The sequence below is a fragment of the Streptomyces sp. NPDC035033 genome, assembly GCF_040636735.1.
Classification (GTDB): domain Bacteria; phylum Actinomycetota; class Actinomycetes; order Streptomycetales; family Streptomycetaceae; genus Streptomyces.
On sequence record NZ_JBEZUZ010000033.1, the window covers coordinates 1 to 55785 of the forward strand.

At 74.1% G+C, this 55785-nt stretch carries 51 protein-coding genes and 1 tRNA gene (1 of these 52 only partly in view); 19 read left to right on the forward strand and 33 right to left on the reverse strand.

Annotated elements, in window-relative coordinates:
* Window positions 1-239 precede the first annotated feature (239 nt).
* Window positions 240-1574: a UDP-glucose/GDP-mannose dehydrogenase family protein gene (locus AB0E83_RS15835; protein ID WP_362110929.1), complete on the forward strand. Its 1335-nt coding sequence runs from the start codon at window positions 240-242 to the stop codon at window positions 1572-1574.
* A gap of 25 nt (window positions 1575-1599) precedes the next feature.
* Here the strand turns inward: AB0E83_RS15835 and AB0E83_RS15840 are convergent, their stop codons facing one another.
* The 4 genes from AB0E83_RS15840 to AB0E83_RS15855 all read right to left on the reverse strand — a co-directional run bounded on the left by AB0E83_RS15840 (window position 1600) and on the right by AB0E83_RS15855 (window position 5513).
* On the reverse strand, window positions 1600-2523 hold the full coding sequence (locus AB0E83_RS15840; RefSeq protein WP_362110932.1) for a membrane dipeptidase: 924 nt from the start codon (window positions 2521-2523) through the stop codon (window positions 1600-1602).
* Window positions 2524-2651: 128 nt separating this feature from the next.
* Complete coding sequence (locus tag AB0E83_RS15845) at window positions 2652-3848, reverse strand: dipeptidase (RefSeq protein WP_362110935.1); 1197 nt, start codon at window positions 3846-3848, stop codon at window positions 2652-2654.
* A complete protein-coding gene (gene purE / locus AB0E83_RS15850; RefSeq protein WP_362111100.1) occupies window positions 3845-4342 on the reverse strand; it encodes a 5-(carboxyamino)imidazole ribonucleotide mutase in 498 nt (165 codons plus the stop codon). Before purE ends, AB0E83_RS15845 begins: the two co-directional genes overlap by 4 nt.
* Window positions 4343-4373: 31 nt before the next feature.
* The gene (locus tag AB0E83_RS15855) at window positions 4374-5513 is read right to left on the reverse strand and encodes a 5-(carboxyamino)imidazole ribonucleotide synthase (RefSeq protein ID WP_362110938.1); all 1140 of its coding nucleotides are present in this window, start codon (window positions 5511-5513) and stop codon (window positions 4374-4376) included.
* A 181-nt stretch (window positions 5514-5694) separates the two neighbouring features.
* On the opposite strand from AB0E83_RS15855, the gene AB0E83_RS15860 reads away from it, so the two are divergent.
* Window positions 5695-6222, forward strand: coding sequence for a GtrA family protein (locus AB0E83_RS15860; RefSeq protein WP_362110941.1), 528 nt, complete (start codon window positions 5695-5697; stop codon window positions 6220-6222).
* Between the two features lie 3 nt (window positions 6223-6225).
* Here AB0E83_RS15860 and AB0E83_RS15865 read toward each other — a convergent pair whose 3' ends face one another.
* Window positions 6226-7497 (reverse strand): ATP-binding protein, encoded by a 1272-nt coding sequence (locus AB0E83_RS15865; RefSeq protein WP_362110944.1) that lies wholly within the window; start codon window positions 7495-7497, stop codon window positions 6226-6228.
* A gap of 266 nt (window positions 7498-7763) precedes the next feature.
* Window positions 7764-8441, reverse strand: coding sequence for a response regulator transcription factor (locus tag AB0E83_RS15870; RefSeq protein ID WP_362110946.1), 678 nt, complete (start codon window positions 8439-8441; stop codon window positions 7764-7766).
* Window positions 8442-8870: 429 nt separating this feature from the next.
* On the opposite strand from AB0E83_RS15870, the gene AB0E83_RS15875 reads away from it, so the two are divergent.
* On the forward strand, window positions 8871-10376 hold the full coding sequence (locus AB0E83_RS15875) for an oligopeptide:H+ symporter (RefSeq protein ID WP_362110949.1): 1506 nt from the start codon (window positions 8871-8873) through the stop codon (window positions 10374-10376).
* Window positions 10377-10443: 67 nt separating this feature from the next.
* Here the strand turns inward: AB0E83_RS15875 and AB0E83_RS15880 are convergent, their stop codons facing one another.
* The 6 genes from AB0E83_RS15880 to AB0E83_RS15905 all read right to left on the reverse strand — a co-directional run bounded on the left by AB0E83_RS15880 (window position 10444) and on the right by AB0E83_RS15905 (window position 15424).
* The gene (locus AB0E83_RS15880) at window positions 10444-11787 is read right to left on the reverse strand and encodes a hypothetical protein (RefSeq protein ID WP_362111103.1); all 1344 of its coding nucleotides are present in this window, start codon (window positions 11785-11787) and stop codon (window positions 10444-10446) included.
* A 14-nt stretch (window positions 11788-11801) separates the two neighbouring features.
* Window positions 11802-12815, reverse strand: a complete 1014-nt coding sequence (locus tag AB0E83_RS15885; RefSeq protein WP_362110952.1) for a hypothetical protein — start codon at window positions 12813-12815, stop codon at window positions 11802-11804.
* The gene (locus AB0E83_RS15890; RefSeq protein ID WP_362110955.1) at window positions 12812-13636 is read right to left on the reverse strand and encodes a hypothetical protein; all 825 of its coding nucleotides are present in this window, start codon (window positions 13634-13636) and stop codon (window positions 12812-12814) included. The genes AB0E83_RS15885 and AB0E83_RS15890 overlap by 4 nt, the downstream gene beginning before the upstream one ends.
* Window positions 13633-14343, reverse strand: a complete 711-nt coding sequence (locus AB0E83_RS15895; RefSeq protein WP_362110958.1) for a peptidase — start codon at window positions 14341-14343, stop codon at window positions 13633-13635. The genes AB0E83_RS15890 and AB0E83_RS15895 overlap by 4 nt, the downstream gene beginning before the upstream one ends.
* A 203-nt stretch (window positions 14344-14546) precedes the next feature.
* Window positions 14547-14966, reverse strand: coding sequence for an ATP-binding protein (locus AB0E83_RS15900; RefSeq protein WP_362110961.1), 420 nt, complete (start codon window positions 14964-14966; stop codon window positions 14547-14549).
* Between the two features lie 80 nt (window positions 14967-15046).
* On the reverse strand, window positions 15047-15424 hold the full coding sequence (locus tag AB0E83_RS15905; RefSeq protein ID WP_362110965.1) for an STAS domain-containing protein: 378 nt from the start codon (window positions 15422-15424) through the stop codon (window positions 15047-15049).
* A 210-nt stretch (window positions 15425-15634) separates the two neighbouring features.
* On the opposite strand from AB0E83_RS15905, the gene AB0E83_RS15910 reads away from it, so the two are divergent.
* From AB0E83_RS15910 to AB0E83_RS15920, 3 genes are all read left to right on the forward strand, one after another.
* Window positions 15635-16528, forward strand: a complete 894-nt coding sequence (locus AB0E83_RS15910; protein WP_362110968.1) for an RNA polymerase sigma factor SigF — start codon at window positions 15635-15637, stop codon at window positions 16526-16528.
* 230 nt (window positions 16529-16758) lie between these two features.
* Window positions 16759-17958 (forward strand): DegT/DnrJ/EryC1/StrS family aminotransferase, encoded by a 1200-nt coding sequence (locus AB0E83_RS15915; protein WP_362110971.1) that lies wholly within the window; start codon window positions 16759-16761, stop codon window positions 17956-17958.
* Window positions 17955-20042, forward strand: a complete 2088-nt coding sequence (locus AB0E83_RS15920; protein ID WP_362110974.1) for a lipopolysaccharide biosynthesis protein — start codon at window positions 17955-17957, stop codon at window positions 20040-20042. The genes AB0E83_RS15915 and AB0E83_RS15920 overlap by 4 nt, the downstream gene beginning before the upstream one ends.
* A 9-nt stretch (window positions 20043-20051) precedes the next feature.
* Here the strand turns inward: AB0E83_RS15920 and AB0E83_RS15925 are convergent, their stop codons facing one another.
* The 6 genes from AB0E83_RS15925 to AB0E83_RS15950 form a co-directional block, all read right to left on the reverse strand.
* Window positions 20052-21113 carry a glycosyl hydrolase gene (locus AB0E83_RS15925; RefSeq protein ID WP_362110977.1) on the reverse strand — a complete coding sequence of 354 codons (1062 nt, stop codon included), beginning with the start codon at window positions 21111-21113 and terminating at the stop codon, window positions 20052-20054.
* Window positions 21110-21571, reverse strand: coding sequence for a hypothetical protein (locus tag AB0E83_RS15930; protein ID WP_362110980.1), 462 nt, complete (start codon window positions 21569-21571; stop codon window positions 21110-21112). The genes AB0E83_RS15925 and AB0E83_RS15930 overlap by 4 nt, the downstream gene beginning before the upstream one ends.
* Complete coding sequence (locus AB0E83_RS15935; RefSeq protein WP_362110983.1) at window positions 21568-23505, reverse strand: hypothetical protein; 1938 nt, start codon at window positions 23503-23505, stop codon at window positions 21568-21570. Before AB0E83_RS15935 ends, AB0E83_RS15930 begins: the two co-directional genes overlap by 4 nt.
* A gap of 123 nt (window positions 23506-23628) precedes the next feature.
* Window positions 23629-24438 (reverse strand): polysaccharide deacetylase family protein, encoded by an 810-nt coding sequence (locus tag AB0E83_RS15940; protein ID WP_362110986.1) that lies wholly within the window; start codon window positions 24436-24438, stop codon window positions 23629-23631.
* Window positions 24435-25730, reverse strand: a complete 1296-nt coding sequence (locus AB0E83_RS15945) for a glycosyltransferase (protein WP_362110989.1) — start codon at window positions 25728-25730, stop codon at window positions 24435-24437. Before AB0E83_RS15945 ends, AB0E83_RS15940 begins: the two co-directional genes overlap by 4 nt.
* Before the next feature lie 23 nt (window positions 25731-25753).
* Window positions 25754-26845 carry a GNAT family N-acetyltransferase gene (locus AB0E83_RS15950; RefSeq protein WP_362110992.1) on the reverse strand — a complete coding sequence of 364 codons (1092 nt, stop codon included), beginning with the start codon at window positions 26843-26845 and terminating at the stop codon, window positions 25754-25756.
* A gap of 108 nt (window positions 26846-26953) precedes the next feature.
* On the opposite strand from AB0E83_RS15950, the gene AB0E83_RS15955 reads away from it, so the two are divergent.
* Entirely contained in the window at window positions 26954-27586 is a 633-nt protein-coding gene (locus AB0E83_RS15955) for a phosphotransferase (RefSeq protein ID WP_362110995.1), read from the forward strand.
* Between the two features lie 6 nt (window positions 27587-27592).
* Here the strand turns inward: AB0E83_RS15955 and AB0E83_RS15960 are convergent, their stop codons facing one another.
* The 5 genes from AB0E83_RS15960 to hutU form a co-directional block, all read right to left on the reverse strand.
* Window positions 27593-28315, reverse strand: coding sequence for a hypothetical protein (locus AB0E83_RS15960; RefSeq protein WP_362110998.1), 723 nt, complete (start codon window positions 28313-28315; stop codon window positions 27593-27595).
* 84 nt (window positions 28316-28399) lie between these two features.
* Window positions 28400-29572 (reverse strand): imidazolonepropionase, encoded by a 1173-nt coding sequence (gene hutI / locus AB0E83_RS15965; protein ID WP_362111001.1) that lies wholly within the window; start codon window positions 29570-29572, stop codon window positions 28400-28402.
* A gap of 42 nt (window positions 29573-29614) precedes the next feature.
* Window positions 29615-30955 carry a formimidoylglutamate deiminase gene (locus AB0E83_RS15970; protein WP_362111004.1) on the reverse strand — a complete coding sequence of 447 codons (1341 nt, stop codon included), beginning with the start codon at window positions 30953-30955 and terminating at the stop codon, window positions 29615-29617.
* Entirely contained in the window at window positions 30946-32136 is a 1191-nt protein-coding gene (locus AB0E83_RS15975; protein ID WP_362111106.1) for an allantoate amidohydrolase, read from the reverse strand. Before AB0E83_RS15975 ends, AB0E83_RS15970 begins: the two co-directional genes overlap by 10 nt.
* Before the next feature lie 17 nt (window positions 32137-32153).
* The gene (hutU, locus tag AB0E83_RS15980; RefSeq protein ID WP_362111007.1) at window positions 32154-33830 is read right to left on the reverse strand and encodes a urocanate hydratase; all 1677 of its coding nucleotides are present in this window, start codon (window positions 33828-33830) and stop codon (window positions 32154-32156) included.
* Window positions 33831-34104: 274 nt separating this feature from the next.
* Between hutU and AB0E83_RS15985 the strand changes: the two genes are divergently transcribed.
* The 6 genes from AB0E83_RS15985 (at window position 34105) to AB0E83_RS16010 (ending at window position 38114) form a co-directional block, all read left to right on the forward strand.
* Window positions 34105-35430 (forward strand): diaminopimelate decarboxylase, encoded by a 1326-nt coding sequence (locus tag AB0E83_RS15985; RefSeq protein WP_362111010.1) that lies wholly within the window; start codon window positions 34105-34107, stop codon window positions 35428-35430.
* 32 nt (window positions 35431-35462) lie between these two features.
* Window positions 35463-35924, forward strand: coding sequence for an SRPBCC family protein (locus AB0E83_RS15990; RefSeq protein WP_362111013.1), 462 nt, complete (start codon window positions 35463-35465; stop codon window positions 35922-35924).
* A gap of 156 nt (window positions 35925-36080) precedes the next feature.
* Window positions 36081-36488 (forward strand): hypothetical protein, encoded by a 408-nt coding sequence (locus tag AB0E83_RS15995; protein WP_362111016.1) that lies wholly within the window; start codon window positions 36081-36083, stop codon window positions 36486-36488.
* Complete coding sequence (locus AB0E83_RS16000; RefSeq protein ID WP_362111019.1) at window positions 36485-37264, forward strand: transcriptional regulator; 780 nt, start codon at window positions 36485-36487, stop codon at window positions 37262-37264. The genes AB0E83_RS15995 and AB0E83_RS16000 overlap by 4 nt, the downstream gene beginning before the upstream one ends.
* Window positions 37264-37698 carry a roadblock/LC7 domain-containing protein gene (locus AB0E83_RS16005; RefSeq protein ID WP_362111022.1) on the forward strand — a complete coding sequence of 145 codons (435 nt, stop codon included), beginning with the start codon at window positions 37264-37266 and terminating at the stop codon, window positions 37696-37698. Before AB0E83_RS16000 ends, AB0E83_RS16005 begins: the two co-directional genes overlap by 1 nt.
* 44 nt (window positions 37699-37742) lie before the next feature.
* Window positions 37743-38114 carry a hypothetical protein gene (locus AB0E83_RS16010; protein WP_362111025.1) on the forward strand — a complete coding sequence of 124 codons (372 nt, stop codon included), beginning with the start codon at window positions 37743-37745 and terminating at the stop codon, window positions 38112-38114.
* Between the two features lie 60 nt (window positions 38115-38174).
* Here the strand turns inward: AB0E83_RS16010 and AB0E83_RS16015 are convergent, their stop codons facing one another.
* Together AB0E83_RS16015 and AB0E83_RS16020 are read right to left on the reverse strand one after the other, a co-directional pair.
* Window positions 38175-39014 (reverse strand): MurR/RpiR family transcriptional regulator, encoded by an 840-nt coding sequence (locus AB0E83_RS16015; protein WP_362111028.1) that lies wholly within the window; start codon window positions 39012-39014, stop codon window positions 38175-38177.
* 323 nt (window positions 39015-39337) lie between these two features.
* Window positions 39338-40723 carry a cystathionine beta-synthase gene (locus AB0E83_RS16020; protein WP_362111031.1) on the reverse strand — a complete coding sequence of 462 codons (1386 nt, stop codon included), beginning with the start codon at window positions 40721-40723 and terminating at the stop codon, window positions 39338-39340.
* A 131-nt stretch (window positions 40724-40854) separates the two neighbouring features.
* On the opposite strand from AB0E83_RS16020, the gene AB0E83_RS16025 reads away from it, so the two are divergent.
* The 3 genes from AB0E83_RS16025 (at window position 40855) to AB0E83_RS16035 (ending at window position 44561) form a co-directional block, all read left to right on the forward strand.
* Complete coding sequence (locus AB0E83_RS16025) at window positions 40855-41940, forward strand: SGNH/GDSL hydrolase family protein (RefSeq protein ID WP_362111034.1); 1086 nt, start codon at window positions 40855-40857, stop codon at window positions 41938-41940.
* Between the two features lie 111 nt (window positions 41941-42051).
* A complete protein-coding gene (locus AB0E83_RS16030) occupies window positions 42052-43272 on the forward strand; it encodes an acetyl-CoA C-acetyltransferase (RefSeq protein WP_362111037.1) in 1221 nt (406 codons plus the stop codon).
* Between the two features lie 461 nt (window positions 43273-43733).
* Window positions 43734-44561: a hypothetical protein gene (locus AB0E83_RS16035; protein WP_362111040.1), complete on the forward strand. Its 828-nt coding sequence runs from the start codon at window positions 43734-43736 to the stop codon at window positions 44559-44561.
* 57 nt (window positions 44562-44618) lie between these two features.
* Here AB0E83_RS16035 and AB0E83_RS16040 read toward each other — a convergent pair whose 3' ends face one another.
* Both AB0E83_RS16040 and AB0E83_RS16045 read right to left on the reverse strand, forming a co-directional pair.
* Window positions 44619-44948, reverse strand: coding sequence for a hypothetical protein (locus AB0E83_RS16040; RefSeq protein ID WP_362111043.1), 330 nt, complete (start codon window positions 44946-44948; stop codon window positions 44619-44621).
* 56 nt (window positions 44949-45004) lie between these two features.
* Window positions 45005-45877 (reverse strand): alpha/beta hydrolase, encoded by an 873-nt coding sequence (locus AB0E83_RS16045; RefSeq protein ID WP_362111045.1) that lies wholly within the window; start codon window positions 45875-45877, stop codon window positions 45005-45007.
* Between the two features lie 100 nt (window positions 45878-45977).
* Here AB0E83_RS16045 and AB0E83_RS16050 point away from each other — a divergent pair, with 100 nt between their 5' ends.
* Window positions 45978-46538, forward strand: a complete 561-nt coding sequence (locus tag AB0E83_RS16050; RefSeq protein WP_362111048.1) for a TetR/AcrR family transcriptional regulator — start codon at window positions 45978-45980, stop codon at window positions 46536-46538.
* 80 nt (window positions 46539-46618) lie between these two features.
* Here the strand turns inward: AB0E83_RS16050 and AB0E83_RS16055 are convergent, their stop codons facing one another.
* Window positions 46619-47518, reverse strand: a complete 900-nt coding sequence (locus AB0E83_RS16055; RefSeq protein ID WP_362111051.1) for a Bax inhibitor-1/YccA family protein — start codon at window positions 47516-47518, stop codon at window positions 46619-46621.
* 187 nt (window positions 47519-47705) lie between these two features.
* Window positions 47706-47791: transfer RNA gene (locus tag AB0E83_RS16060), tRNA-Leu, on the reverse strand.
* Between the two features lie 413 nt (window positions 47792-48204).
* Here AB0E83_RS16060 and AB0E83_RS16065 point away from each other — a divergent pair.
* On the forward strand, window positions 48205-48975 hold the full coding sequence (locus AB0E83_RS16065; protein WP_362111054.1) for an ABC transporter ATP-binding protein: 771 nt from the start codon (window positions 48205-48207) through the stop codon (window positions 48973-48975).
* A 65-nt stretch (window positions 48976-49040) separates the two neighbouring features.
* On the forward strand, window positions 49041-51572 hold the full coding sequence (locus AB0E83_RS16070) for an FtsX-like permease family protein (RefSeq protein WP_362111057.1): 2532 nt from the start codon (window positions 49041-49043) through the stop codon (window positions 51570-51572).
* A gap of 75 nt (window positions 51573-51647) precedes the next feature.
* On the opposite strand, the gene AB0E83_RS16075 is transcribed toward AB0E83_RS16070, so the two are convergent.
* From AB0E83_RS16075 to AB0E83_RS16090, 4 genes are all read right to left on the reverse strand, one after another.
* On the reverse strand, window positions 51648-52946 hold the full coding sequence (locus AB0E83_RS16075; RefSeq protein ID WP_362111060.1) for a cyclopropane-fatty-acyl-phospholipid synthase family protein: 1299 nt from the start codon (window positions 52944-52946) through the stop codon (window positions 51648-51650).
* A gap of 162 nt (window positions 52947-53108) precedes the next feature.
* Window positions 53109-54494 (reverse strand): NAD(P)/FAD-dependent oxidoreductase, encoded by a 1386-nt coding sequence (locus AB0E83_RS16080; RefSeq protein WP_362111063.1) that lies wholly within the window; start codon window positions 54492-54494, stop codon window positions 53109-53111.
* A gap of 371 nt (window positions 54495-54865) precedes the next feature.
* Window positions 54866-55780, reverse strand: coding sequence for a Ppx/GppA phosphatase family protein (locus AB0E83_RS16085; protein WP_362111065.1), 915 nt, complete (start codon window positions 55778-55780; stop codon window positions 54866-54868).
* On the reverse strand, window positions 55777-55785 hold the end of the coding sequence (locus AB0E83_RS16090; RefSeq protein WP_362111068.1) for a DUF501 domain-containing protein. 534 nt of this gene lie beyond the right edge of the window; the window shows 9 of its 543 coding nt (coding positions 535-543); the start codon falls outside the window, past its right edge; the stop codon is at window positions 55777-55779. The genes AB0E83_RS16085 and AB0E83_RS16090 overlap by 4 nt, the downstream gene beginning before the upstream one ends.

The following is a 55785-nucleotide window of genomic DNA, read 5'->3' on the forward strand; positions in this document are numbered from 1 at the left end:
ACCGCCGCCGCGAACGGAGCGATCTTCGCCTCCGCCAGCGCACGCACCGACTCCCGGAGCATCTCGTGCTCCTCGGAGGTCCGGTACAGGTCGAAATCTGCCGATCCCGCCACGTTCACTCACTCCCACGCTTGCTAACTACCGTTAAGTAACTCGAAGGGTAGGGCGTGAGCGGGGGCCTTGTCAGGGCACGACTATGCTCGGGCAGGCAGTTCCGCCCGACGTTCCTGGAGTCCCGCATGGCCCTGAAGATCACCGTGATCGGCACCGGATACCTCGGCGCCACCCACGCCGCGGCCATGGCGGAGATGGGCTTCGAGGTGCTGGGCCTCGACGTCGTGCCCGAGAAGGTCGAGCTGCTGTCCTCCGGCCGCGTCCCGATGTACGAGCCCGGCCTGGAGGAGCTGCTGGCCCAGCACGTCGCCGGGATCGAGGGCTCCACCGGCCGGCTGCGCTTCACCACCTCCTGGGAGGAGCTGGGCGCCTTCGGCGACGTCCACTTCGTCTGCGTGAACACTCCGCAGAAGCACGGCGAGTACGGCTGTGACATGAGCTACGTCGACGCCGCCTTCGCCTCCCTGGCCGGCGTGGTCCGCGAGGGCTCCCTGGTCGTCGGCAAGTCGACCGTGCCGGTCGGCTCGGCCGAGCGGCTGGCCGGGACGCTGCCCGAGGGCGTGGACCTGGCCTGGAACCCCGAGTTCCTCCGCGAGGGCTTCGCCGTCCAGGACACCCTGCGTCCGGACCGGATCGTCGTCGGCGTCTCCGGCGACGGCGCCGGGCGGGCCGAGAAGCTGCTCCGCGAGGTGTACGCGGCGCCGGTCGGCGCGGGCTCGCCCTTCGTCGTCACCGACTACCCGACGGCCGAGCTGGTGAAGACGGCCGCGAACTCCTTCCTCGCCACCAAGATCTCCTTCATCAACGCGATGGCCGAGGTCTGCGAGGCGGCCGGCGGCGACGTCGCCAAGCTGGCCGAGGCGATCGGCCACGACGAGCGGATCGGCGACAAGTTCCTGCGGGCCGGCGTCGGCTTCGGCGGCGGCTGCCTGCCCAAGGACATCCGGGCCTTCATGGCCCGCGCGGGCGAGCTCGGCGTCGACCAGGCGCTGACCTTCCTCCGCGAGATCGACTCGATCAACATGCGGCGGCGCGGCCAGATGGTCGAGATGACCCGCGAGGCGCTGGGCGGGAACTCCTTCCTGGGCCGCCGGGTCGCCGTCCTCGGCGCCACCTTCAAGCCGGACTCGGACGACGTCCGCGACTCCCCCGCGCTCAACGTGGCCGGTCAGATACACCTCCAGGGCGGCCAGGTGACCGTCTACGACCCCAAGGGCATGGAGAACGCCCGCAAGGTCTTCCCGACCCTCGGCTACGCGGAGACGGCCCTGGAGGCCGTCCGCGGCGCGGACGTGGTGCTGCACCTGACCGAGTGGCGCGAGTTCCGCGAGCTGGACCCGGCCGAGCTGGCCGCGGTCGTCTCCTCCCCGGTCGTCCTCGACGGACGCAACGCCCTGGACGGCGAGCGGTGGCGGGCGGCCGGCTGGACGTACCGGGCGATGGGCCGCCCGCGGGCCTAGGCCGTCCCTTCCGGACCGGGCCGGGTCAGGCGGCGACGGGCCTGATCCGGTTCGTACGGGACAGGAACTCGGCCTCCCGCAGGGCCCTGGTCGCGTTCCCGTGGGCCAGGCCCACCAGGTCCTGGGCCGGCCAGCCGCGCCGCAGCAGCTCCGCGAAGAGCGGTACGTAGCCGGCCGCCGGGGCCATCAGGTGGGAGAGGCCGGTGGAGCCGGGCCCGGCCCCCTCGCGCACCCGGTCGAGGGCGTCGGCGGCGGCCGCCGGGTCCTCCCCGACGGGGACCATGCAGACGGCGCCGTTCTCGCCGAGGAGGCGCAGCACGTCGTCCGGGAGGGCCTCCGGGGCGGCCCGGGTGAGCAGGGCGGGGGCGCGGGTGACGGCGAGGACCTCGCGGACGGTGTCCCGGTCGGCGCCGGAGAGGTCCACGGCGAGGCCGATGCGGTTCATCTCGCGGACCGCCTCGCGGGCGAAGCGGTCGAAGCCGGTGAGGTTCACGGCCCGGACGCCGAGGGCGTGGTACGCCCGCAGGGTGGCGGCGGAGCCGCCGAGCGCGGTCCAGCCCACCGGCCCGAGGAGGGCGGCGACCCGGCCGCAGTCGCGGGCGTGGCCCATCTCCGAGGTGGTGTGCGCCAGGCGCAGGTCGTCGGGGCAGGCGGCGACGAGCGCGCGGACGGTGTCGAGGCGGCGCAGGGTGCCGAGGACGCCGTCGTCGGGGTCCACATGCAGCGACCAGAACTGGGCGCCGGTCTCCCGGGCCCGGGCGGGCGGCAGGTCCTCGGGGTCGAGGAGCGCGGGGAGCTCGGTGTGTCCTTCGAGGACGGGCTGGGCGGCGAGGAGGGCCCGGGCCCGGGCGGTCTCGTCGAGCGGCGGCGGGGCCTGCTCCGGGGGTTCCGGCGCGCCGAGGGCGCCGGAGGCGGCAGAGGGGCGGGGACGGTCGTCCAGGTCTGCCATGGCACTGTTCACACTTCCGGACTCGGTGGCGCGGCACCACCCCGCCGGAGGGGCGGGGCAGTACCGTCCACGGTGCCACCGGGGCCCGGGCGGAGCCCGCCGGGCTGCGCCGTACGGGTGAGGCCCGGTCAGGCGCCGTCGAGCTGCTCCAGGGTGGCGTGGGAGGCGGGGGTGCGGGCGGACAGGTCGCGGGCGGCGTCCTCCGCGTCGCGGAGCACGCGGACCGCGTTCGACCAGGTCAGCTTGGTGAGGTCGGCGCGGGACCAGCCGCGGTCGAGGAGCTCCGCGATCAGGTGGGGGTAGCCGGAGACGTCGTCCAGGCCGGCCGGGGTGAAGGCGGTGCCGTCGTAGTCGCCGCCGATGCCGATGTGGTCGACGCCGGCGACCTCGCGCATGTGGTCGAGGTGGTCGGCGACGGTGGCGGCGGTGGCGACCGGGCGCGGGTGCTCGGCCTCGAAGGCGGCGTGGAGGGCCTTCGCGCGCGGGGTGGTGTCGAGGTGGTGGAGGCCGTGGGCGCGGAGGTTCTCGTCGGCGCGCAGGGTCCACTCGACGGCCGCGGGCAGGATGAACTTCGGGACGAAGGTCGCCATCGCCACGCCGCCGTTGGCGGGCAGCCGCTCCAGGACGTCGTCCGGGACGTTCCTCGGGTGGTCGCAGACCGCGCGGGCGGAGGAGTGGGAGAAGATCACCGGCGCGGCGGTCTCGTCGAGGGCGTCGCGCATGGTGGTGGCGGCGACGTGCGAGAGGTCGACGAGCATGCCGCAGCGGTTCATCTCGCGGACGACGGCGCGGCCGAAGGCGGTGAGGCCGCCGTGCCGGGGCTCGTCGGTGGCGGAGTCGGCCCAGTCGTTGTTCTCGTTGTGCGTGAGGGTCATGTACCGCACGCCGAGGGTGTGGAAGGCGCGCAGGGTCGCGAGGGAGTTGGCGATCGAGTGGCCGCCCTCGGCGCCCTTGAGGGAGGCGATCCGGCCCTCCTCGCGGGCCTTGACGAGGTCGTCGGCGGTCCGGGCGGGCGCGAGGTCGGCCGCGTACCGCTCGACCAGCCGGTCGACGGCGTCGATCTGCTCCAGGGTGGCGCTGACCGCGCGGTCGCCGGCGAACCGGCCGGGGACGTACACGGACCAGAACTGGGCACCGACCCCGCCGGCGCGGAGCCGGGCGAGGTCGGTGTGGAGGGTGGCCGAGCGGTCGCCCGCGATGTCGAGCGCGTCGAGGTCGTAGCCGCACTGTTCGCGCAGCGCCCACGGGAGGTCGTTGTGCCCGTCGGCGACGGGGGCCTCCGCGAGGAGGGCGCGCGCCTCGGCGAGCCGCTCGGCCGCGCTCACTTGCCGAACCCGAAGGAGTCGGCGCCGGCGACCTTGGCGCGCAGCCGCTTGCCCTTCTCGGTGGCCTGGCCGTTGAGGTCCTGGAGGAAGTCGCCCATCCGGGCCTGGAGCTCGGGGTCGGCCGAGGCGAGCACGCGGACGGCGAGCAGGCCCGCGTTGCGCGCGCCGGCGACGGAGACGGTGGCGACCGGGATGCCGGCGGGCATCTGGACGATCGAGAGCAGCGAGTCCATGCCGTCGAGGTACTTCAGCGGCACGGGGACGCCGATGACCGGGAGCGGGGTGACGGAGGCGAGCATGCCCGGCAGGTGGGCGGCGCCGCCGGCGCCCGCGATGATCGCCTTGAGGCCGCGGCCGGCGGCCTCCTCGCCGTACGCGATCATCTCGCGCGGCATCCGGTGCGCGGAGACGACGTCGACCTCGTACGGGATCTCGAACTCGTCGAGCGCCTGGGCGGCGGCCTCCATGACGGGCCAGTCGGAGTCGGACCCCATCACGATGCCGATGAGCGGGTTGCTCGCCTGGTTACTCAACGATCGTCCCTCGCAGGTAGTCGGCGGCGTGGCGGGCGCGCTCCAGCACCTCGTCCAGGTCGTCGCCGTAGGTGTTGACGTGACCGACCTTACGCCCGGGCTTCACGTCCTTGCCGTACATGTGGATCTTGAGCTGGGGGTCCCTGGCCATGCAGTGCAGGTAGCCCTGGTACATGTCCGGGTAGTCGCCGCCGAGGACGTTGCACATCACGGTCCACCGGGCGCGCGGGCGGGGGTCGCCGAGCGGCAGGTCGAGGACGGCCCGGACGTGGTTGGCGAACTGGCTGGTGATCGCGCCGTCCATGGTCCAGTGGCCGGAGTTGTGCGGGCGCATCGCCAGCTCGTTGACGAGGATCCGGCCGTCGGTGGTCTGGAAGAGCTCCACGGCCAGGTGGCCGACGACGCCGAGCTCCTTGGCGATCCGCAGGGCCAGCTCCTGGGCCTGCCCGGCCAGCTCCTCGTCGAGGTCGGGGGCGGGCGCGATCACGGTGTCGCAGACGCCGTCGACCTGGCGGGACTCGACCACCGGGTAGGCGACGGCCTGGCCGTGCGGGGAGCGGACGATGTTCGCCGCGAGCTCGCGGACGAAGTCGACCTTCTCCTCGGCGAGCACGGGCACGCCGGCGAGGAAGGGGTCGCGGGCGTCCTCGGCGGTGCGGACGAACCAGACGCCCTTGCCGTCGTAGCCGCCGCGCACGGTCTTGAGGATGATCGGGAAGCCGCCGACCTCCTCCGCGAAGGCGACCGCGTCGGCCGGGTCGGCCACGATGCGGTGCCGGGGGCTGGGCGCGCCGATCTCGTCGAGCTTCGCCCGCATCACCCCCTTGTCCTGGGCGTGCACCAGGGCGTCGGGCCCGGGGCGGACGGGGATGCCGTCGGCCTCCAGGGCGCGCAGGTGCTCGGTGGGGACGTGCTCGTGATCGAAGGTGATCACGTCGCAGCCGCGCGCGAACTCACGGAGCGTGTCCAGGTCGCGGTAGTCGCCGATGACGACCTCGCCGGCCACCTGCGCCGCCGAGTCCTGCGGGGTGTCGCTGAGGAGCTTGAACTTGATGCCGAGGGGGATGCCCGCCTCGTGGGTCATGCGGGCGAGCTGCCCGCCGCCGACCATGCCTACTACCGGGAACGTCACCCTCTTAGGGTATCCGCACCATCGGTGAACACTCGTCCGGCTGTGTCTTGCCACAAGGCGTGACGGCGCGCCGACGGGTTTTCCACAGGTTTCGGGCTACCCGGGCGGGTGACAGGGGAGGCTGGTTAGCATGGATGGGTTGACGTCACCAGGACGTCACCCGACGGACGGACCGACCCCCATGAGCGAACCCGGCGCGCTGCGGATGCGACTCGCCCTGCTCGGCCGCGAGGTCGCCAAGTTCGGTGTGGTCGGCGGACTCGGCGTCCTGGTCAACCTGGCGGTCTTCAACCTGGTCCGGCACACCACGGAGCTTCCGGTGGTGCGGGCGAGCCTGATCGCCACGATCGTCGCCATCGCCTTCAACTACGTGGGGTTCCGTTACTTCACGTACCGCGACCGCGACAAGTCGGGCCGCACCAAGGAGATGACCCTCTTCCTGCTGTTCAGCCTGGTCGGGCTGGTCATCGAGAACGGGATCCTCTACGCGGCGACCTACGGCCTCGGCTGGAACTCACCGCTGGCCAGCAACTTCTTCAAGTTCTTCGGCATCGGCGTGGCGACCCTGTTCCGCTTCTGGTCGTACCGCACCTGGGTCTTCCGGGCGCTGCCCGCGAAGGAGGCGGTGCAGACCGCCGAGTCCTTCCTGGAGCGGGCCGAGCCGGTGGCGCCGCGGCAGGCCCGCCGCCGGCAGCCCGACCACGTGTAGCCCTCACCGCACGGGGCGCGCCGGGGGCTCCTTCTGGACGCTGCGGGCCTCGCGGCTGAGGAAGAGGGCGAAGACCGGGGGCTGGAGCTGGAGCAGTTCCAGGCGTCCGCCGTCGGCCTCGGCGAGGTCCCGGGCGACCGCGAGGCCGATGCCGGTGGAGCTGCGGCCGCTGACCGCCCGCTCGAAGATCCGCGCGCCGAGGTCGGCGGGGACGCCGGGGCCCTCGTCGGTCACCTCGATCACCGACTGGTTGCCGGTGACGCGGGTGCGCAGGGCGACGGTGCCGCCGCCGTGCATGAGCGAGTTCTCGATGAGGGCGGCGAGGACCTGGGCGACCGCGCCCGGGGTGCCGATGGCCCGCATGTCCTGCTTGCCGGAGCGGACGATGGCGCGGCCGGCGCTGCGGTAGGCGGGGCGCCACTCCTCGATCTGCTGCTTGACGACCTCGTCGACGTCGAAGGCGACGGCGGAGCCGGAACGGGGGTCGCGGGAGTTGGTGAGCAGCCGTTCGACGACGTCGGTGAGCCGCTCGACCTGGGTCAGCGCGATCGTCGCCTCCTCCTTGACCGTGTCCAGGTCGTCGGCGAGCGCGACCTCCTCCAGGCGCATGGAGAGCGCGGTCAGGGGGGTGCGGAGCTGGTGGGAGGCGTCGGCGGCGAGCCGGCGCTCGGCGGTGAGCATCCGGGCGATCCGCTCGGCGGAGGCGTCGAGCACGTCCGCGACCCGGTCCAGCTCGGGGACCCCGTACCGCTTGTGCCGGGGCCGGGGGTCGCCGGAGCCGAGCCGTTCCGCGGTCTCGGCGAGGTCGGTGAGCGGGGAGGCGAGCCGGTTGGCCTGGCGCACGGCGAGGAGGACGGCGGCGATGACGGCGAGGCCCGCGACGGCGCCGATGATCAGGGCCGTGCTGCCGACCTCGGAGGTGACGGCGGAGCGGGACTCCTCGACGACGACGGTCTCGCCGCGCTCGCCCTCCGCGGAGCCGCGGATCACGCTGCCGGTGGGGCGGGTGCCGATCTCGATGGGGGGCCGGCCGGGGATGGTGACGAGCGCGTACCGCTTGGCGCCGCTCTGCTCCGCGAGGATGTCGGGGTTGACCGGTTCGCCGCCGATCAGACGGCTGTCGACGATCGAGACGATGCGGAGGGCTTCGGCCTCGACGCTCTCCTGGGCGCTGCTGGTGATCGTCCTCGTCTCGACGAGGACGAGGGAGACGCCGAAGACGGCGATCACGACGAGGACGACGGCGAGGGTGGAGGTGATGAGGCGGCGGCGCACTTGCCCTCCCGGGCGGGGGTACGGGTTCTTCGGCGGGGCCCTTGTCGGCGCGGCGGGGCCGGGGCCTTGCTCGGTGCGGCGGCCTCGGGTGCGGGGCCCGTCGACGCGGCGCGCTCGTGGTGCGGGTTCAGGCGCGGGGACCCGGGCGCGGCCGAGGGCGCCGTCCGCCGTGCCCACCCGTTCCGCCCTGGGGGCGCACCCCTGGACGAAGCCCTCGGACGAAGCCCTCGGGGGAAGAACGCGTGCCCACGGCGGGGGCGGCTCGGTCAGCTCTTCTCGAAGCGGAAGCCGACGCCTCGGACGGTGGCGATGTAGCGGGGGTTCGCCGCGTCGTCGCCGAGCTTCTTGCGGAGCCAGGAGATGTGCATGTCGAGGGTCTTGGTGGAGGACCACCAGGTGGTGTCCCAGACCTCGCGCATCAGCTGGTCGCGGGTGACGACCCGGCCCGCGTCGCGGACGAGGACGCGGAGGAGGTCGAACTCCTTCGCGGTGAGCTGGAGTTCCTCGTCGCCCATCCAGGCCCGGTGCGACTCGACGTCGATGCGGACGCCGTGGGTGGCGGGGGCGGGGGCGGGCTCGGTGGCGCCGCGCCGGAGGAGGGCCCGGACGCGGGCGAGGAGTTCGGCGAGGCGGAAGGGCTTGGTGACGTAGTCGTCGGCGCCCGCGTCGAGCCCGACGACGGTGTCGACCTCGTCCGCGCGGGCGGTGAGGACCAGGATCGGGACCGTGTGACCTTCGGCGCGCAGCCGCCGGGCGACCTCCAGGCCGTCCATGCCGGGCAGGCCCAGGTCGAGCACGACCAGGTCGACGCCGCCCTGGAGGCCGGTGTCGAGCGCGCTCGGCCCGTCCTCGCGGACCTCGACCTCGTACCCCTCTCTCCGCAGGGCGCGGGCCAGCGGCTCCGAGATGGATGCGTCGTCCTCGGCGAGCAGTACACGGGTCATGGGGTGATGGTAGTCCGCACGGGTGCCGGGCCGGGGCGGGATCGCGAGGGCTCGATGATCACCTCGGATGCAGGGTGCGTAACCTGGGGATCACCTTGGAATGGGGCCCGTTGGTTCCATGGTCACCTGTGATCCATCTCTCAAGTCCTTCCATATCCGGCACTGTCGTGTCGTATGGTGGCGAGACGTCTGTAGCGGTAATCGGGGACCTTTGGCCTGCTTCGTCAGCCAAGGTCCTCTTTTCTGCGCGAGGCCGGCCCTGCCAGCCTTGAGACGGTGAACGACCTGTGGGCCGGGTCCCGGCGCGTGAAGGCGCGCGACGGGGCGTGGATCCCGGAGGGGTGCGAACGCTCCCGTCCGGTGCCGGCCACCCCCCACCGGGCGCGTCACGCTCACGAGGCGTCGCGTCCCGACAGAGCAAGGATCGACATGGCGGCAACGACCGTTCCCGCGGGTTCGGAGAAGACCTTCTTCGGGCACCCCCGCGGCCTCGCCACCCTCTTCATGACCGAGATGTGGGAGCGCTTCTCCTACTACGGTATGAGGGCGCTTCTCGTCCTGTACCTGGTCTCCGGTGGCGCCGACGCCGCCGTGGGCAGCCAGGGTGGCGGCCTCGCCATGACGGCGGCCACGGCCACGGCCATCTACTCGGTGTACGTGTCGATGGTCTACCTGATGGCGATGCCCGGCGGTTGGTTCGGTGACCGCGTCTGGGGCGCCCGCAAGACGGTCGCCATCGCCGGCTTCGTGATCATGGCCGGTCACCTGTCGCTGGCCCTTCCCGGCCAGGCGATGTTCTTCGTCGGTCTGGCGCTCGTCGCGGCCGGTTCCGGTCTGCTGAAGGCCAACATCTCGACGATGGTCGGCCACCTCTACGACGGCCCGGACGACCCGCGCCGCGACGGTGGCTTCACCCTCTTCTACATCGGCATCAACCTCGGTGCCTTCGTCGCCCCGTTCGTCGTCGGCACCGTCGGCGAGAAGGTCAACTGGCACCTCGGCTTCGCGCTCGCCGCGGCCGGCATGGGTCTGGGTCTGCTCCAGTTCCTGATCGGCACCAAGAACCTGAGCCCGAAGAGCAACGTCGTCCCGAACCCGCTGTCCCCGGCCGAGCGCAAGGGCGTGCTGGTCAAGGTCGCGCTGGTGGTCGTCCTCGCCGCCGCCTTCTACGGCGTCGTCGTCGCCCTGGGCATGTACACCCTGAACTGGGCGCTCGTCCCGATCACCCTCGCCGGCCTGATCATCCCGGTCGCCGTCCTCGTCCGCATCAAGCGCGACAAGGACCTCTCGTCGGCCGAGCAGTCGAAGATGACCGGCTACATCTGGTTCTTCGTCGCCGCCGCCGTCTTCTGGATGATCTACGACCAGGGCGGTTCGACCCTGTCGCTGTTCGCCGACGACAAGACCGCCGACACCGTCTTCGGCTTCGGCTTCCCGGCCACCTGGTACCAGTCCCTGAACCCGCTCTTCGTCATGGCGCTGGCCCCGGTCTTCGCCTGGCTGTGGCTGTGGCTGGCCCGCAAGAACCAGGAGCCGAACACCATCGTGAAGTTCGCGATGGGTCTGGTCCTGGTCGGCGCCTCCTTCTTCGTCTTCATCGTCCCGATGAACATGGCGGGCGGCGGCGACAAGGTCTCCCCGATGTGGCTCGTCTCGATCTACATGATCCAGACCATCGGTGAGCTGTGCCTCTCCCCCGTCGGCCTCTCGGTGACCACGAAGATGGCGCCGCAGAAGTACGCCTCCCAGATGATGGGCGTCTGGTTCCTCGCCGTCACCGCCGGTGACTGCACCACGGGTCTGCTCTCGCTGGCCGGTGTGGACCTGAACGGCACCGGGATCATCGCCCTGGAGGCGACCCTGGCGGTCGTCGCGGGCTTCGCGGTCTACATGTACCGCAAGAAGGTCCAGGCCCTCATGGGCGGCGTGCACTGACACGCGTGACGTCCGGGGCGGCCCCGGAACACCTCGGGGTGTTCCGGGGCCGCCCCGTTTCCGCCTCCTAGCGGCCGCGGCGGGCCGGCCGCCACGGGGTGAAGGTGAAGACCGCGCCGCCGAGGAGGATCGCGGTGCCCGCGACCAGGCCGAGGGCGCGCAGCGCGCCGTCGTCCTCGGCGCCGGTCTGGGCGAGGCCGCCACCGCCGGAGCCCGGGCCGGAACCGTTGCCGTCCGTGCCGCCGTTGTCGCCGGAGCCGGGGGCGCCGCCGGACTGCTCGGTGGTGTCGAGGGTGAGGGAGGCCTCGACCGCGCCCTTCACCTGGCAGGGGATCTTGATCGGTTCGGCGCCGGGGGCGAGCGCGACGGTGATGGTGAGCGCGCCCGGGGAGAGCGTCGCCCTGCCGGTGGCGCCGGGCTTGTAGGTGCCCTTCATGTCGGTGAGGCTCACCGGGTCGTTCATCTTGAGCGCGGTGGGGTTGGGCGCGCCGGTGACCTTGACGGTGCCGCTGTCGTCCCCGCCGATCCTGATGTCCATGCTGGGCGTGAGGGCCTTGGCGGGCAGGGGCGCCGGGCTGTTCATGACGCCCTTGGCCGTCTTGACCGTGAGGTCGTACGCGCCGCCGTTCTTCCTGGCGCTGACGGTGACCTTGGAGTTGATCGAGGCGGGGCCGGGGGACGTGCAGGCGAAGGCGACCTTGACCTCCTTGCCCGGGAAGTCGGTCCGCCCGCCGCCGGAGCCGCCGCCGTCCGAGCCCCCGCCGCCGTCCGACCCGCCACCGGAGCCGGAACCGGAGCCGGAGCCGGACCCGGAACCGCTGCCGCTGCCGCTGCCCGAGCCGGAGCCGCTGCCGGAGCCCGAGCCGCCGCTGTCGGAGCCGCCGCCCGCGCTCACCTTGATCGTGGCGCCGACCGGGACCCGCTCCTCGGGAGCGCACTTGGTGTCCGTGGACAGCGGCTTCGACACGTTGATCGTGTACGCGTCGGGCGTCAGGGTGACGTCGCCCGCCGCGGTCAGCTTCAGCGTGCCCTTCATCTCCGGCAGGACCATGGGCGAGTTCTTGGGGATGGGCGGGTTCTGCCGGGGGCCGGACAGGGCGAACGTGCCGCTCTGCGCCCCGCCGACCTTCATGGTGCCGGTCGGCTTGACCGTGTTCGCCTCCAGGTCGATCACGCCGGGGTTCTTGGAGGCCGCCCGCACGGTCTTCCAGACGACCTCGACGGTGTCGCCTACCTCGGCCGTGGCGGGGGCGGTGACCAGTACCGTCGTGGTGCCCTGGACCGGCGGGAGGCGGGAGATCGACGGCGGGATGCACTCCGTCCTGAACGAGATCTGGGCGGCCTGGGCGGGACCGGCGGAAAGCAGGATCCCCGCGCCGCCGAGCATCAGCGCGATCCCGGCCGCGCTCATCCTCCGTTGCGTGCTCACGAATGTCCCTTCGTCGTCGTCTGGCTGTTCTCGGACGGTGCGGAGTCGGGGAGGAACCACGGCAGGGCCGCGGTCGTCCCGATGCCGTCCGCGTCCGCCGGTACGGGGACGGGGACGGAGGCGCGGTTCCGGCCGCCGGCCCGGTCGACGAGGACCATGCCGATCCGGAAGAGGGCGGCGGGGACGACCACGGCGAGCAGGACCCAGAAGAGGACCACGCCCCAGGGCCGGCCCACCCTCCAGGGCTGCTCGGCCAGGACCTTCCCACCGTGGGAGACGGAGACCCGGTAGTCGCCGTGGGCGCCGGCGGCGAGCTCGACGTCCAGCTCGATCCGGGCCTTCTGCCCGGGTTTCACGGTGCCGCGCCACTGGTGCTCCTCGTCGCGGGGGGCGAGGACGCCGCGGGCGGTGCCGACGAGGAAGACCGGGTCGCGGACGGGGGCCGTGCCGAGGTTCCCGACGGTGAGCACGAGGGTGCGGCTCGGCGGTGCCCCGAACCAGGTCAGCACCCCGCTGGAGCCCTCCAGGCGGGCGGCGGCGAGGACGGCGAGCCGCCCGTCGCCGGCGGTGTCGGGGAGCGGGGCCGTGGGGTGCCCGCCGACGGTGAGGGCGGCGTCGACGACGTCCTGCTGTCCGGTGACGCCGGCGACGTGCACGACGCAGGGGCAGGGCTCGGGCGGGGCGACGACCGGCAGCTTGACGCTGAAGGCGCCGCGCGGGTCCACGGTGGCGGCCCGGCCGTCGGTGTTGGCGCACGAGTTGGTGCCGCCGACGACGCCCTTCTCGGGGGTGCCCCGGCCGCAGAGCAGCACCATGAGCAGCGCCCCCGCCTTCCAGCCGGTGCCGCTGACGGTGATCTCGTCGCCCTTGGGGGCCTGGTTCCGGGAGACGGCCACCGCGGGGTCGCCCTCGGCCGGCGCGGGATGCGCGGGCACGGCCGGGAGCAGGGCGAGGGCGAGGGCCGTGAGCAGCGCGGCCAGGGCCGTGCGGGCGCGGGCGGCCGGTCTCATGCGGTTGCTCCCTTCGTACGGCTCCGGCGCCGCCCCCGGCTCCGGCGCCGGGCCCCGTACGCGGTCGCGCCCGCCGCCGCGAGCAGCGCGGCGGCGGAGCCGGCGAGGGCGGGCGCGGAGGCGAAGACGGCGGCGGTGGCGGCGGTGGCGGGGGCGGCCCCGGCGGCGGTGGCGGTGAGCCGGACGGTGACGGAGTCGAGGGCGGGCGGGTCGGGCCAGGGTTCGGTGCGGGCGGCGCGCTCGCCGGGGCGGAGGGTGAGCGGCAGGGCGCGGCCGGGGCGGTCGAGGACGGTGCCGAGGAGGCCGTCGGCGCGGACGGCGAGCCGGGGGCGGTCGAGGACGGTGCTGCCGCGGTTGACCAGGGTGTAGTGGAGGGTGCCGGTGGCGCGGTCGACGCGGGCGTCCTCGACGGTGAGGGCGGCGAGCCGGGGCCCGCTGACCTTCAGCCGCAGGTCGACGGCGGTCCGCCGGCCGCCGGCCGCGGCCCGGACGGTGCCGCGGTGCTCGCCGGGCGGGGTGGCGGCGGTGACGGTGACGGCGAAGGGCACGTCGGCGCGGGTGCGGGCGGGCACGGTGACGGTGCGGGCGGCGAAGGCGACGGCGGCGGGCCCCTCGCCGGTGAGGGTGACGGTGAGCGGGCGGGGCCCCGGGTTGGTGACCGAGAGGGTGTCCTCCAGGACGCTGCCGGCGGGGCCCTCCAGGTAGGCGTACGGCCGTCCGGCGGCGGGGGCGGCGGTCCACTGCGGGGCGGCGGGGGGCGCGGCGCCGAGCGCGCCGAGGACGGCGCCGGCGGCGAGGAGCGCGTACCGGGCCCTGCTCACGGCCGGCCCGGGCGGGGGCGGCGGGTGAGCCAGAGCAGGCCGCCGACGCCGCCGAGGAGGACGGTGCCGCCGAGGGTGCCGAGCGCGGCGGTGGTGGGGAGGCCGCCGGTCCGCGGCAGTTCGCCGCCGGGCAGGCCGCCGGCCGCCTCCTCCTCGGCGGGCGTCCCGGTGTCCTTCTCCGGGAGGCCGGTGACGGTGAGGGTCAGGGAGGGGGCGGGGTCGTTCGCGGGCTCGCAGACGGCGGCGTCCATGCCGAGGGCGCGGACGGTGAGCGGTCCGGCGGTGAAGGTGACCGTGCCGTTGCGCTTCGGCGCGTAGGTGCCGGTGAGGGTGCCGATCCGGATGGGGGTGAAGGCGGGGACCGCGGCGGCGTTGGGGACGCCCTTCACCCGGACGGTGCCCTCGTCGTCGCCGCCGAGGACGAGGTCGGCGCGGGGGGTCATGACGCCCTTGGGGAGTTCGACGGGGCTGTCGGAGACTCCCTTGTCGAAGGTCATGGTGATCGCGTAGGCGTCGCCCTTCCGCTCGGCCGTGATGTCCACGGGCGAGACGGCCTCGCGGTCGCCGATCTTCGTCTCGCACGCGTACCTCACGTCGACGACCTCGGCGCGGGCGGCGGGCGCGGCGGCCAGGCCGGCCGGTCCCCAGACCGCCGCGGCGGCCGCGAGCACGACGGCCGTCCTCCTCCGGTTCGGCTTCCTGTCCACCCGCGACCCCTCACCGCATGTTACTGACGGTCTTTCAGATTGGGCGTCAAGGTACGCCCGGGGCCGTACGGAGGGAAGAAGCGCGACGGTGAAAGTCCGGTGCCCGGCGCGGCCGGGCGCGGGCGGGCGCCGGGAACCGCCGGACGGGCGGGGCCCGTTCGGCCAGAGCCGTCAGGAGGGCGGGGCGGGAGCGGCCGGAACGGTCAGGCGGGCGAGGCGAGTTCGGCCCAGACCGTCTTCCCGGGGGCGCCGGGGACGCGCTGGACGCCCCAGTCGAGGCAGAGCCGCTGCACGATGAACATGCCGTGCCCGCCGGGGCGTCCGGCCCGGTGCGGGGTGCGGGGGGCGGGGTGCCCGGCGCCGCGGTCGGTGACCTCCAGGCGGACGGTCCGGGCGAGGCGGACCACCCGGAGCCGCTCGGGGCCCTCGGCGTGCAGGCAGGCGTTGGTGACCAGTTCGGAGACGACGAGCAGGACGTCCTCGGCGGCGGCCCTGCGGTCGGCGGTGGCGGCGGGGAGCCAGCCCCACTCGGTGAGCGCCGACCGCGTGAAGTCGCGGGCGAGCGGGACGGTGCCGCTGGTCTCGCCGAGCGCGAGCGTACGCACCTCGGAAGCCTGGTCCATCAACGCTTCACCTCACCGGTCGACGAGACAGCAGGGACAGGGACGGGCAGAAGGGGTGTGCCGGGGGTCCGTCCGGGGGGTCAGCCCGACCCGGGGAGGGCCGTGGCGAGGGTCTCGTGCAGGGTGAAGACGGCCTCCGCGCCGGTGATCCGGAAGACCCGGGCCACCGCGGGCCGCATGGCCACCAGATGGACCCCGCCGCCGGCCGCCTCGGCCCGCAGCCGGGCCGCGAGGAGGACGTTGAGTCCGGTGGAGTCGCAGAAGCCGAGTTCCGCGCAGTCGACGACGAGCCGGGCGCGGCCCGCGTCGAGCGCCGCGTCGAGCGGGACGCGCAGCAGTTCCGCGGTGTGGTGATCGAGCTCACCCGTCGGGACGAAGAGTTGGGTGCCGTCCGCCACGACCCTGGTCTCGACCCGCAGCCGCGCGGGCTGCGCATTGCCGACGTGCTGGCGCTCCATGGCCGGGTCCCTCCTCGCTCGCCTCCACGGGAACCCTACTAGCGGGGCCCCGTCCGGCGCACACGAGCCCCCCAGGAAACCACACATACCGGACTATTGCCACTTGCAACGATCAGTGCCGAGCAGGTAGGGCTAGTAAGGAACACCCGAACCAGCCGGCTTTGGAGGCGCCGCAAACCGCACCCGGACACCCGTTCCTGGAGGAGACCCATGTCACCCCGGCTCGACGCCCCGCGCACCCCCACCGCGCCGTCGACACCCGCCCCGTCCCGCCCCGCCACCCCCGCGCCCGCCCTGCCCCCGGCGCTCGACGGCCCGCTCGACCGGGTCGCCCCCGCCGACGCCCGGGCCCTGTCGAAGGACCTCTTCGCCCGGCTCGCCGCACTCGAAGAGGGCACCCACGAGTACGCGTACGTCCGCAACACGCTCGTCGAACTGAACCTGGCCCTGGTCCGGTTCGCCGCCGCCCGCTTCGGCACCCGCAGCGAACCCATGGAGGACATCGTCCAGGTCGGCACGATCGGCCTCATCAAGGCCATCGACCGCTTCGAACTCGCCCGCGGCGTCGAGTTCCCCACCTTCGCGATGCCGACGATCATCGGCGAGATCAAGCGCTTCTTCCGCGACACCTCCTGGTCCGTGCACGTCCCGCGCCGGCTCCAGGAGCTCCGCCTCGACCTGGCCAGGGCCGGCGACGCCCTCTCCCAGCGCCTCGACCGCGCCCCCACCGTGGCCGAACTCGCCGAGGAACTCGGCATCCCCCAGGACGAGGTCGTCGAGGGCATGGCCGCCAGCAACGCCTACACGGCCGCCTCGCTCGACGCCCAGACCGAGGACGACGACCACGGACCGAACGAGTCCACCCTCGCCGACCGGCTCGGCTACGAGGACCACGGCCTGACCGGCATCGAGTACGTCGCCTCCCTCAAGCCGATGATCGCCTCCCTGCCCGAACGCGAACGGCTCATCCTGTCGCTCCGCTTCGTCACCGGCCTCACCCAGTCGGAGATCGGCGCCGAACTCGGCATCTCCCAGATGCACGTCTCCCGGCTGCTCTCCCGCACCCTCGCCCGGCTCCGCCGCGGCCTCACCGTGGAGGAATGACCCCCGGCGCGGGCGATCCGGCCCGGCGACCCCCGCCCCGCCGGAGCGATCCGGTGGAATGACCTCCACCGACCCCCGGGAACCGCCAAGATGGCGACGGAAAGGGCCCGTTCACGGTCTTCGACCAGAACGGGCCCTTCCGCGCGACCGCGGCGGGCGCCGGACGGGCCGTTGTTGACGACCCGTCCGGAATGGGCGACATTGAGCCCGTGGATTCAGGGGGGAATCACATGGTTTCTGCGTACGCGGACCTGGAAGAACGCATGCGCGCACGGCTCGGGGGCCGCGCCTGCCTCTACGTGCCGTCGTGCCGCTTCGGCCTCTACCTCGCGCTGCGCCGCTGGTGCGCCCCGGGCGGCCGGGTCCTCATGTCGCCCGTCAACGACGACGTGATCTTCTTCGTGGTGCTCGCCGCCGGGCTGCGCCCCGTCCAGGCCCCGCTCGACCCCGGGGACGGCTCCCTCGACCCGGCGGCCGTCCCCGACTCCGTCTGGTCCGGGCTCTCCGCCGTCCTCACCACCAACCTGTACGGCAACCCCGACCCGGCGCCCGACCTGCGCGCCCGCTGCGACCGGCTCGGCATCCCGCTCCTGGAGGACGCCGCCCACGCCATCGGCTCCACCGTCGGCGGCCGCCCGGTCGGCGCCTGGGGCGACGCCGCCGTCTTCAGCCTCTCCAAGCACACCGGCGCCAAGACCGGCGGCTTCCTCGCCGTCGCCGACCCCCGGCTGCGCGACGGGCTCGCCGCCGAGCGGGACGCGATGCTCCGCCCGGCCCGGCTCACCGGCGAACTCGCCTACCTGGCCCGCCCGTACGCCGAGTCCGCCGCCCGCGGCCTGCGCCTCGCCCGGCCCGCCCACGCCGCCCTGCGCACCCTCGGCCTGCACGAACGGCCCGGGATCCGGATGCCGTTGCGCCCCGCCGAACTGGCCCGGGCCCTCGGCGCGGCGCCCGCCCTCGACCCCTTCGACCCCTGGATCCGGGTCGACATGCACACGTACCGGCTCCGCCCCGGCGCCGCCCGGCTCGGCCGCGTCCGCCGCCGGCTCGACGCGCTCGACACCGCCCTCGACGCCCACCGCGCCGGCACCGCCCGCCTCCTCGCCAGCGAGTACTCCGCCCGGGGCCTCCCCGAGGACGGCGAGGTCCCGCCGCTCTTCCGGGTGCCGCTCCTCGTCGAGGACCGGGACGCCGCCGTCGCCGCCCTCGCCCGCCGCCGGATCACCACCGGCTACCTCTACGACCCGCCGCTCGACGCCTACGCCGGGGAGCCGTTCACCGACCCCTCCCCCTCCCCCGCGCCCGCCGCCTGGTTCGCCGGGCACGCGCTGCCCGTGGACCCGCGCCGCGCCGACGAGGCCCTCGCCGCGCTCCGCGCCGCCGGCGTCCGGCCCGCCGTGCCCTCGCCCGCCCCCGGCGGCGCCCGGTGACCGAGACCGTGCGGGCCCGCGGCGCCGACCCGGACGCCCCGGGGACGCCCGGCGCCGGGGCCTCCGAGGCGAAGGGCGGCGAGAGCCCCGCCGGCGAGGACTCGCTCTTCCGCAACGCCTACGCCCTGATGCTCTCCACCGGCGTCTCCGCCGCCCTCGGCCTCGGCTTCTGGCTGGTCGCCGCCCGCTACTACACGGAGGAGGCCGTCGGTCAGGGCTCCGCCGCCATCGCCGCGCAGCGGATGCTCGCCTCCGTCACGGCGACCACCCTCTCCGGCGCCGTCGTCCGCTACGTCCCCCGGGCCGGCCGCGCCACCGGCCCGCTCGTCGTCCGCCTCTACCTCCTCTCCACGGTGGTGGTGGCCGCCGCCTGCGGGATCTTCCTGCTCACCCTGGACCTGTGGGGGCCCTCGTACGCCCCGCTGGGCACCGTCTCCGCCGGGATCTTCTTCACCCTCTCCTCCGTCGGCTGGGCGCTGCTCACCCTCCAGGACGGGGTCCTCACCGGCCTGCGGAAGGCCTTCTGGGTGCCGGTCGGCAACGCCGTCTTCTCCGTCGGCAAGCTGGTGCTGCTCGTCGTCCTCGCCACCGCCCTGCCCGTCCTCGGCGTCTTCGTCTCCTGGGCGGCGGCGATCGCCCTCTCCACGGTCCCGCTCGCCTGGCTGGTCTTCCGCCGGCTCATCCCGCAGCAGGCCCGCGCCGACCGGGACCGCGAGCCGCCCTCGTACCGCGAGATCGGCCGCTTCGTCGCCGGGGACGCCGTCGGCGCCCTCTTCAGCCTCCTCATGATCAGCCTGCTGCCGGTCATGGTCGCCGTCCGCTTCGACGCCGCGCACAACGCCTTCTTCTACACGGCGTACACCGTCGGCGGCACCATGGAGTTCATGGCCATCAACATGGCCTCCTCGCTCACCGCGCACGCCTCCCACAGCCCCGAGTCCCTCGCCGAGGGCGTGCGGGGCGCGCTGCGCCGGATGACGCTCCTCCTCGTCCCCGTCGTCCTCGTCCTCGTCCTCTTCGCGCCGCTGATCCTCACCCCCTTCGGCCAGGGCTACGCCGACAACGGCTCCCTGGTGCTGCGGCTGCTGGCCGCCGGGGCGCTCCCCCGGGTCGCCGTGGAGCTGTACATCGGGGTGCTCCGCGTCCAGGGCCGCACCGGGATGCTCGCCGCCGTCCAAGGCGGCATGTGCGTGCTCGTCCTCGGCGGCGCGACCGTCCTCCTCGGCCCGTACGGCATCGGCGGCGCCGGGATGGCGGTGCTCGGCGGGATGACCGTGATGGCCGTGGCGTGCGTGCCGGGGCTGCGGGCGGTGCTCAAGGGCCGGCGGCCGGAGCCGGAGCCCCCGGCGGACCCGGCGCCCGCCGGGGACGACGACGCCTACGGGACCACGTGGGCGCGGCAGTCCGCCTACCTGCGCTCCACCGCAGCCCAGGACACGGTGACGCCCGCGTTCGGCATCCCCGTGTACGTCCCCCGGCCGCGCGCGCCCGGGCCCGCCCCCGTGCGCCGCACGCCGCCGCCTCCCGTGCGGGACCGGTCGGGGCCCCTCCGCTGGGCGCTGCTCGGGGGCGCGGCCCTGGCCTTCTGGCTGCCGCTCGCGGTCGCCGCGCCGCTCGACGCGGCCCGGCTCTCCGGCACCGCCCTGCTCGCCGCGCTGCCGGTGCCGACCCTGCTGGCGGGCCTCGTGCTGGTCGCCCTCCAGGGCGCGGCGGTCGGCCCGCGCGCCTTCCGCGGGCCCTACGCGGCCGCGGTCCTGGCGACCACCTTCCTCGCCCTGCACACCGCGCCGCCGCTGCTCGGCCTGCTCCCGCCGCCGGCCGCCGGCCCGGGCGCCGCGCTCCTCGGCACGGGCCCGGCGGCGTGGATCGCCCCGGTGGCGGCGCAGGGCCTGTGCCTGCTCCTGGCCGGGGCGCTGCTGCGGATCGCCGGCGCGGGCGGGCGGCTCGCCACCGGGCTGGTGTGGGTCCTGGTGTGGGCCGGCTGGGCGGGGCAGCAGTCCTTCGCCGCCGCCCCGCTCCCGGCGCTCCTCGGCCTGACCGGCGTCACCATGGCGGCGTACGCGATCCGGGGCCTGCGGTCCTGAGGGGCGCCCTCACCTCCGCGGCAGGGGCTGGTCGAAGTACGGGGCCCGGCCCGCCGCGCGGTACCCGTCCAGCCCCGGCCCGGAGTTGACCGTGAGGTCGCAGCCCGGTCCGGGCACCGCCCGGTTCCAGTGCACGTACGCCTTGGCCTCCGGGAGCGTCGGCGCGACCTCGGGGATCCGCGCGTACCAGTCGCGCTGCCGCTCGGGGCGGTCCGGGTCGGGGGCGGTGGCGAACTCGGCGAGCATGACCGGCTTGTCGTCGGAGACGTTCTTCCGGAGCCAGTCGTAGGAGGGGCGCTGGCTCGCCTCGAAGTCCCGCCAGGCGTCGGTGCCGTGGCAGCGGTAGTAGTTGTACTGGTCCATGCCGATCCAGTCGACGTACCGGTCGCCGGGGTAGAGCGCCTTCATCTCGTCGGCCATGCCCAGGTAGCCGGAGACGGTCCACACCCAGACGACGTTGTCGGCGCCGAGCTCCCGGAAGCGGTCGTGGAGGTGCCGGTAGGCGGCGACGTACTCCTCGGGGGTGCCGGCGCCCTCCTTGATGCGGGCGTCGACCTCCTGGTCGAAGGAGAGGAAGACCCGTTTGCCGTACTCCTTCACGCGGCGGATCTGCGGGTCGATGATCTCGGCGTCGTACCGGCCGGAGGCGATGTTCTTCCAGCCGAGCTGGGTCTCGGTCCAGCCGGCGTGGTGGGGTTCCTTCCAGACGGTGGACTCCCAGGCGAGCATCAGCAGCCGGTCGCGGCCGAGTTCGCGCTCGTCGTCGGTGAGGAGGGTCCCGTCGAGCGCGTTGCCCGACATGTCGTGGTACGTGTACACGAGGTCGAGCTTGCGGCCGATCTTCCGCTCGAAGGCGTACACCGGCCGGGTCAGCGAACTGTCCTGGTCGTAGGGGAGGTACGCGCCCCACCAGGCCCCGCAGGGGGCGACGAGCCGCCGGTCGGGGGCGCAGCGGTCGCCGCCCTCGGCGACGGTGGCCCACACCCCTATCCCGGCGGTCAGCGCCCCGACGGCGGCGAGGGCCACCGCGAACCGTCCGGTGGCCGTGGACCGGGCGTGCCGGCCGTTCACCGGCCCCCACCGGGCCCTCGTTCGCGGGACAGGAAGGACGCGGCGTCCTCGGGCGCGACGGCGCCTCTGGTGGCGGCGGGCAGCGGGAGGCCGGGGAGCAGGGCGGCGGCCGTGGTGAGGGCGGCGAGCGGGAGGAGGAAGGCGGGCACGGAGAAACCCCCGATCAGGAAGAGGAGCGTGGCGGTGAGCGCGGCCAGGGAGAGGCTGAGCGGCGCGGCGAGCGCGAAGGACTCCAGCCGGGCGCCGGGGCGCAGTCCGCGCGGCTGGGGGTGGAGCAGGGCGAGGCCGGGGCCGAGGCAGACGAAGAGGAGGACGGGCGGCCAGCGGAGCGGGAAGCCGTCGGGGAGCAGGGTCGCCGCGAGGGCGAGCCAGCCGGAGGCGGCGACGACGGCGGTCGCGGCCCGGTTCCGGGGCCTGGCCCGCGGCGGGGCGGGGGGCGTGGTGGGGTCCGTGGTCACGAGGCACCGCCCGGGGTGGTGGTCGACGGGGTGTAGGCGAGGACGATCCCGTACGGGTGCTCCTCGACGGTCCGGAAGAGCGGGGACGCCTTGAGCCGGTCGCGCAGGACGGTGAAGCCGCCGGCCGGCAGCAGCCCCTCGCCCGCGGTGTAGACGTCCTGGGTGCGGGTGAGGACGACGTGGGCGGTGGTGCCGCGCGGGATGCGGTCGGCGAGGTAGCGGGCCGGGTCGGCGAGCATCCGCTCGTTCTCGGGGAGTTCCTGTTCGCAGAACCACCAGTGCTCGACCTCGTCGTAGCGGTGCAGGGCCTGCGGGAAGGAGCCGGAGGTGGCGAGGAGCAGCCCGCCGTCGGGCAGCCGGTCGATGGCGCGGGTGACGAGCGCGGACTCGGCGGGCGGGGTGTAGTACATGGCGTCCTTGCCGTAGTACGCGGGCAGGAACCCGGCGGTCAGGGCGAGGAGCGCGGCCGGCAGGGCGACGGCGGCGACCCGGCGGCGCAGGACGGCGCCGCGGCTGCGGCGCCCGCCGCCGGCGGCGGGCACGAGCGCGGCGGCGGCGAAGAACGCGGCGCCGGGCAGCCCGAAGAGGTAGACGCGGAAGAGCATCTCGCCGCCGTAGTCGTTGACGGCGAAGAGCGGTACGGGGGCGGCCGAGGCGAGCAGCAGCGGGAGCGCGCTGCGGGTGAGCCGGCGGCGCGCGAGGACGGCGACGGCGGCGAAGAGGACGACGGCGAGGGCCATGGCGATGCCGGCCCTGCCGGCGAGTTCGGGCCCGGGGCCGGTGAGCTGCCCGGCGTATCCGGCGCGGGAGTTCTGGGTGAGCCGGCCGAGGGACTCCTTCAGGGTGCCGAGGGTCTCCAGGAAGAGCGGGCGGCCCATGGTGAGGTCCCAGGCCAGCATGATCAGTCCGGTGACGGCGAGGAGGCCGAGGTTGCGGTAGCGGCGGGTGAGGCAGAGGGCGGCCAGGACGACGCAGAGCATCACCGGGGTGAGCTGGTGGACGGCGTTGATCCCCAGGATCAGCGGGGACAGGATCAGGACGCCGACGGCCCGCTGGCGGGTGGTGGTGGACGGCGGCACCCCGGCGGCGGCCGGGTCGAGCGCGGTCCGGTCGCGCAGCCGGCCGACCGTGCCGGGCCGGACGAAGTGGCGCAGGACGACGGCGAGCACGGTCAGGTGGAGGACGTACGCGAGGCCCTGCGGGGCGAGGTAGTCCTGGCCGACCCAGTTGGCGAGCTGGAAGATCCAGACGGCGGTCCACACCAGCCGCCAGTCCTCGGTGAAGGTGCGGTAGAGGAGCACCAGCACCGGCAGCAGGATCAGGCCGAGGACGATGGGCGCCCAGTTGAGGTAGGCGGCGGTGGACTCGACGCCGAAGGCGCGGACGAGCGCCGCGTTGAGGGTGAAGAAGCCGGGCCACTGGTCGTAGGCCGACATGTTGCCCGACAGGGCGGCGTGCGGGCGGAGTTCGCCGGCGCCGAGGATGGTGTTGACGACGGCGTCGTGCTTGGACGCCCACGGGTAGCGCACCGAGTCGTAGAGCACGGCGGGCGCCGCCTTGAGGGCGACGAGCAGCCCGACGCAGTAGACGAGCGGCCAGCCCGGCGAGGTCCCCGCGCGGCGCAGCGCCACCAGGAACCCGGCGGTGAGGACGACGAGGGAGGCGTAGAAGACGGCGGGCAGCCGGTCCAGGAGGCCGTAGTCCTCCATGGAGCGGAAGTCGACCATGGGCAGCGACACGGCCCACAGGCCGAGGCCGGCGACCAGGAGGGCCGGGGTGAGCCAGGCGACGGCGGAGGCGGCGGCGCGGGGGCGCGGCTCGTGCGTCCCGTCCGGCCCGTCCGCCCCGGGGACGCCCTCCCGGCCGGGGGCGCCGGGCTGGGCCGGCACGCCCCCCTCGCTCACCGGTGCCGGCTCCTGGTGGTGCTGTCGCACGACGCGTTCTCCCCACTGTCCCCTCCGACGAAGCAAGGGAACGTACTGCGGTTCTGTCCGGGTACACAACTCCCGTCTCGTGTACGGGCTTTGTCGATCTTGTCGGGTTCGGGCCAGGTCCGGTCAGCCGGCGAACTCCGGTCCCCTCACCAGGGCTCTCGCCCGGCGGTAGAGCCGCCAGCCGACGGTCGGCAGGGAGTCCGGGTAGGGGGCCGAGCGGGCGCCGGTGCCCTCCATCCACGCCTCGACGTCGGCGGCGGTGTGGTCGCGGCGGACGATGAGCCGGGCGATCCGGAACAGCTCGTCGGTCTCGGAGCTGAGCGCGTGCCGGACGGCGACGGCGGAGGCGTATCCGGCGGCCTTCGCGGCCCGGCGGACGGCGGGGCTGTTGTAGCCGTGCGGGTAGGCGAGGTGGCGGACCTCGTGGCCGAGGACGTCCTCCAGTTCGGCCTTGGAGTCGCGCAGTTCGCGGCGGAGCGCGGCGGGCCGGAGGGTGTCGAGCTGGGGGTGGCTGACGGTGTGGCCGCCGACCTCCATGCCGTACTCCTCCAGGCGCGGCGCCTGCGCCAGCGTCATCATCGGCGCGGGCGGCAGCAGGCAGGGCCGGCCGGGGGCGAGGGCGCCGGTGGTCAGGTACGCGGTGGCGGGCAGCGCGCGGGCGGCGAGGGCCTCGGCGGTGGGGCCGGCGAGGTCGGCGAAGCCGTCGTCGAAGGTGAGGACGACGGGCCGGGGCGGCAGCGGCGTCCCGGCGGCGAGGTGGCCGACGAGCGCGCCGACGGTCAGCGGGGTGCGTCCGCTGGCGGCGACCGCGTCGAGGTGGGCGGCGAACTGCCGTGGGGTGACGGTGAATTCGGCGATCCAGGCGGGCGGGTCGTCCATCACCGGGTGGTAGAGGAGGACGGGGATGCGGGTGTGCACGGGCGCGCCGCTCATCGGGCGCCTCCCCGGGAGAGCCGGGCCCGGAGGTAGCCGACGGGGCCGTACAGCATCCCGCGCCGCTCCAGCCGGGACAGGGACGCGGGCCACGGGTGCTGCGCGGTGCCGTGCTCGCCGGGGGCGTGGCCCGGCTCGTCGCCCGCGCCGCGCTCGGCGGTCATCGCCCGGGCGTGCGCGAGGCCGCGCGGCAGCCGGGCGAGGAGCGCGGGCAGCAGGGCGGGGCGGCGGACCAGGGTGGCGGTGAGGTAGGCGGTGAGCCCGGCGCCGTAGCCGTACGCCTGGTTCCGCAGGTCCTGCCAGGTCTCGCGGTGGTGGTGCCAGACGAGGGCGTCGGGCGTGTAGCGGAGGCGGTGGCCGGCGGCGAGGACGGCGACGAAGGCGTACAGGTCGTCGCCGCCCTTCGCCGGGGTGCCGGTGCCGGTGGCGGGGTCGAAGCCGCCGGCGCGGCGGAGCGCGGAGGCCCGGAAGGCCATGTTGGCGCCGGAGCCGAAGCTGCCGGCCGTGAACGGGAACAGCGGCTCGTCGGCGGGCGGCCGGGCCGGGTCGTACAGGCGGGGCGCGAAGCCCTTCGCGAAGCCGCCGTGGGATTCGAGGAGGATCTGGGCGGGGGTGGTGAGCCGGGCGGGCAGGATCAGGCCGGTGACGCAACCGAGCCCGGGGTCGGCTGCGAAGGGCGCGGCGAGGGCGCTCAGCCAGCGCGGGTCGGCGATCACGTCGTCGTCGGTGAAGGCCAGGACCTCGCCGCGGGCGGCGGCGACCCCGGCGTTGTGGGCGGCGGCGAGGCCGGGCCGGTCCTCGCGCACGTACCGGACGCGGCCCGCGTACTCCTTCGCGACCAGGTCGCGGGTGGCGGAGGTGCGGGGCGCGTTGTCGACGACGATCAGCTCGTGGTCGGGGTGGTCCTGGGCGAGCAGCGAGTCGAGCGCGCGGGCGAGGGAGGCGGGGCGCTCGCGGGTGGCGACGACGACGGAGGCGGGCGCGCGCTCGGACGGGGGCGCCGGATCCGGGTCCGCCGCCGCGGCGAGCCGCTCGGCGGCGGTCCGCGGGCCGGCGGTCTCCTTCAGGCGCCGCGCCGCGAGCGCGGCCAGGACCTCCGCCGGGTCCTCGCCCGGCGCGCAGTGGCCGAGGACGGTGGCGGCGGGACGGCCGTCCACGCGGACGAGGGCGTAGACGTCGCCGGGCACCGGCGCCGGGGCGCCCGGCGCCGCGCGGAAGGCCGTGACGGCGCCGGACGCGTCGAGGTCCAGCTCGGTGACGGAGATCGCCGGCCGCTGGTTCGTCTGGTTCATCGGAGTCCCCCGGGTGCGCGCGGCTAGCGGTCGCCGCGCAGGCGGGCGACGGTGTTCAGGGCCTCGCGGGCGCGGGCGGCCAGCTCCGGGCGCTCGCGGACGTAGGCGTGGGCCGCGCGGACCGGCTCGCGGCGCAGCCAGTGCAGGACGGTGCGCGGATCGGGCCGGGTGACCGCTCCCTCGTACACGGTGAGGTCCCCGGTCTTCAGGGAGTCCTTGTACGCGGCGGCGCCGCGCCCGAGGTCGAGCATGCCGATGCCGGCCGCCGCCGCGCCCTCCGCCATCCGGAGGTGGAGGACGAGCCCCGGGGAGTACTTGGCGTACGCGGGGTCGTAGGCCGGGAACCAGCAGGACAGGACGGTCGCCGACCGGAGGCCGAAGTGGGCGGCGACCGGCCGGTCGCCGACGTACAGCACCGACAGGACGCCGGAGCAGCCGGGCGCGCGCTGCGCGTGCAGGCGGCGGACCAGGGCGCTGATCCACTCCCGCGCGAAGCGGTCGCCGCGCCCGGTGCGGCGGTACTGCGCGGACTTCCACTCCATGAGGGTGCGCAGGGCGGCCGGGTCGCGCTCGTCGAAGACGAACCGGAGCGCGCCGTCGGCCTCCCGGCCGAGCTTCCGCTCCTTGGCGAGGGTGGTCCTCAGGAACTTCGGCGACTGGACGCGCAGCAGCGCCTCGTACGCCGCGTACCCCTCGCCGACGTCGATGACGGGCGAGGCGAAGGACTCGTCGGCGGCGCCCTCGAAGACGGGCTGGCCGGTCTCCAGGTTGTCGTACTCCCAGCAGACCAGTCCGCAGGCGCGGAGCAACGCCCCTGTCCCGGGCCGCAGTCCGGGCCGGAAGATCCCGCCCTGGCTGTCCGAGACGCCGAAGCCGATGGCCGTGCCGCGCCCCAACGGGCCCTTCTCGTACGGGAAGAAGCCGACGGGTTCGCCGTCCTCCCACCACACGGCGACCCGCGCGCGGGGCCGCACGGTCCCGACGGCGAGCGTGAACTCCGGTTCCATGAACGGGTTCGCCGGGGCGCCGGACTTGGCCCTCAGCTGCCGCCACGCCTCGATCTCGCGCTCGCCCAGCTCCCCCGGCCGCACGCTCCGCACCCGCCACGCACTCACCTAGCCGACCCCCCGGTCATCCCCCTGAGTACCGCCAGACAGGACGGTACCGGCCCGAACCCCTCCCCGGCAGGCATACTCGCCCTTTCGATCACGGAGGGGGCTTCGGTGCGCGAGGAACGTGTGGGACGGGGGCGTTCGGCGGACGTGTACGCGCTCGGCGACGACGGACGCTGGGTGCTGCGCCGCTACCGGGACGGCGGCGGCACCGCCCGCGAGGCGCGGCTGATGACCCGCCTGGCCGCCGCCGGCTACCCGGTGCCCCAGGTGCGGGAGTCGGCCGGGCCCGACCTGGTGCTGGAGCGGCTGCACGGCCCGTCGCTGCTGGACGCGCTGCTGGCCGGGACGTACGCGCCGGAGGCGGCCGGGGCGCTGCTGGCCGGCCTGCTGGACCGGCTGCACGCGCTGCCGGGCCGGGTGGTCCACCTGGACCTGCACCCGGGGAACGTGGTGCTGGCCGGGGAGCGGGGGCCGGTGGTCATCGACTGGCGCACCGCGGAGGAGGGCGCGGACCCGGGGCTCGACCGGGCGATGTCGGCGCTGCTGCTCGCCGAGGTCGCCGTGTCCGCAGCGCCGTACGCCGCCGGCGCCCGGGCGGGCCTCGCCGCGCTGCTCGCGGCCTCGCCCGGCCCGCTGCTCCTCGCGGAGGCGGGGGCGCGCCGAGCCGCCGACCCGCACCTGACGGCGGCGGAGCGCGGGGCGCTCGGCGCGGCGGTGGAGCTGGTGCGGGCGGCGGGGTGAGGGGGCTCAGGCGCCCTTGTGGACGATCTTGGTGACGTCCGGGTCGCCGGCGATCGGGGCGCCGAAGGGGTCGACGCGGACGCCGGTGGGCGTGGGGGTGACCTCCAGGACCAGGTTGTCGTTCGGGGAGAGGTCGCGGAGGTCGATCCGGAGGCGGACGGGGCCGTCGCCGGGCATGCGGTGGACGCTCTCCGGGAGGTAGTCGGCGCCGACGAGGGCCGTCCGGAGGGCGGCCTCGTCGGTGGGGGCGGGGCCGTCGAACGCCGAGCGGACGCGGTCGGCGTGGGCCTTCGCGGCGCACCGGTCGACGTCGTTCAGCGGCAGCTCGTCGTAGGAGGCGGTGGCCTCGGGGCCGGGCGGCGGCGGCACGTCCGAGGGCAGCTCGACGGGGACCGGGGGGCCGGACGGTTCCGGCCCGGCGCCGGGGTCGAGCTCGGCGACGTTGCTGACGGCGGGCAGCGGGGGCAGCTCGATCGCCGTGCCGGGGGCGCAGGTGTTCGTGATGCGGAGGGCGATCGCCTGGGCCCGCACGGTCGGGTCGGGGTGCTTCTCCAGGTCCTTCCCGGACAGCATCCGGGGGCTCGCGCTCGCGCCGGCGGGCGTGACGGCGGGCTTGGCGGCCCGCTGCCCGCCGCCGGTGTCCTGGGCGCCGCAGGCGGTCAGGGTGAGCGTGCCGAGGGCGGTGGCCGTCAGGGCGAGGGACGCGAGGAGGCGTTTCGGAGAGGTCATGCCGGAATCATGCGGGCGGCCGGAGACCGCCCACATGAGTACGCCTACTCAACGCGCCCTGTGCGCACTTGGGTTGCGGCCGTGTCAGACGACGCGGACGCCCCGGCGCCAGACCTCCGCGACCAGCGGGACGCCGGGTCGGTAGGCGAGGTGGACGTGGGAGGGGGCGTCGAGGAGGGCGAGGTCGGCGCGGGCGCCGGGTGAGAGGCGGCCGACGTCGGTGCGGCGGAGGGCCGCCGCGCCGCCGGCGGTGGCGGACCACAGCGCCTCGTCGGGCGTCATCCGCATGTCCCGGACGGCGAGCGCGACGCAGAACGGCATCGAGGAGGTGAAGGAGGAGCCGGGGTTGCAGTCCGTGGAGAGGGCGACGGTGACGCCCGCGTCGAGGAGCCGTCGCGCGTCCGGCCACTCCGCGCGCGTCGAGAACTCGGCGCCCGGGAGCAACGTCGCGACCGTGTTCCCGGAGGCGAGCGCGTCGACGTCGGCGTCGGTCAGGTGGGTGCAGTGGTCGGCGCTGGCCGCGTTCAGCTCCACGGCGAGCCGCACGCCGGGGCCGTACGAGAGCTGGTTGGCGTGCACCCGGGCCTGGAGGCCCTTCGCCTGGCCGGCCGTGAGGATCGCGCGGGCCTGGTCGCCGTCGAAGGCGCCCTTCTCGCAGAAGACGTCGACCCAGCGGGCGTACGGCGCGCAGGCGTCCAGCATCTCGCCGGTGACCAGGTCGACGTAGGCCGCCGGGTCGTCGGCGTAGTCCGGGGAGACGATGTGCGCGCCGAGGTAGGTGACCTCGTCGGTGTGCTCGGCGGCGATGCGCAGCGCGCGGGCCTCGTCCTCGACGGTGAGGCCGTAGCCCGACTTGGTCTCGAAGGTGGTGGTGCCCTGGCGCAGCGCCTCCCGCAGGTAGCGGGCGACGTTGGCGGACAGTTCGGCGTCGGTGGCGGCGCGAGTCGCGGCGACGGTGGTGCGGATGCCGCCCGCCTTGTACGCCTGGCCGGACATGCGGGCGTGGAACTCGGCGGTGCGGTCGCCCGCGAAGACGAGGTGGGAGTGGGAGTCGACGAAGCCGGGGACGACGGCGCGGCCGCCGGCGTCGACCCTCCGGTCCGCGTCGGGGGCCGCGGCCGCCGGGCCCGCCCAGGCGACGGTGTCGCCGTCCAGGACGAGGGCGGCGTGCTCGACGAGGCCGAGGGGGGAGCCGTCGCCGAGCGCCGGGTCGTTGGTGACCAGGCTGCCGATGTTGGTGATGACCGTGGTCGTCAAGGTGCTCTCCGTGAGGGGCGGGCGGGGGCGGGCCGGGGTGCGTCAGTCCCGCAGGGCGGCGATCGCGGTCGCGAGGGCGGCGGGGACGTCCGGTACGGAGACGTGGGCGCCGTCCCGGACGACCGTCCGGCCGCCGACGACGACGTGGCGGACGTCGGCCGCGCTCGCCGCGAAGACCGCCGTCTCGGCCGCCAGGCGCGGCACGGGGCCGGCGGTGCGGACGGTGTCGAGGGCGATCGTCGTGAAGTCGGCGAGGGCGCCGGTCTCCAGGGCGCCGGCGCCGTCCCAGCCGAGGGCCGCGTGGCCGTCGGCGGAGGCGGCACGGAGGAGGGCGGCGGCCGTCCAGTGGCCCCGGACGTTCGTGCGCAGCCGCTCGTTCAGCTCCATCGCGCGCGCCTCCTCCAGGAGGTCGACGACGGCGTGGCTGTCGCTGCCGAGGGAGAGCGGGGAGCCGGCCTTCTGGAGGGCGACGGCGGGGCCGATGCCGTCGGCGAGGTCCCGTTCCGTCGTGGGGCACATGCAGGTGCCGGTGGACGTCGAGCCGATCAGCGCGATGTCCTCGTCCGTCATGTGGGTGTTGTGGACGCCGGTGGTGCGGGCGCCGAGGACGCCGTGGTCGGCGAGGAGCCGGGTCGGGGTGGTGCCGTGGGCGGCGTGGCAGGCCTCGTTCTCGACGGTCTGCTCGGAGAGGTGGACGTGGAGCGGGGCCCGCCGGTCCTGCGCCCAGCGGGCGACGGTGGACAGCTGGTCGGCGGGGACGGCCCGTACGGAGTGGATCGCCGCCCCGACGCGGACGCCGTCCCGTTCCTTGAGGGCCGAGACCCGCTCCGCCCACTTCTCCGCCGTGCCGTCGGAGAACCGGAGCTGGTGGTGCTCGGGGGCGGCGCCGAAGCCGGAGGAGAGGTAGGCGGTGTCGAGGAGGGTGATGCGGACACCGGCCTCGGCGGCCGCCGCGATCAGGGCCTCGCCCATGGCGTTGGGGTCGGCGTAGGGGGTGCCGCCGGGGGCGTGGTGGAGGTAGTGGAACTCGCCGACGGCGGTGATGCCGGCGAGCGCCATCTCGGCGTACACGGCGCGGGCGAGCGCGAAGTAGCTGTCCGGGGTGAGGCGCTGGGCGACGCCGTACATGACCTCGCGCCAGGTCCAGAAGGTGCCGGAGCCGACCTGGACGGTGCCGCGCAGGGCGCGGTGGAAGGCGTGGCTGTGGGCGTTGGCGAGGCCGGGGACCGTGAAGCCGCGCAGCACGGTCGCGCCGGGCGGCGGGTCGTCCACGCCGGTGCGGACGGCCGCGATCCGGCCGTCGGTCACGTCGAGGGCGACGCCCGGCTCGGCGTTCGTGCCGAGCCAGGCGTGCTCCAGCCAGTACGTCGTCGTCAGCGGCACGCCAGCTCCTCCAGTACGTCGGCGAGTGCGCGGACCCCGGCGACGCAGTCGTCCTCGGTGGCGGACTCGGCCGGGGAGTGCGAGACGCCGGTGGGGTTCCGTACGAACAGCATGGCGGTCGGGACCGACTCGGACAGGATGCCGGCGTCGTGTCCGGCGCCGGTGCCGAGGACGGGGGTCTTCTCGCCGAGCACGCGGGCCAGTTCGTCGCGCAGGGCGTGCGAGAAGTCCACGACCGGGGTGTACGACTCCTGGACGACGGCGAGGTCGATGCCGTGCCGGTCGGCGTAGGCGCGGGCGGCGGCCTCGACGCCGGCGGTGACGGCGTCCAGGGACTCCTGGTCGGCGGCGCGGGCGTCGAGCCAGCCGCGGACCAGCGACGGGATGGCGTTGACGCCGTTGGGCTCGACCGCGATCTTGCCGAAGGTGGCGACGGCGCCGGCGAGTTCGGCCTCGCGGCGGGCGGCGAGGACGGTCTCGGCGTACGTCAGCATGGGGTCGCGGCGGTCCACCAGGCGGGTGGTGCCGGCGTGGTTGGCCTCGCCCGCGAAGTCGTACCGCCAGCGGCCGTGCGGCCAGATCGCGGAGGCGATGCCGACGGCGTCGCCGGTCAGGTCGAGGGCGCGGCCCTGTTCGACGTGGAGCTCGACGAAGGCGCCGATCCGGGCCAGCCGCTCGGGGTCGGGTCCGATCGCCTCGGGGTCGTACCCGGCGGCCTCCATGGCCTGCGGCAGGGTGATGCCGTCGGCGTCGCGGAGCCCGTACGCCTGCTCCTTGGTGAGCCGGCCGGCGGTGAGGCGGGAGCCGACGCAGGCGAGGCCGAAGCGGGCGCCCTCCTCGTCGCCGAAGTTGACGACGGCGAGGGGCCGCCGGAAGGAGACGCCGCGGGCGCGGAGTTCGTCGAGGGCGGCGAAGGCGGAGACGACGCCGAGGGGGCCGTCGAAGGCGCCGCCGTCGGGGACGGAGTCCAGGTGGGATCCGGTGACGACGGCGTCGCCCGCGGTGGGGTCGCCGAGCCAGGCCCACTGGTTGCCGTTGCGGTCGGTCTCGACGTCCAGGCGGCGGGCCTCGGCCTGCATCCGGAACCAGAGCCGGCAGTCGGCGTCGGCCTCGGTCCAGGCGTAGCGGCGGTAGCCGCCGGTGGCGGCGCTGCGGCCGAGGGGCCGCAGCGACCGCCACATGGCGTGGAAGCTGTCGCTCACGCGGACGCCTCGTCGGCCGAGCCCTCGCGCATGGGGACGCGGACGCCCTTCTCGTCGGCGACCCGCTCGGCGATGTCGTAGCCGGCGTCGACGTGGCGGATGACGCCCATGCCGGGGTCGTTGGTGAGCACGCGGCGGATCTTCTCGCCGGCGAGCTTCGTGCCGTCGGCGACGGAGACCTGGCCGGCGTGGATCGAGCGGCCCATGCCGACGCCGCCGCCGTGGTGGATCGAGACCCAGGAGGCGCCGGAGGCGACGTTGACCATGGCGTTGAGCAGCGGCCAGTCGGCGATGGCGTCGGAGCCGTCGAGCATGGCCTCGGTCTCGCGGTACGGGGAGGCCACCGAGCCGCAGTCGAGGTGGTCGCGGCCGATCGCGAGCGGGGCGGCGAGGGTGCCGTCGGCGACCATGTCGTTGAACAGGGCGCCGGCCTTGTCGCGCTCGCCCTGGCCGAGCCAGCAGATGCGGGCCGGGAGGCCCTGGAAGTGGACGCGCTCGCCGGCCATCTTGATCCAGCGGGCGAGGGACTCGTTCTCCGGGAAGAGGTCGAGGATCGCCTTGTCCGTCTTGTGGATGTCGGACGCCTCGCCGGACAGGGCGGCCCAGCGGAACGGGCCCTTGCCCTCGCAGAACAGCGGCCGGATGTAGGCGGGGACGAAGCCGGGGAAGGCGAACGCGCGGTCGTAGCCGGCCAGCTGCGCCTCGCCGCGGATCGAGTTGCCGTAGTCGAAGACCTCGGCGCCCGCGTCCATGAAGCCGACCATGGCCTCGACGTGCTTGGCCATCGACTCGCGGGCCCGGGTGGTGAAGCCGGCCGGGTCCTTCGCCGCCGCGTCCGCCATGTCCTCGAAGGCGACGCCGACGGGCAGGTACGACAGCGGGTCGTGGGCCGACGTCTGGTCGGTGACGATGTCGATGGGCGCGCCCATGGCGAGGAGCTGCGGGACCAGCTCGGCGGCGTTGCCGAGGACGCCGATGGAGAGCGGCCTGCGCTGGTCGCGGGCCTCGGTGGCGAGCCGGAGGGCGTGGTCGAGGCTGTCGGCCCTCACGTCGAGGTAGCGGTGCTCGATGCGGCGCTCGATGGCGCGCGGGTCGACGTCGACGCAGATCGCGACGCCGTCGTTCATGGTGACGGCCAGCGGCTGGGCGCCGCCCATGCCGCCGAGGCCGGCGGTGAGGGTGATGGTGCCGGCGAGGGTGCCGCCGAACTTCTTCGCGGCGACGGCGGCGAAGGTCTCGTAGGTGCCCTGGAGGATGCCCTGGGTGCCGATGTAGATCCAGGAGCCGGCCGTCATCTGGCCGTACATGGTGAGGCCGAGCTGCTCCAGGCGCCGGAACTCCTCCCAGTTGGCCCAGTCGCCGACCAGGTTGGAGTTGGCGATGAGGACGCGCGGGGCCCACTCGTGGGTCTGCATGACGCCGACCGGGCGGCCGGACTGGACCAGCATGGTCTCGTCCTGCTTGAGGGTCCTCAGGGTGCGGACCATGGCGTCGAAGGAGCGCCAGTCGCGGGCGGCCTTGCCGGTGCCGCCGTAGACGACGAGCTTGTCGGGGTGCTCGGCGACCTCGGGGTCGAGGTTGTTCTGGAGCATCCGGAGGGCGGCCTCCTGCTGCCATCCCAGGGCGCTCAGTTCCGTACCGCGCGGGGCCCGTACGGGGCGGGGTCCTGACATGGCTGTGCCTCCTCGGATGTCGTTCAGATATTCACATCCTGACCTGATGAATAGTTGTAGTCAACAGGGCGCGGCCCACCGGTTCGCCGAAGACCCCGGCGCGGGCGCCGGCGAGCGGGGCGGACGCGGGGGCGGGAGCGGGCGCGGGGGGCGTGGTGACGGGCACGGGCGCAGGCGCGGGAGTGGTCGGGGGCACGGTGGCGGACGCCGGAACGAACGCGCCGCCGCCGTTCCCGCGCACGCCCCGGTGACGGGCCGCGCGGGGCCCGCCAGGATGGACCCCATGGCCTCCTACCGCCGCGATCTCGCCGTCCGGGCCGCCGTCGCCCGGGGACTCCTCACCCCCGAAGCCCCCCTCGTCGCCCTCCTCGACACCGCCGGCATCCGCGCCTCCGCCGCCGCCCTGACCGACGCCTTCGCCGCCGTCACCCGCGCCGAGGTGCTGCACGCCTTCGCCGTGAAGGCCGCCCCGCTCGTCCCCGTCCTGCGCCTGCTCGCCGACGCGGGGATCGGCGCCGAGGTGGCGAGCCCCGGCGAGCTGGCCCTCGCCCGCGCCGCCGGCCTGCCGCCCTCCCGCACCGTCCTCGACTCGCCCGCCAAGACGCCCGGCGAGCTGCGCGGGGCCCTGGCCCTCGGGATCGCCGTCAACGCCGACAACTTCCAGGAGCTGGCCCGCCTCGACGCCCTGGTCGCCTCCGCCCCCACCGCCTCGCCGCTCGGGCTGCGGGTCAACCCGCAGATCGGCGCCGGCGCGATCGACTCCACCTCCACCGCCACCGCCACCTCCAAGTTCGGCATCGCGCTGCGCGACGAGGGCGCCCGGGAGGCCGTCGTCCAGGCCTACCTGGACCGCCCCTGGCTCACCCGCCTGCACACCCACACCGGCTCCCAGGGCGTCCCGCTCACCCTGATGGCCGAAGGCGTCCGGGCCGCGTACGAGCTGGCCGAGGAGATCAACGCCAAGGCCGGCCGGCCCCAGGTCGACACCCTCGACATCGGCGGCGGCCTCCCGGTCAACTTCTCCTCCGAGGAGGAGACCCCCACCTACGCCGACTACGCCCGGCTGCTCGCCGCCACCGTCCCCGGCCTCCTCGACGGGCGCTACCGCCTGGTCACCGAGTTCGGGCGCTCCCTGCTCGCCAAGCACGGCACGGTCCTCACCCGCGTCGAGTACACCAAGACCTCCGGCGGCCGGCCGATCGCCGTCACCCACGCCGGCGTGCAGCTCGCCACCCGCACCGTCTACGCCCCCCGGGCCTGGCCGCTGCGGATCCTCGCGTACGACGCCGAGGGCCGCCCCCGCACCGGCGAGGTCACCGTCCAGGACGTGGCGGGCCCCGCCTGCTTCGCCGGGGACCTGCTCGCCGCCGGCCGCGCCCTGCCGCTGCTCCGCCCGGGCGACGTGGTCGCCGTCCCCGACACCGGCGCGTACGCCTTCGCCCACCACTACGCCTACAACAGCCTCCCCCGCCCCGCCGTGCACGGCTTCACGGTCGCCGGCGACGGCACGGTCGCCTTCGCCCTGGTCCGCCCCGCCCAGACCCCCGACGAGATCGTCGCCGAGGCCGGCGGCGGCCACGCCGACGCGCTCGTCCGGTAGCGGTCGCCCCGGACAGCCACTTCGATGGGGCCATGACCACCACCACCGTCGTCGAGCGCCGGGTCGCCGCCTCGCCCGGCCGCGTCTGGGAGTCGATCACCGACCTGCCGGAGCTGCCCCGGGTGCTCTCCGGCGTCCAGCGGGTCGAGGTGCTCACCGAGGGCGTCTTCGGCGTGGGCACCCGCTGGCGCGAGACCCGGCGGATGTTCGGCAAGGAGGCCACGGAGGAGATGACCGTGACCGAGTGCGAGCCGCCCGACCGGTACGTCACGGTCGCCGGCTCGCACGGCATGCGGTACGTCTCCGAGCTCTCCCTGCGCGCCGACGGGCCCGGCGCCAGCGTGCTGCGGATGACCTTCTCCGCCCGCCCGGCGGACGGCCGCGCGCCGAAGCTCCTCGCGCGCCTCCTCGCCCGCCTCGGCACGAAGGCCGTCGCGAAGGCGCTCGCGAAGGACCTCGACGACATCGCCCGGGCGGTCGAGAACCGCTACTGACCGCCCCCGCGCCCGCCCGACCGCCCCTTACCCGATTTCGGCCACCCACGGGCATGTTCCGATGGAAAATGCCAGAACCGCCCCCCCGAGCCGCGCCGTTCAGTAACGTCACCGTCACTGCCGTTGCCCGCACGCCGTATCGGGAGGGGAACCCGCGTGCCCGGAATCGACGAGTGCCTGAGCGAGGCCATGTCCCTGCCGGGCGCTCGCGGCGCCTGGCTGGTCGACTGGAACAGCGGGCTCGCGCTCGGCACGGCGGGCGAGTCGCCGGTCGGCGACCACGAGACGACGGCCGCCGAGACCGCCGAACTCGCCCGCGTCGCCGCCGAGTTCGACTCCTTCACCACCCCGGGCGACAGCGCGGGGGAAGAGGGTCCCGACGGCGCGCCGCCCGTCGAGGACCTGATCGTCACCACCCGCGCCGGCTACCACGTCCTCCGCTTCGTCCGGACCTCCTTCGACAGCAGCGTCTTCCTCCACCTCTGGCTCGACCGCGAGACCGGCAACCTCGCCCTCGCCCGCATCCGCCTCGGCGACCTCGCCGAAAGACTGGTCCTCGGATGAGCGTCTCCCCGATGCTCGTCCGGCTGGCGGCGGAGCGGGCCACCGGCGCCCTGCTCCGCGACCACGGCACCCTCTACCTCGTCGACGGCCGGGTCGTGCACGCCGAGAGCCCCGCCTCCCCCGGCGTGGACGTCCTGCTCACCACCGGCGGGCGGCTCCCCCGCGAGGGCTGGGAGGAGGCCGTCGACCGGGCCGGCGCCCACCGGGCGGTCGGCCGCTTCCTCGTCGACAGCGGCCGGCTGCGCGACGGCGAGCTGGAGATCTGCCACCTCGGCGCCGTCTTCGACGCCGCCTTCTTCGCCCTCTCCCCCGCCAGCGGCCCCACCCGCTTCCGGTACGGCGTCGGCCACTGGTTCGGCACCGTGCGCCCGGTCTCCGCCGAGGCCGTCGAGCGCGAGACGCTGCGCCGCCGCGAACTCCTCGACGCCGTCTGGCCGTACGCCTCCGTCGACACCGCCCCCGTCGTGCCCCGCCCGGCCGCCGGCGACCAGGGCCCCGGCCAGGGCGTCGGCGCCCGCCGCCGCGCCCTGCTCGCCGCCGCCGACGGGGTCCGCACCCCCGCCGAACTGGCCCGGCTCCTGGGCCGCCCCGCCTTCCACACCCTCCTCGACGTCCGCAGGCTCGCCGCCGCCGGACTCGTCGAGACCCCGCTCGACGCGGCCCCCGACGCCACCCCCGTACCGCCCTCCCCGGTCATCCCGCCGGTCCCGCCGGTGACCGACCCCGACATCGCCCTGCTGCGCCGGCTCCGTGACGCCCTGGAGGCACACCTGTGATGAGGCGTGCTCTGCGCCTGCGCGCCGAGAGGAGACAGTTGATGACAGCCGAAGCCGAGGTGCTCGGCGAGCTCAGACGCCTGCGCGCCCGGCTGCCCCAACTCACCGGGGCGCTCGCGGCCAGCGCCGACGGCCTCGTGCTCGCCCACGACACGGCGGACGGCGCCGCGGAGAGCGTCGCCGCGCTGACCGCCGCCGCGCTCGGCGTCGGCCGGCGGCTCACCGAGGCCACCGGCCAGGGCGGCTTCCGGGAGCTGCTCGTCCGCGGCGAGGGCGGGTACGTGGCCACCTACGCGGCCGGCGGCTCCGCCGTCCTCACCCTCTTCGCCGAACCCCGGATCAACGTGGGCCGGCTCCACCTGGAGGCCCGCCGCTCCAGTACCCGCATCGGCGAACTGGTCGACGGCGCCCTGGAGCGCAGGGACCCGAACTGACCCGCACCGCAAGAAAACCGACCCGTACAGAAGGAAGTCGCACCATGGCGAACACCGAGACGTCCCTCAAGGAAGCGATGACGATCGACGGCGCGATCGGCGCGGCCCTCGTCGACTACACGAGCGGCATGGCGCTCGGCACGATCGGCGGCGGCACGGAGCTCGACCTGAACGTGGCCGCGGCGGGCAACACCGACGTCGTCCGGGCCAAGGTCCGCGCGATGGAACTCCTGGGCCTCAGCGAGGACATCGAGGACATCCTCATCACCCTCGGCACCCAGTACCACCTCATCCGGCTGCTCAAGGGACGCGGCACCAACGGCCTGTTCCTGTACCTGGCGCTGTCGAAGGACCGGGCCAACCTGGCGATGGCCCGCCACCAGCTGAAGAAGATCGAGGCGGGCCTGGACGTGTGAGCCCGCCCTCCGCACGAGGAGACCCCGCGGGGCGCCCGCGAGGAGCCCCGCGGGAGGCCGTCACTCCACGAAGAGCCCCCGCTCCGCCGCCTTCGCGTCGAACTGCTCCAGGCGCGCCTGCGCGTCCGGCAGCTCGTCCGCCATGGCCTCCAGGAGGACCCGGCCGAGGAGCATCGGCGCGCAGGCGGTGTCGAAGGCGAGGCCGGTGCCGACGGCGGCCGGGATGAGCAGGTCGGAGTGGGCGGCGACGGGCGCGAAGGCGGACTCGGCCACGGTCACCACCGTGAGCCCGGCGGCCCGCGCGTACTCCAGCGCCTCGACGACCTCGCGCGGGTGCCGGGGCAGCGCGAAGCAGAGCAGCGCGGTGGCCCCGGCCCGTACGGCCGCGTCGATCCGGTCGGTGAGCATCGAGCCGCCCTCGTCGAGCAGCCGGACGTCCGGGTGCACCTTGGCGGCGAAGTAGGCGAAGCCGCGGGCCTGCGAGGAGGCGGCGCGCAGGCCGAGGACGAGCAGCGGGCGGGAGCCCGCGAGCAGCCGCCCGGCCCTCTCCACCGGCGCCGGGTCGGCGAGCAGCCCGGCGAGGTGCCGCAGGTTCTCGATCTCGGCGAGGACGGCCTGCTGGTACTCGTTGTGCCCGGCGTCCTCGCCGGGCACGGGCTCGGGCGGCGCGACCTCCCGCAGGTGGCGGCGGAGCGCCGGATAGCCGTCGAAGCCGAGGGCGACCGCGAAGCGGGTCACGGAGGGCTGGCTGACGCCGGCCAGCTCGGCCAGCTCCACGCTGGAGAGGAAGGGCGCGTCGGCGGCGCGGCGCACCATGCAGTGGGCGATCCGCCGCTGCGTGGGCGTGAGCCGGTGCCCCTCGAAGAGCGCCTGGAGCCGCCCGGCCGGGCTGTCGCTCATGCCGTCCCCCTTCATCCCATTCATCCCTGACCCTGTCTGCATAAGGATATGCAGACAGGGTCAGGGACGGGGAAGGAGAGGCGCGGGGACCGCCGCACCCCCATCGCTGGGGGGCGGGACGACGGCGGTCCCCGCGGGGGACACGGGCCCGGGTCAGGGCCGGTCTCCGCGTCCGCGGCGTCCTCAGAGGTCCGGGAGCCGCTCCGGAGGTTCCTGTGACGCCGACGAGGAACACTCTGCCGGACCCTTGTTAAGCGGGTGCTGCGCCGACGTGACGCCCTCGTACCGTTTGCGCGAACGCCCGCACGGCCTCCCGGGACCGGTCAGCGGCCGCCGCCGGCCAGGAAGGCGAGCAGGTCCTGGCGGCTGACGACGCCGGTGGGCTTGCCCTCGACGAGGACGATGGCGGCGTCGGCGGACTCGCCGAGGACGGACATCAGGCTGGCGACCGGCTCGCCGGAGCCGACCTGCGGCAGCGGCGCGGACATGTGGTCCTCCAGCGGGTCCTCCAGCTTCGCCTTCTGGGTGAAGAGGTGGTCCAGGAGCTCCCGCTCGACGACCGAGCCGACGACCTCGGCGGCCATCACGTCGGGGTGGCCCGCGCCCGGCTTCACGATCGGCATCTGGGAGACGCCGTACTCGCGCAGCACCTCGATGGCCTGGCCGACGGTCTCGTCCGGGTGCATGTGGACGAGGGAGGGCAGGCCGCCCTCCTTGTGGCGCAGGACGTCGGCGACTGTGGCGGTGGTGGTGTCCTCCAGGAAGCCGTGGCCGGCCATCCACTCGTCGCTGAAGATCTTCGACATGTAGCCGCGGCCCGAGTCCGGGAGGAGGACGACGACGACGTCGTCGGGGCCGAGGTCCTTGGCGACCTCCAGGGCGGCGACGACGGCCATGCCGCAGGAGCCGCCGACGAGGAGGCCCTCCTCCTTGGCGAGGCGGCGGGTCATCTGGAAGGAGTCCTTGTCGGAGACCGCGACGATCCGGTCCGTCACGTTCCGGTCGTAGGCGGTGGGCCAGAAGTCCTCGCCGACGCCCTCGACCAGGTACGGGCGGCCGGAGCCGCCGGAGTAGACGGAGCCCTCCGGGTCGGCGCCGATGACCTTGACCTTGCCGCCGCTGACCTCCTTCAGGTAGTTGCCGGTGCCGGAGATGGTGCCGCCGGTGCCGACGCCCGCCACGAAGTGGGTGATCCTCCCCTCGGTCTGCTCCCACAGCTCGGGACCGGTGGTCTCGTAGTGCGAGCGCGGGTTGTTGGGGTTGGAGTACTGGTCGGGCTTCCAGGCGCCGGGCGTCTCGCGGACGAGCCGGTCCGAGACGTTGTAGTACGAGTCCGGGTGCTCCGGGTCGACGGCGGTGGGGCAGACGACGACCTCGGCACCGTAGGCCCGCAGCACGTTGATCTTGTCGAGGGACACCTTGTCGGGGCAGACGAAGATGCACTTGTAGCCCTTCTGCTGGGCCACGATCGCCAGGCCGACGCCGGTGTTGCCGGACGTGGGCTCGACGATGGTGCCGCCGGGCTTCAGCTCGCCGCTCTGCTCGGCGGCCTCGATCATGCGCAGGGCGATGCGGTCCTTGACCGACCCGCCGGGGTTGAAGTACTCCACCTTGGCGAGGACGGTGGCCTGAATGCCGGCCGTCACGTTGTTGAGCTTCACCAGCGGGGTGTTGCCGACGAGGCTGATCATCGAGTCGTGGAATTGCACCGTGTTCTCCGGGGTCTCCGTAATGGTGTGGCCAGCGTATGCGTAGTCGGGACGCCTTTCGGGGCAGTTAGACCCTGAACGGCTCGAAGGACCTGTGGAACCCGAACGGCTCGAAGGAGGTGACGCCCCCGATGTCCAGGGCGAGGGTGGCGCGCCGGATCGCGGCGGGAGCGGCGTACGGCGGCGGGAGCATCGGCCTGATCGGCGTGGCCGCGGTCGGGATCCTGCTGGCCGAGGCGCAGCTCGCGAAGCGGACGGTGGGCACGGGGACGGCGCCCCTGCCCCCGGCGGCGGACGGGCTGTACGGGAGGGCGTTCGGCACGGAGGATCCGCTGCGGCTGGCCCTTCTGGGTGATTCCACGGCCGCCGGCCAGGGGGTGCGCCGGGCGGGGCAGACGCCGGGCGCGCTGCTCGCCTCGGGGCTCGCGGCGGTCGCGGAGCGCCCGGTGGCGCTGAAGAACGTGGCGCTGTCGGGGGCCCGCTCGGACGACCTGGAGCGGCAGGTGTCGCTGCTGCTCGCGCAGCCGCTGGGCCCGCCGGACGTCTGCGTGATCATGATCGGGGCGAACGACGTGACGCACCGGCTGCCGGCGACGGAGTCGGTGCGGCTGCTGGCGGCGGCGGTGCGGCGGCTGCGGACGGCCGGGGCGGAGGTGGTCGTCGGCACCTGCCCGGATCTGGGCACGATCGAGCCGGTCTACCAGCCGCTGCGATGGCTGGCCCGGCGGGCCTCGCGGCAGCTGGCGGCGGCCCAGACGATCGTGGTGGTGGAGCAGGGCGGGCGGACGGTCTCGCTGGGCGACCTGCTGGGCCCGGAGTTCGCGGCGAACCCGCGGGAGATGTTCGGGGTGGACCTCTTCCACCCGTCGGCGGAGGGGTACGCGACGGCGGCGATGGCGGTGCTGCCGACGCTCTGCGCGGCGCTCGGCGTGTGGCCCGAGCCGGACCGGCTGGAGCCGGGCCGCCGGGAGGACGTGCTGCCGGTGGCGAAGGCGGCGGCCGAGGCGGCGAAGCAGGCGGGTACGGAGGTGACCGGCGTCCGGGCCCCGTGGGCGCTGCTGAAGCACCGGCGCAGGCGGCGGCTGACGGAGCCGGCAGAGACGGGTCAGGAGGCGGGCGCGGAGGCGGGCGCCGGACCGGACGGGGGCGCGGAGGCCCCGGGGGAGCTGCCGGAGGGCCGGGGGGAGCCGTTGCCGCAGGACGCCCCCCGCACCTGAGCAAGCGCTTAGAAAAGAGGCCCTCGTCACACGGCGATCCCGATGACCCCGTGCGGTACGTGCAGGTAACTTCCCCTTGAGTCCGTCCGCCACCAGCCCCCTGGAGCCGTGATGCCCGAAGCCGTGATCGTCTCGACCGCCCGTTCCCCCATCGGCCGGGCCTTCAAGGGCTCCCTGAAGGACCTGCGCCCCGACGACCTCACGGCCACGATCATCCAGGCCGCGCTGGCCAAGGTCCCCGAGCTGGACCCGCGCGACATCGACGACCTGATGCTGGGCTGCGGCCTGCCGGGCGGCGAGCAGGGCAACAACCTGGGCCGGATCGTCGCCGTGCAGATGGGCATGGACCACCTGCCGGGCTGCACCATCACCCGCTACTGCTCCTCCTCGCTGCAGACCTCCCGGATGGCGCTGCACGCGATCAAGGCGGGCGAGGGCGACGTCTTCATCTCGGCCGGCGTCGAGATGGTGTCCCGCTTCGTGAAGGGCAACTCGGACTCGCTGCCGGACACGCACAACCCGTTCTTCGCCGAGGCCGAGGCCCGTACCGCCGAGGTCGCCGCCTCCGAGGGCTCCACCTGGCACGACCCGCGCGAGGACGGCCTCGTCCCCGACGCGTACATCGCCATGGGCCAGACCGCGGAGAACCTCGCCCGCTGGAAGGGCGTCACCCGCCAGGACATGGACGAGTTCGGCGTCCGCTCGCAGAACCTCGCCGAGCAGGCCATCAAGAACGGCTTCTGGGAGCGCGAGATCACCCCGGTGACCCTCCCGGACGGCACGGTCGTCTCGAAGGACGACGGCCCGCGCGCCGGCGTCACCCTGGAGGGCGTCTCCGGCCTGAAGCCGGTCTTCCGCCCCGACGGCCTGGTCACCGCCGGCAACTGCTGCCCGCTGAACGACGGCGCCGCCGCGCTCGTCATCATGTCCGACACCAAGGCGCGCGAGCTGGGCCTGACCCCGCTGGCCCGGATCGTCTCCACCGGCGTCTCCGGCCTCTCCCCCGAGATCATGGGCCTCGGCCCGGTCGAGGCGTCGAAGCAGGCCCTGAAGCGGGCCGGCCTGACCTCCTCCGACATCGACCTGGTCGAGATCAACGAGGCGTTCGCCGCGCAGGTCATCCCCTCCTACCGGGACCTCGGCTTCGACCTCGACAAGGTCAACGTCAACGGCGGCGCCATCGCCGTCGGCCACCCCTTCGGCATGACCGGCGCCCGCATCACCGCCACCCTCATCAACAGCCTCCAGTTCCACGACAAGCAGTTCGGCCTGGAGACGATGTGCGTGGGCGGCGGCCAGGGCATGGCGATGGTCATCGAGCGGCTGAGCTGAGCCGCAGCGGAGGGGAGGGGCCGCCCGAGGAACGAGGGCGGCACCTGCCCGCAGCGGAGGCGAAGCTCAGCGCGACCGGACACACGAGCGGCCGAGCTGAGCCGCGGCCGAGGCGAAGCCCGGCTGAGCTGAGCCCCGGCCGAGCTGAGCCGCGGCCGAGGCGAAGCCCGGCTGAGCTGAGCCCCGGCCGAGGCGAAGCCCGGCCGGGGCGGGCCCGTTCTCCACGGGCCGAGCGCGTCAACCGCCCCGCGTCCAAGCCGTGACCGAATCTCCCCCAGGATGTGACATACATCCCGGGGGAATTCGTTTTCGCAGGTCAGCACTGTTCCGGGACCAAACGCCCGGCCGAAATACCTGTCCGTTTCGTGACGTAATGCACTGACAGGGGGTCCCGGCCCGCGACAAGCTGATGTAGGAAGTCGGGGGATCGACTCGAAACCGGGAGTACGTCAGTGAGCGCCATGTCTCTTGCCCTGCTGCTGACCACGGCCGCTGCCACGGCCGTGGGCGCCGCTGCCCTGCACCACGTGCGGGGTCTCCGCAAGGAGGTCACCGCCCTGCGCACCGAGCTGGCCGCCGGCCACGGCGTGACGGTCCCCGCGGCCCGCGCCACGCCCGCCGCCGAGATACGGGCCGCGGTCACGGAGGCGCTGGCCGAGGAGCGCGAGCGCGAGCTCGCCGAGGCGCGGGCCTTCTGGGCCGCGCAGGAGGCCCGGGACGCGGCCGACGCGCCCTCCGCCCTCCTCGGCGGCCCGGCGGGCGAGGAGACCGGCGGTCTCTTCGTGCCGCGCCAGACGGACTTCGTGGGCCTGGAGGCGATGGCCCTGGAGGCCATGGAGGCCGAGGCGGCCGCCCTGGACGGCGTCGTCGACCCGGTGGACGACTTCCCCGAGTACCCGGAGGACTCCGCCGAGCTGGCCGCCGCCCGTCGCCGGCACCCCTCGCACCCGGACTTCGTGCCGGTGCAGACCCCGGTGGTCACCGACCACGAGCGCACGGTGGCGCGCCTGGAGGAGCTCGCGGACACGGCCACGGCCCTCACCGACGTCCGCCCCGGCCCGCTCGGCACCCTCGACGTGTACGTCTTCGCCGACGGCACCACGCTCTGCATGACCCCCGGCCACCGCGAGACCGCCGAGCGCCTCGCGGAGGCGCTGCGCGCCGGCCGCACCCCGGTCCTCCTGGGCGGCTCCGGCGTCTCCGGCGCCTTCGCCCTGACCTTCTCCTACGGCGAGACGGACGAGGAGAACGTCTACATCCTCGCGGACCGCGTGATCGCGTCCCTCTGACCGACCGCGCCCCTCGCACCGTGGGGCCCCGGGGGCCTCACGGGCTCCGGGGCGCCGCTACAGCCCCGACCGCTCCCGCGCCTCGCGCACCAGCGCCACGGCCTCGTCCCGTTCCCGCTCGCGGGAAGGGGGCGGGGCCGTTCGCAGTGCCTCGGCCAGGTCCGCGCCCGCGACCGCGAGCTGGTCGGCCACGACGAAGACCCCCGCGTCGGGGATGATCCGCGGCTCGGCGCCCGGTGTCTCCACCGCCTGCGCCCGTACCGCCAGCTCCCGCGCCAGCGCCAGCCCCTCCGCCGCCGCCCCCTGCTGGAGGCGGCTCTGCGGGGCCGCCCGCAGCCGGTCGGCGAAGCGTTCCACGGCGGTGGTCAGGTCACTCGTATCCAGCACGCGTCCGACCCTACCGGGGCGGGGGCTCCCGTCCCCCGCCCCGGCCCGGCGGCCGGTCACTTCACGTGGCGTCCGAGGAAGTCGCGGACCAGGGCCGCGATCTCCTCGCCGTGGGTCTCCAGCGCGAAGTGCCCGGCGTCGAGCAGGTGGATCTCCGCGTCGGGCAGGTCCCGGGCGAACGCCTCGGCGCCGGCCGGGCCGAAGATCTCGTCGTTGCGCCCCCAGACGGCGAGCAGCGGCGGCCGGTGGGTGCGGAAGTACTCCTGGAAGGCCGGGTAGGCGTCGAGGTTGAACTGGTAGTCCCAGAAGAGCTGGAGCTGGATCTCCTTGTTGCCGGGGCGGTCGAGGCCGGCCTGGTCCAGGGTCCAGGTCTCGGGGGCGAGCCGGTCGAGCCGGTCGGCGGGGACGCCGTGGGTGTACTGCCAGCGGGTGGCCTCGGCGGTGAGCAGCTCGCGCACCGCCGGCTCGTGGGCCTCCCGGTCCCGGGCGTGGGCGAAGAGGACGTCCCAGAAGGGCGTGAGGCCCTCCCGGTAGGCGTTGCCGCTCTGGGTGACGAGGGCGGTGACGCGCTCGGGGTGGCGGGAGGCGATCCGCAGGCCGATGGGGGCCCCGTAGTCCTGGACGTAGAGCGCGAAGCGGTCCGCGCCGAGCCGGTCGAGCAGGCCGAGGGTGATCTCGGTGAGCTTCTCGAAGCCGTACGCGAAGTCCTCGGCGGCCGGGGCGGCGGAGGCGCCGAAGCCGATGTGGTCGGGGGCGATCAGGTGGTAGGAGTCGGCGAGCTCGGCGATGAGGCCCCGGTACATGTGCGAGCTGGACGGGAAGCCGTGCAGCAGGACGAGGGTGGGGTTCGCCGGGTCGCCGGCCTCCCGGTAGAAGACGTCGAGCCCGTCGACGGTGACGGTGCGGGCGCGCAGGGCGAAGCTGGACATGACGGTCTCCCCGTTTCCGGTCCCGGAGCGGGAGAACGATCGTTCTCCCGATGCCCTGTAGAGTAGGAGAACGATGGTTCTCCATGCAAGGGGTGAGCGGATGGATGCGGAAACCGCCGGACTGAAGGTGCTGGACACCGCGGAGCGGCTCTTCGGCGAACGGGGGGTGCAGGCCGTCGGCATGGACGCCGTCCGCTCCGCGTCCGGCGTCTCGCTCAAGCGGCTGTACCAGGTCTTCCCGTCCAAGGAGCTGCTCGTGGAGGCCGTCCTGAAGCGCCGGGACGAGGCCGTCAGGGCCTCGCTCGCCGCCCACGGCGCCCGGGTCGCCGACGGGCCGTACGCGCGCGTCCTGGCGGTCTTCGACTGGCTCGCCGACTGGTTCGCGGAGCCCGGCTTCCGCGGCTGCGCCTTCATCAACGCCTTCGGGGAGCTCGGCGGGGTGACCCCGGCCGTGGCCGCGATCGCCCGCGACCACAAGGAGGCCGTCCGGGCCTACTTCGCCGAGCAGACCGACGCCCTGGGCGCCCCGCGGGACCTCGCCGACCAGCTGGACCTGCTCGCCAACGGCGCCATGGCCGTCGCCGGCATCACCGGCTCCCCGGAGCCGGCCGCCCGGGCGAAGGCCGCGGCCCGCGTCCTGCTCGACGCGGCGCGCCCCTGAGGGCGCGGAAGGGCCCGGGAACGCGGAAGGGCCCGCCCGGCGCGAAGCCGGACGGGCCCTTCCCCCGTGTCGGGGGTGCGTCAGTCGTCGCCCTGGAGGATCGACAGCAGACGCAGCATCTCCAGGTAGATCCACACCAGGGTCATGGTGAGGCCGAAGGCGGCCAGCCATGCCTCCTCGCGCGGGGCACCGTAGGTGATGCCGTCCTCGACCTGCTTGAAGTCGAGGGCGAGGAAGCAGGCGCCCAGGACGATGCCGATGACACCGAAGAGGATGCCGAGGCCGCCGCTGCGGAAGCCGAGGCCGTCACCGCCGGCGAACACCGAGAAGAGCAGGTTGACGACCATGAGCAGCATGAAGCCCATGGCCGCGGCCATCACGAAGCCGGTGAAGCGGCGGTTGACCCGGATCCAGCCCATCTTGTAGGCGACGAGCACACCGGCGAAGACCGCCATCGTGCCGAGGACCGCCTGGATGACCACGCCGTCGGCGATGTAGGTCGAGACGGCCGCGGAGATCACGCCGAGGAAGACGCCCTCGAAGGCCGCGTAGCCCAGGATCAGGGCGGGCGCCGCCTTGCGCTTGAAGGACTGCACGAGCGCCAGCACCAGGGCGACCAGGGCGGCGCCGATGGCGATGCCGTAGGACTTGCCGAGGTTCGCCGGGTCGACCGGCAGCAGGAACCAGGACAGGACGGCGGTGAGGACGACCGTGCCGAGCGTCATGGCCGTACGGCTCACGACGTCGTCGATCGTCATCACGTTGCCGCGCGTCTGCGGGGCGCCCGCCTGGACGTCCTGCGGCGCGTAGGGGTTGGTGGCGTACGGGTTGGTGGCGCCCTCGGCGTACGGGTTGCCGGTCGCGTACGGGTTCGTTCCGACGGCGGGGCCCCCGGCCTGCGGCTGCTGCGCGTTGAAGCCCGCGTAGCCGTTGTCGCGGCTGAACCCCCGTCGCGAGAAGACCGGGTTGCTGCTCCTCATCTCACTCCTCCATGGACGGCCGCACTGCGCGGCCTTGCGTCAAGGGTAATGCGTAGGCAAAAGAAACTCTCTAGTGCTCGGGGAGGATCTTTTGCGGCCGCGCGAGGGGGGGCGGAGGGGAGGGAGCCGGGCGGCGGGGCCGGGGAGGGACGGTCCGCCGGGCCGCAGGCGTTCCCTGGGCCCGGGGTGGTGCCCGGAACCGGACTTGAACCGGTACGGCCCGAAGGCCAGCGAGGTTTAAGCTCGCCGTGTCTGCTATTCCACCATCCGGGCGTCGCGGCGGAGCTCCGCGTTGGCACAGGAGCCTATCGGGGCCCTTCCCTCGTTCAGCGGAACGAAGGACCGATGTTGTCTTATTTTATTGACGTCTGAGGGTGCGTCAGTGCAGGTCGGGCGGGTTTTCGCGAACTGTGACGGGGGTCGCAGGCGCAAAGCCGCCACCCCCGGATTGACCAGATCTCGCCGCAGGTGTGTCACGTCGCCCTCGGGGTCGCCGTCATACCAGAGGAGGAGGGGAGGGGCCCGGGGTCCGACCCGAGGGGGCCCCGGGAACGGGCACGTGGACGGACGACCGGGGCAGGAACGTTCGAAACGATGGAGTGGTTCCCGGGTCAGCCGGGTTTCCGACCGGTCGCCGGCCCGCGCCGGACGGTCGCCGATCCACCGCCGTGACAGGAGTCCCCCTCGTGACCACCACCCCCACCGTGCCCCGCACCACCGCGGTGGCCGCCCGCGCCACGGAGCTCACGAAGGTCTACGGAGCGGGCGAGACCCAGGTGGTCGCGCTCGACCGGGTCAGCGTGGACTTCCGCCAGGGCGAGTTCACCGCGATCATGGGCCCCTCCGGCTCCGGCAAGTCGACGCTCATGCACTGCGTCGCCGGCCTCGACTCCTTCTCCTCCGGCTCGGTCCGGATCGGCGACACCGAGCTGTCCACCCTCAAGGACAAGCAGCTCACCCAGCTCCGCCGGGACAAGATCGGCTTCATCTTCCAGGCGTTCAACCTGCTGCCGACCCTGACCGCGATGGAGAACATCACGCTCCCCATGGACATCGCCGGCCGCAAGCCCGACCAGCGGTGGGTCCAGCAGGTCATCGACATGCTCGGCCTCTCCGGCCGCCTCAAGCACCGCCCCACCGAGCTCTCCGGCGGCCAGCAGCAGCGCGTCGCCGTCGCCCGCGCCCTCGCCTCCCAGCCCGAGATCATCTTCGGCGACGAGCCCACCGGAAACCTGGACTCGCGCTCCGGCGCCGAGGTCCTCGGCTTCCTCCGCAACTCGGTCCGCGAGCTCGGCCAGACCGTCGTCATGGTCACCCACGACCCCGCCGCCGCCTCCTACGCCGACCGCGTGATCTTCCTGGCCGACGGCCGGATCGTCGACGAGATGCTGCGCCCCTCCGCCGACGGCGTGCTCGACCGCATGAAGGCCTTCGACGCCAAGGGCCGTACGAGCTGACGCGCGCGCCCCGCGCCGCCCCGTCCGCCGCCCTCCGCCGCCCTCCTTCCTCCAGGACCTCACCCATGTTCCGTACCGCCCTGCGCAACGTCCTCGCGCACAAGGCGCGGCTGCTGATGACCGTGCTCGCCGTGATGCTCGGCGTCGCCTTCGTCTCCGGCACCCTCGTCTTCACCGACACCCTCTCCCAGGCCTTCCGCAACCAGTCCGCGAAGAGCTACGACGACGTGGCCGTCGCCGTCGACCTGCGGCCGGACCCCGAGGAGGCCGCCGAGCACCCCGGCCTCTCCCAGGCGACCGTCGACAAGGTCGCGAAGCTCGACGGCGTCACCGGCGTCCAGCCCCGCGTCGACGGCTTCGCCGGCGTGCCGGACGCGAAGGGCAAGCTGATCGGGGTCGGCTGGTCCAACAAGGGCACCAACTTCGCCCCCGGCCCCGACGGCGAGGACCCCGCGTTCACGTTCACCAGCGGGAACGGCCCGGCCGAGGCCGGCCAGATCGCGCTCGACAGGGCCACCGCCGACAAGGGCGGGTACGAGGTCGGCGACCGGGTCCGCGTCGCCACCAACGGGCCGGTGAAGGAGTACACCCTCTCCGGCGTCTTCACCACCGAGGACGGCGCCGTCAGCGCCGGCGGCAGCCTCGTCGTCTTCGACACCCCGGTCGCCCAGAAGCTGTACCTGAAGCCCGGCTACTACTCCGACCTCAACGTGGCCGCGGCCGAGGGCACCGACGCCGGCAAGCTCCTCGACGAGGTCCTGAAGGTCGTCCCGAAGGCCGCCACCGCCCAGACCGGGCAGGCCCTGGCCGACCAGCAGGCCCGCGACATCGAGGCCGGCCTCGGCGCCCTCAACCAGACGCTGCTCGCCTTCGCCGGCATCGCGCTCTTCGTCGGCGTCTTCCTGATCTCCAACACCTTCACCATGCTGGTCGCCCAGCGCACCAAGGAACTGGCCCTGATGCGCGCGGTCGGCGCCTCGCGCAAGCAGATCACCCGCTCCGTCCTCGCCGAGGCCGGCCTCGTCGGCCTGGTCGCCTCCGCCGTCGGCTACGTCCTCGGCGTCGGCCTCGCCATGGGCCTGCGCTCCGGCATGGCCGCCTTCGAGCTGAAGGTCCCGGACGGCGCCCTGGTCCTGGAGGCCACCCCGCTGCTCGCCGCCTTCGGCGTCGGCGTCGTCATCACCATGCTGGCCGCCTGGCTGCCGGGCCGCCGGGCCGCGAAGATCCCGCCGGTCGCCGCGATGAACAGCGTCCACGCCACCCCGAACACCAAGTCGCTCGTCGTGCGGAACGCGATCGGCGCCGCGATCACCGCCATCGGCGCCGTCCTGATCGTGCTCGGCGCGAACACCGGCGGCGACGAGGGCCGCCTGACCATCGCGGGCGGCGCCTTCGCCACCCTGATCGGCGTCATCGTCCTCATCCCGTTCCTGTCCCGGCCCGTGATCGCCCTCATCCGCCCCTTCTTCGTGAAGGCCTTCGGGATCTCCGGCAAGCTCGCCGGCCTCAACGCGGTCCGCAACCCGCGCCGCACCGGCGCCACCGCCTCCGCGCTCGCCATCGGCCTCACCCTGGTCACCGGCCTCACCGTGATCGGCGTCAGCGCCGGCCAGGCCCTGGACAAGATGACCGTCGACCAGATCAAGGCCGACTACATGGTCACCATGGCCAGCGGCAACGGCCTGTCGGCGGAGGCCCTCACCGCCCTGGAGAAGGCCCCCGGCGTCACCGCGGTCTCCCCGCAGCAGGCCGGCGCCCTCGACATCGAGGGGACGTACGTCTCCGCCTCCGGCGTCACCCCCGGCGACATCGAGAAGGTCCTGAAGATCGACGTCGTGGAGGGCTCGCTGGCCTCCCTCGGCGAGGGCCGGATCGCGGTCGCCGAGAAGACCGCCGACAAGCGCGGGCTGAAGGTCGGCGCCTCCGTCCCGGTCGAGTACCTGGACAAGAAGAAGGGCACGCTGACCGTCGGCGCGGTCTACAAGGACAGCGAGTTCCTCTCCCCCGTCCTCGTGGACGCGAAGGTCCTCGACGCGCACGACCCGCAGAAGTACGTCCCGCAGATCTTCGTCTCCACCGACGGCGGCCCGAGCGACGCCAACGAGCGGGCGCTGTCGAAGGCCATGGGCGACAACCCGGCCATCACCGTCATGGACAAGAAGGACATCCGCGACGAGTTCGGCGGGTCGATCAACCTGATGCTGAACATCATGTACGGCCTGCTCGCGATGGCCCTGATCATCGCCGTCCTCGGCGTCGTCAACACCCTCGCGATGTCCGTCTTCGAGCGGCAGCAGGAGATCGGCATGATCCGGGCGATCGGTCTCGACCGCCGCCGGGTGAAGCGGATGGTCCGCCTGGAGGCCGTCGTGATCTCGGTCTTCGGCGCGGTCGTCGGCATCGGCCTCGGCACCTTCCTCGCCTGGGCCATCGGCAAGACCTTCGAGGCGAGCCTCCCCGGCTACGCCCTGGTCCTGCCCTGGGACCGGATCGGGATCTTCCTGGCCCTGGCCGCCCTGGTCGGCGTGCTTGCCTCGCTCTGGCCGGCCCGCAGCGCCGCCAGGCTGAACATGCTCGCCGCCATCAAGGCCGAGTAGCACTGGCGGTACGGCGCGAGGGCCGGGGTTCCCGCGGGAACCCCGGCCCTCCCCCTTCTCCCCTCCCCTCCTCCGTTACTCCGTCCACTCCCGCGGCCGCAGCGGCAGCCCGCTCGTCCCCGGGGCGGGCGTCCTCACCGCCAGGAACTGGTTCACCCCGATCCGGTTGCGTTCGAAGGAGACCGCCGAGGCCGCCATGTAGAGCCGCCAGATCCGGGCCCGGCCCGGGGAGGTGAGCCGGACCGCCCGGTCCCACTCCCGCTCCAGGTTCGCCACCCACCGGCGCAGCGTCAGCGCGTAGTGCTCGCGGATCGCCTCCACGTCCCGGACCTCGAAGCCGGCGTCCTCCAGGATCGTCAGGGTGCGGCCCATCGGGGCGAGTTCGCCGTCGGGGAAGACGTACGCGTCGATGAAGGGGTCCACGCGGTACGCCTCCTCGTCGGGCTCCGGGCGGCGCGCGATCTGGTGGTTCAGGAGCCGTCCGCCGGGCTTGAGGAGGCCGTACAGGATGTCCGCGTACTCCCGGTACCGCACGGCACCGACGTGCTCGGCCATGCCGATGGAGGAGATCGCGTCGAACGGACCGTCGGACACGTCCCGGTAGTCCTGGACGCGGATCTCGATCCGGTCGGTCAGCCCCTCCTCGGCGATCCGCTTGCGGGCGAAGGCGGCCTGCTCGCGGGAGAGGGTGATGCCGACGACCCGGGCGCCGTACGCGCGGGCCGCGTGGATGGCCATCGAGCCCCAGCCGCAGCCGACGTCGAGCAGCCGGTCGCCCTCCTTCAGGGCCAGCTTGCGGGCGACGAGGTCGAGCTTGTCCCGCTGGGCCTCCTCCAGCGTGCCGCCGTCCGTCCAGTAGGCGCACGAGTAGACCATCGACGGACCGAGCACCAGCGCGTAGAAGTCGTTGCCCACGTCGTAGTGGTGACTGATCGCCTGCTTGTCTCGGCGCCTGCTGTGCCGGCCGCCGCTGCGGCCCCGGGCCTCCTCGACCGGCGGCTTCGGCGGCGGCAGCGGTCCGGCCAGCCGCAGCAGCTCCCCGGCGGCGGCCCGCACCCGCGGGTCGCGTGCGGAGGAGAGCAGGCCGCGGTCCTCCTCGCCGCGCTCCCAGACCAGCCCGGAGAGCCGGTCGAGCGCCTCGTACAGATCGCCCTCGACGTCGAGCTCGCCGGCCACCCAGGCGCGGGCCAGGCCCAGTTCGCCGGGCTTCCAGATCATCCGGCGCAGCGCCCTGCGGTCCCGGATCACGAGGACGGGGCCGTCACCGGCCGCCGGCCCGGCCTCGCTTCCGTCCCAGGCGCGCAGGCGCACCGGGAGGGGGGTTCCCAGCAGATCCTCGGCGAGATTCGCGAGCCGCGTCGCGGCGTCGGCCATGGTGAAACACCTCCGTGGTCCTTGCCCCAGATTGGTTCGTCACCAAGGGAACACCGTCGGTAGGGGTTTGCCATCCCGCCGCGACGCGAGAAGTCTCCGGAACACGCCGAAGGGCCGCCCGCACCACGGATGACGGACGGCCCTTCGGTACTGCTCGGGGTGTTACGACGCCTTGGCCTTCTCCGGGGCCGGGGCGGCCGCGGCGGGGGCCGGGGCGGGCTTGGCGGCCTCGTAGAACTCCTCGCGCGGCGTCTCCATGGCGCCGAGCGAGACGACCTCGCGCTTGAGGAACATGCCGAGGGTCCAGTCGGCGAAGACGCGGATCTTGCGGTTCCAGGTCGGCATCGCCATGCCGTGGTAGCCACGGTGCATGTACCAGGCGAGACGGCCCTTGAGCTTGATCTTCACCTTGCCCATGACGATCATGGCGACGCCCTTGTGCAGGCCGAGACCGGCCACGGCGCCCTTGTTGGCGTGGCTGTACTCGCGCTGCTCGAAGCCGCGCATGCCGGACACCACGTTGTCGCCGAGGACCTTGGCCTGGCGCAGCGCGTGCTGGGCGTTCGGCGGGCACCAGGCGTTCGGGTTGCCGGCGCGGCGGCCGACCATGTCCGGGACCTGGGCGTTGTCGCCGGCGGCCCAGGCGTAGTCGAGGCCGTTGATCTGCAGCTTCTCGTTGCAGTCGACGTGGCCGCGGGGGCCGAGCGGCAGGCCGAAGCGGGCCAGCGCCGGGTTGGGCTTGACGCCGGCGGTCCACACGATGGTGTTGGAGTCGACCTCGAGGCCGTTCTTGAGCACGACGTGGCCGTCCACGCAGGAGTCCATGGAGGTCTCCAGGTAGATCTCGATGCCGCGGCTCTCCAGGTGCTCCTTGCCGTACTGGCCGAGCTTGGGGCCCACCTCGGGGAGGATCTTGTCGGCGGCGTCGACCAGCACGAAGCGCATGTCCTCGCGGGACACGTTCGTGTAGTACTTCGCGGCGTCGCGGGCCATGTCCTCGACCTCGCCGATCGTCTCGGCGCCGGCGAAGCCACCGCCGACGAAGACGAAGGTCAGGGCCTTGCGGCGGACCTCCTCGTCGGTGGTCGAGTCGGCCTTGTCCAGCTGCTCGAGGACGTGGTTGCGCAGGCCGATGGCCTCCTCGATGCCCTTCATGCCGATGCCCTGCTCGGCGAGGCCGGGGATCGGGAAGGTGCGGGAGACGGCACCCATCGAGATGACCAGGTAGTCGAAGGGCAGCTCGTACGCCTCGCCGACGAGCGGCGCGATCGTGGCGACCTTGCGGTCCTGGTCGATGGTGGTGACCCGGCCGGTGAGCACCTCGGCTCCGCGCACGACGCGTCGCAGCGGGACGACGACGTGGCGCGGCGAGATGCTGCCGGCGGCGGCTTCGGGGAGGAAGGGCTGATAGGTCATGTACGACCGGGGGTCGACGACCGTGACGGTCGCCTCGCCATAGCGCATCTTCTTGAGGATGCGCCGCGCGGCGTACAGGCCAACGTACCCGCCGCCTACGATGAGGATCCTGGGACGCTCCGTGGTGCTCATGGCATCGAGTATCCACCCACTCGGGAGGGGCACCTCGTGCGCCCCTTCACAAGCTTCCGGGGGCGCTCTGCTACACTCCGCCGCCCACGTGATCCATGTCATGGTCGTGCAAAGGAACCGGAATGCACTGGTGAACGTTGTTCACCCCTACTGAACTGGCCCGGAGAGCCCCCGTTAACGCGAAACCAGCGGGTGCGTTCACACGATGGAAACTTCGAGCGAAGTGGCCTCCACACCTGCGAAAGGGCCCTGAGGACCCCCTTGGAGGGCCTCAAGACCTTACCTCCGGCGCCATCAGGGCCCTTTTCCTTGTGAAGAACTTCACGAAGCTTTTCCGACAGGGTGTCGCCGGTCGCCTCGATAGCTGCCCGCTATGCCACGGATAGGGCGATCCCATCGAGGATGTCGTGCTCGCTGACCACGACCTCGGCGGCTCCGACCCGCTCGACGATCTCCTGGAGGACCAGCGCGCCGGCCACGATGACGTCCACCCGGCCGGGGTGGACGACGGGGATCGCGGCCCGCTCGTCGTGGGTGGAGGCGAGGAGCCGGCGGGTGACCTCGGCGACCTGGGCGGCGGAGATCCGGGAGTGGTGGATCTTCTCGGAGTCGTACTCCGGCAGCCCGAGGGCGATGGCGGCGATGGTGGTGACGGAGCCGGCGAGGCCGACGAGGGTGTCGGCGGTGTCGATCGGGACGGTCTCGGCGGCGAGGTCGAGGGCGGCGCGGACGTCGGCGCGGATCGCCTCGGCCTCCTCGGCGGTCGGCGGGTCGTGCCGGACGTGCCGCTCGGTGAGCCGGACGCAGCCGATGTCGACGGAGCGGGCGGCCTCGACGTGCTCGTTGCCGACCACGAACTCGGTGGAGCCGCCGCCGATGTCCACGACCAGGCGCCGGTCGTCGCCGGGCAGCGAGCCGGTGGCGCCGGTGAAGGAGAACGCGGCCTCCTGGTCGCCGGTGATGACCTCGGGCTCGACGCCCAGGATCGCCACCACGCCGTCGACGAACTCCTGCCGGTTCTCGGCGTCGCGGGAGGCGGAGGTGGCGACGAAGCGGATCCGCTCGGCGCCGAGCTCCTCGATGACGGCGGCGTACTCGCGGCAGGCGGCGAAGGTCCGCTCCAGCGCCTCGGGGGCGAGCCGGCCGGTCCTGTCGACGCCCTGGCCGAGCCGGACGATCGTCATCCGCCGGTCCAGCTCGACGAGCTCCCCGGTCTCCGGGCGGACGTCGGCGACGAGGAGGCGGATGGAGTTGGTTCCGCAGTCGATTCCGGCGACCCGGGTCACGCGTC

What these genes read in the sequence shown, in the direction of transcription:
- AB0E83_RS15835 (WP_362110929.1), top strand. Translation starts at nt 240, where the DNA reads ATGGCCCTGAAGATCACCGTGATCGGCACCGGATACCTCGGCGCCACC.
- AB0E83_RS15840 (WP_362110932.1), bottom strand. Translation starts at nt 2,523, where the DNA reads ATGGCAGACCTGGACGACCGTCCCCGCCCCTCTGCCGCCTCCGGCGCC.
- purE (WP_362111100.1), bottom strand. Translation starts at nt 4,342, where the DNA reads ATGGGGTCCGACTCCGACTGGCCCGTCATGGAGGCCGCCGCCCAGGCG.
- AB0E83_RS15860 (WP_362110941.1), top strand. Translation starts at nt 5,695, where the DNA reads ATGAGCGAACCCGGCGCGCTGCGGATGCGACTCGCCCTGCTCGGCCGC.
- AB0E83_RS15870 (WP_362110946.1), bottom strand. Translation starts at nt 8,441, where the DNA reads ATGACCCGTGTACTGCTCGCCGAGGACGACGCATCCATCTCGGAGCCG.
- AB0E83_RS15875 (WP_362110949.1), top strand. Translation starts at nt 8,871, where the DNA reads ATGGCGGCAACGACCGTTCCCGCGGGTTCGGAGAAGACCTTCTTCGGG.
- AB0E83_RS15880 (WP_362111103.1), bottom strand. Translation starts at nt 11,787, where the DNA reads ATGAGCGCGGCCGGGATCGCGCTGATGCTCGGCGGCGCGGGGATCCTG.
- AB0E83_RS15885 (WP_362110952.1), bottom strand. Translation starts at nt 12,815, where the DNA reads ATGAGACCGGCCGCCCGCGCCCGCACGGCCCTGGCCGCGCTGCTCACG.
- AB0E83_RS15900 (WP_362110961.1), bottom strand. Translation starts at nt 14,966, where the DNA reads ATGGACCAGGCTTCCGAGGTGCGTACGCTCGCGCTCGGCGAGACCAGC.
- AB0E83_RS15905 (WP_362110965.1), bottom strand. Translation starts at nt 15,424, where the DNA reads ATGGAGCGCCAGCACGTCGGCAATGCGCAGCCCGCGCGGCTGCGGGTC.
- AB0E83_RS15910 (WP_362110968.1), top strand. Translation starts at nt 15,635, where the DNA reads ATGTCACCCCGGCTCGACGCCCCGCGCACCCCCACCGCGCCGTCGACA.
- AB0E83_RS15915 (WP_362110971.1), top strand. Translation starts at nt 16,759, where the DNA reads ATGGTTTCTGCGTACGCGGACCTGGAAGAACGCATGCGCGCACGGCTC.
- AB0E83_RS15940 (WP_362110986.1), bottom strand. Translation starts at nt 24,438, where the DNA reads ATGAGCGGCGCGCCCGTGCACACCCGCATCCCCGTCCTCCTCTACCAC.
- AB0E83_RS15945 (WP_362110989.1), bottom strand. Translation starts at nt 25,730, where the DNA reads ATGAACCAGACGAACCAGCGGCCGGCGATCTCCGTCACCGAGCTGGAC.
- AB0E83_RS15960 (WP_362110998.1), bottom strand. Translation starts at nt 28,315, where the DNA reads ATGACCTCTCCGAAACGCCTCCTCGCGTCCCTCGCCCTGACGGCCACC.
- AB0E83_RS15975 (WP_362111106.1), bottom strand. Translation starts at nt 32,136, where the DNA reads ATGTGGCGGTCGCTGCGGCCCCTCGGCCGCAGCGCCGCCACCGGCGGC.
- hutU (WP_362111007.1), bottom strand. Translation starts at nt 33,830, where the DNA reads ATGTCAGGACCCCGCCCCGTACGGGCCCCGCGCGGTACGGAACTGAGC.
- AB0E83_RS15985 (WP_362111010.1), top strand. Translation starts at nt 34,105, where the DNA reads ATGGACCCCATGGCCTCCTACCGCCGCGATCTCGCCGTCCGGGCCGCC.
- AB0E83_RS15990 (WP_362111013.1), top strand. Translation starts at nt 35,463, where the DNA reads ATGACCACCACCACCGTCGTCGAGCGCCGGGTCGCCGCCTCGCCCGGC.
- AB0E83_RS16000 (WP_362111019.1), top strand. Translation starts at nt 36,485, where the DNA reads ATGAGCGTCTCCCCGATGCTCGTCCGGCTGGCGGCGGAGCGGGCCACC.
- AB0E83_RS16005 (WP_362111022.1), top strand. Translation starts at nt 37,264, where the DNA reads ATGAGGCGTGCTCTGCGCCTGCGCGCCGAGAGGAGACAGTTGATGACA.
- AB0E83_RS16010 (WP_362111025.1), top strand. Translation starts at nt 37,743, where the DNA reads ATGGCGAACACCGAGACGTCCCTCAAGGAAGCGATGACGATCGACGGC.
- AB0E83_RS16015 (WP_362111028.1), bottom strand. Translation starts at nt 39,014, where the DNA reads ATGAGCGACAGCCCGGCCGGGCGGCTCCAGGCGCTCTTCGAGGGGCAC.
- AB0E83_RS16025 (WP_362111034.1), top strand. Translation starts at nt 40,855, where the DNA reads ATGTCCAGGGCGAGGGTGGCGCGCCGGATCGCGGCGGGAGCGGCGTAC.
- AB0E83_RS16030 (WP_362111037.1), top strand. Translation starts at nt 42,052, where the DNA reads ATGCCCGAAGCCGTGATCGTCTCGACCGCCCGTTCCCCCATCGGCCGG.
- AB0E83_RS16035 (WP_362111040.1), top strand. Translation starts at nt 43,734, where the DNA reads ATGTCTCTTGCCCTGCTGCTGACCACGGCCGCTGCCACGGCCGTGGGC.
- AB0E83_RS16045 (WP_362111045.1), bottom strand. Translation starts at nt 45,877, where the DNA reads ATGTCCAGCTTCGCCCTGCGCGCCCGCACCGTCACCGTCGACGGGCTC.
- AB0E83_RS16050 (WP_362111048.1), top strand. Translation starts at nt 45,978, where the DNA reads ATGGATGCGGAAACCGCCGGACTGAAGGTGCTGGACACCGCGGAGCGG.
- AB0E83_RS16055 (WP_362111051.1), bottom strand. Translation starts at nt 47,518, where the DNA reads ATGAGGAGCAGCAACCCGGTCTTCTCGCGACGGGGGTTCAGCCGCGAC.
- AB0E83_RS16070 (WP_362111057.1), top strand. Translation starts at nt 49,041, where the DNA reads ATGTTCCGTACCGCCCTGCGCAACGTCCTCGCGCACAAGGCGCGGCTG.
- AB0E83_RS16075 (WP_362111060.1), bottom strand. Translation starts at nt 52,946, where the DNA reads ATGGCCGACGCCGCGACGCGGCTCGCGAATCTCGCCGAGGATCTGCTG.
- AB0E83_RS16080 (WP_362111063.1), bottom strand. Translation starts at nt 54,494, where the DNA reads ATGAGCACCACGGAGCGTCCCAGGATCCTCATCGTAGGCGGCGGGTAC.